General features: G+C 66.9%; 39 protein-coding genes (1 of these 39 running past the window's edge). 14 read left to right on the forward strand and 25 right to left on the reverse strand.

The window, feature by feature from the left end; translation table 11 throughout:
- Both ACE3T8_RS08380 and ACE3T8_RS08385 read left to right on the forward strand, forming a co-directional pair.
- Positions 1-841 carry the 3' portion of an ectonucleotide pyrophosphatase/phosphodiesterase gene (locus tag ACE3T8_RS08380; protein ID WP_374608396.1) on the forward strand. Its footprint begins 380 nt before the window's first position, so the window shows 841 of its 1221 coding nt (coding positions 381-1221); its start codon lies off the left edge, out of view; it ends in the stop codon at positions 839-841.
- Positions 838-1335 (forward strand): methylated-DNA--[protein]-cysteine S-methyltransferase, encoded by a 498-nt coding sequence (locus tag ACE3T8_RS08385; RefSeq protein WP_374608398.1) that lies wholly within the window; start codon positions 838-840, stop codon positions 1333-1335. Before ACE3T8_RS08380 ends, ACE3T8_RS08385 begins: the two co-directional genes overlap by 4 nt.
- Here ACE3T8_RS08385 and ACE3T8_RS08390 read toward each other — a convergent pair.
- Positions 1332-2573 carry a formimidoylglutamate deiminase gene (locus ACE3T8_RS08390; RefSeq protein ID WP_374608400.1) on the reverse strand — a complete coding sequence of 414 codons (1242 nt, stop codon included), beginning with the start codon at positions 2571-2573 and terminating at the stop codon, positions 1332-1334. The genes ACE3T8_RS08385 and ACE3T8_RS08390 overlap by 4 nt on opposite strands.
- A gap of 48 nt (positions 2574-2621) precedes the next feature.
- On the opposite strand from ACE3T8_RS08390, the gene ACE3T8_RS08395 reads away from it, so the two are divergent.
- Genes ACE3T8_RS08395 through ACE3T8_RS08405 form a run of 3 tightly spaced genes read left to right on the forward strand, consistent with a single transcriptional unit; the run spans position 2622 to position 5233 of the window.
- Positions 2622-2804 (forward strand): hypothetical protein, encoded by a 183-nt coding sequence (locus ACE3T8_RS08395; RefSeq protein WP_374608401.1) that lies wholly within the window; start codon positions 2622-2624, stop codon positions 2802-2804.
- A complete protein-coding gene (gene hutI, locus ACE3T8_RS08400; protein WP_374608480.1) occupies positions 2773-4014 on the forward strand; it encodes an imidazolonepropionase in 1242 nt (413 codons plus the stop codon). The genes ACE3T8_RS08395 and hutI overlap by 32 nt, the downstream gene beginning before the upstream one ends.
- A 16-nt stretch (positions 4015-4030) precedes the next feature.
- Positions 4031-5233 (forward strand): dipeptidase, encoded by a 1203-nt coding sequence (locus ACE3T8_RS08405; protein WP_374608403.1) that lies wholly within the window; start codon positions 4031-4033, stop codon positions 5231-5233.
- A 63-nt stretch (positions 5234-5296) separates the two neighbouring features.
- Here the strand turns inward: ACE3T8_RS08405 and ACE3T8_RS08410 are convergent, their stop codons facing one another.
- Together ACE3T8_RS08410 and ACE3T8_RS08415 are read right to left on the reverse strand one after the other, a co-directional pair.
- A complete protein-coding gene (locus ACE3T8_RS08410; RefSeq protein ID WP_374608405.1) occupies positions 5297-5542 on the reverse strand; it encodes a 30S ribosomal protein THX in 246 nt (81 codons plus the stop codon).
- A 202-nt stretch (positions 5543-5744) separates the two neighbouring features.
- Positions 5745-6158: a MerC domain-containing protein gene (locus ACE3T8_RS08415; RefSeq protein ID WP_374608406.1), complete on the reverse strand. Its 414-nt coding sequence runs from the start codon at positions 6156-6158 to the stop codon at positions 5745-5747.
- Between the two features lie 82 nt (positions 6159-6240).
- Between ACE3T8_RS08415 and ACE3T8_RS08420 the strand changes: the two genes are divergently transcribed.
- A complete protein-coding gene (locus ACE3T8_RS08420) occupies positions 6241-8451 on the forward strand; it encodes a TonB-dependent receptor (RefSeq protein ID WP_374608408.1) in 2211 nt (736 codons plus the stop codon).
- A 58-nt stretch (positions 8452-8509) separates the two neighbouring features.
- On the opposite strand, the gene ACE3T8_RS08425 is transcribed toward ACE3T8_RS08420, so the two are convergent.
- Positions 8510-8998: a transcriptional repressor gene (locus ACE3T8_RS08425; RefSeq protein WP_374608409.1), complete on the reverse strand. Its 489-nt coding sequence runs from the start codon at positions 8996-8998 to the stop codon at positions 8510-8512.
- Positions 8999-9013: 15 nt separating this feature from the next.
- On the reverse strand, positions 9014-10414 hold the full coding sequence (gene gltX / locus ACE3T8_RS08430; protein ID WP_374608411.1) for a glutamate--tRNA ligase: 1401 nt from the start codon (positions 10412-10414) through the stop codon (positions 9014-9016).
- A 152-nt stretch (positions 10415-10566) separates the two neighbouring features.
- On the opposite strand from gltX, the gene ACE3T8_RS08435 reads away from it, so the two are divergent.
- Positions 10567-11289, forward strand: a complete 723-nt coding sequence (locus ACE3T8_RS08435; RefSeq protein WP_374608413.1) for a UDP-2,3-diacylglucosamine diphosphatase — start codon at positions 10567-10569, stop codon at positions 11287-11289.
- An 87-nt stretch (positions 11290-11376) separates the two neighbouring features.
- Here ACE3T8_RS08435 and ACE3T8_RS08440 read toward each other — a convergent pair whose 3' ends face one another.
- The 5 genes from ACE3T8_RS08440 to folC form a co-directional block, all read right to left on the reverse strand.
- The gene (locus ACE3T8_RS08440; RefSeq protein ID WP_374608414.1) at positions 11377-11838 is read right to left on the reverse strand and encodes a COG3650 family protein; all 462 of its coding nucleotides are present in this window, start codon (positions 11836-11838) and stop codon (positions 11377-11379) included.
- 62 nt (positions 11839-11900) lie between these two features.
- Positions 11901-12704 carry a ferritin-like domain-containing protein gene (locus ACE3T8_RS08445; protein ID WP_374608416.1) on the reverse strand — a complete coding sequence of 268 codons (804 nt, stop codon included), beginning with the start codon at positions 12702-12704 and terminating at the stop codon, positions 11901-11903.
- Positions 12705-12833: 129 nt separating this feature from the next.
- Positions 12834-14303 (reverse strand): amidophosphoribosyltransferase, encoded by a 1470-nt coding sequence (purF, locus tag ACE3T8_RS08450; RefSeq protein WP_374608419.1) that lies wholly within the window; start codon positions 14301-14303, stop codon positions 12834-12836.
- A gap of 29 nt (positions 14304-14332) precedes the next feature.
- Complete coding sequence (locus ACE3T8_RS08455; RefSeq protein ID WP_374608420.1) at positions 14333-15325, reverse strand: SPOR domain-containing protein; 993 nt, start codon at positions 15323-15325, stop codon at positions 14333-14335.
- 113 nt (positions 15326-15438) lie between these two features.
- Positions 15439-16707 carry a bifunctional tetrahydrofolate synthase/dihydrofolate synthase gene (folC, locus tag ACE3T8_RS08460; protein ID WP_374608422.1) on the reverse strand — a complete coding sequence of 423 codons (1269 nt, stop codon included), beginning with the start codon at positions 16705-16707 and terminating at the stop codon, positions 15439-15441.
- A 43-nt stretch (positions 16708-16750) separates the two neighbouring features.
- Between folC and ACE3T8_RS08465 the strand changes: the two genes are divergently transcribed.
- Positions 16751-17608 (forward strand): aldo/keto reductase, encoded by an 858-nt coding sequence (locus ACE3T8_RS08465; protein ID WP_374608424.1) that lies wholly within the window; start codon positions 16751-16753, stop codon positions 17606-17608.
- 3 nt (positions 17609-17611) lie between these two features.
- Here the strand turns inward: ACE3T8_RS08465 and ACE3T8_RS08470 are convergent, their stop codons facing one another.
- Positions 17612-18262: a histidine phosphatase family protein gene (locus tag ACE3T8_RS08470; protein ID WP_374608426.1), complete on the reverse strand. Its 651-nt coding sequence runs from the start codon at positions 18260-18262 to the stop codon at positions 17612-17614.
- 107 nt (positions 18263-18369) lie between these two features.
- Between ACE3T8_RS08470 and ACE3T8_RS08475 the strand changes: the two genes are divergently transcribed.
- A complete protein-coding gene (locus ACE3T8_RS08475; RefSeq protein WP_374608428.1) occupies positions 18370-18762 on the forward strand; it encodes a DUF3224 domain-containing protein in 393 nt (130 codons plus the stop codon).
- A gap of 66 nt (positions 18763-18828) precedes the next feature.
- On the opposite strand, the gene ACE3T8_RS08480 is transcribed toward ACE3T8_RS08475, so the two are convergent.
- Both ACE3T8_RS08480 and ACE3T8_RS08485 read right to left on the reverse strand, forming a co-directional pair.
- The gene (locus ACE3T8_RS08480) at positions 18829-20997 is read right to left on the reverse strand and encodes a S46 family peptidase (RefSeq protein WP_374608430.1); all 2169 of its coding nucleotides are present in this window, start codon (positions 20995-20997) and stop codon (positions 18829-18831) included.
- A gap of 49 nt (positions 20998-21046) precedes the next feature.
- Positions 21047-23197 (reverse strand): S46 family peptidase, encoded by a 2151-nt coding sequence (locus tag ACE3T8_RS08485; protein WP_374608432.1) that lies wholly within the window; start codon positions 23195-23197, stop codon positions 21047-21049.
- A gap of 153 nt (positions 23198-23350) precedes the next feature.
- Between ACE3T8_RS08485 and tdh the strand changes: the two genes are divergently transcribed.
- The 3 genes from tdh to kbl are packed head-to-tail and all read left to right on the forward strand — an operon-like array spanning position 23351 to position 25869.
- Complete coding sequence (gene tdh, locus ACE3T8_RS08490; RefSeq protein WP_374608482.1) at positions 23351-24373, forward strand: L-threonine 3-dehydrogenase; 1023 nt, start codon at positions 23351-23353, stop codon at positions 24371-24373.
- Between the two features lie 10 nt (positions 24374-24383).
- The gene (locus tag ACE3T8_RS08495; protein WP_374608434.1) at positions 24384-24653 is read left to right on the forward strand and encodes a hypothetical protein; all 270 of its coding nucleotides are present in this window, start codon (positions 24384-24386) and stop codon (positions 24651-24653) included.
- 22 nt (positions 24654-24675) lie between these two features.
- Positions 24676-25869, forward strand: a complete 1194-nt coding sequence (kbl, locus tag ACE3T8_RS08500; RefSeq protein WP_374608436.1) for a glycine C-acetyltransferase — start codon at positions 24676-24678, stop codon at positions 25867-25869.
- A 3-nt stretch (positions 25870-25872) separates the two neighbouring features.
- Here the strand turns inward: kbl and ACE3T8_RS08505 are convergent, their stop codons facing one another.
- The 3 genes from ACE3T8_RS08505 to ACE3T8_RS08515 form a co-directional block, all read right to left on the reverse strand.
- Positions 25873-26616 carry a pseudouridine synthase gene (locus tag ACE3T8_RS08505; protein ID WP_374608438.1) on the reverse strand — a complete coding sequence of 248 codons (744 nt, stop codon included), beginning with the start codon at positions 26614-26616 and terminating at the stop codon, positions 25873-25875.
- A gap of 18 nt (positions 26617-26634) precedes the next feature.
- A complete protein-coding gene (locus ACE3T8_RS08510) occupies positions 26635-27144 on the reverse strand; it encodes a hypothetical protein (RefSeq protein ID WP_374608440.1) in 510 nt (169 codons plus the stop codon).
- 137 nt (positions 27145-27281) lie between these two features.
- Positions 27282-28364 carry an outer membrane beta-barrel protein gene (locus ACE3T8_RS08515; RefSeq protein WP_374608442.1) on the reverse strand — a complete coding sequence of 361 codons (1083 nt, stop codon included), beginning with the start codon at positions 28362-28364 and terminating at the stop codon, positions 27282-27284.
- Positions 28365-28719: 355 nt separating this feature from the next.
- On the opposite strand from ACE3T8_RS08515, the gene ACE3T8_RS08520 reads away from it, so the two are divergent.
- Both ACE3T8_RS08520 and ACE3T8_RS08525 read left to right on the forward strand, forming a co-directional pair.
- Positions 28720-30741 (forward strand): FAD-dependent oxidoreductase, encoded by a 2022-nt coding sequence (locus ACE3T8_RS08520; RefSeq protein WP_374608444.1) that lies wholly within the window; start codon positions 28720-28722, stop codon positions 30739-30741.
- A 280-nt stretch (positions 30742-31021) separates the two neighbouring features.
- Positions 31022-31483 (forward strand): cell wall hydrolase, encoded by a 462-nt coding sequence (locus ACE3T8_RS08525; RefSeq protein ID WP_374608446.1) that lies wholly within the window; start codon positions 31022-31024, stop codon positions 31481-31483.
- A gap of 87 nt (positions 31484-31570) precedes the next feature.
- Here ACE3T8_RS08525 and prpC read toward each other — a convergent pair whose 3' ends face one another.
- From prpC to ACE3T8_RS08570, 9 genes are all read right to left on the reverse strand, one after another.
- Complete coding sequence (gene prpC / locus ACE3T8_RS08530) at positions 31571-32725, reverse strand: 2-methylcitrate synthase (protein WP_374608448.1); 1155 nt, start codon at positions 32723-32725, stop codon at positions 31571-31573.
- Positions 32726-32740: 15 nt separating this feature from the next.
- The gene (gene prpB, locus ACE3T8_RS08535; RefSeq protein WP_374608450.1) at positions 32741-33619 is read right to left on the reverse strand and encodes a methylisocitrate lyase; all 879 of its coding nucleotides are present in this window, start codon (positions 33617-33619) and stop codon (positions 32741-32743) included.
- A 64-nt stretch (positions 33620-33683) separates the two neighbouring features.
- Positions 33684-34691: a cupin-like domain-containing protein gene (locus ACE3T8_RS08540; RefSeq protein ID WP_374608452.1), complete on the reverse strand. Its 1008-nt coding sequence runs from the start codon at positions 34689-34691 to the stop codon at positions 33684-33686.
- A 194-nt stretch (positions 34692-34885) separates the two neighbouring features.
- The gene (locus ACE3T8_RS08545) at positions 34886-35644 is read right to left on the reverse strand and encodes a hypothetical protein (RefSeq protein ID WP_374608454.1); all 759 of its coding nucleotides are present in this window, start codon (positions 35642-35644) and stop codon (positions 34886-34888) included.
- Entirely contained in the window at positions 35641-36417 is a 777-nt protein-coding gene (locus ACE3T8_RS08550) for a hypothetical protein (protein ID WP_374608456.1), read from the reverse strand. The genes ACE3T8_RS08545 and ACE3T8_RS08550 overlap by 4 nt, the downstream gene beginning before the upstream one ends.
- Positions 36414-37196: a hypothetical protein gene (locus ACE3T8_RS08555; protein ID WP_374608458.1), complete on the reverse strand. Its 783-nt coding sequence runs from the start codon at positions 37194-37196 to the stop codon at positions 36414-36416. Before ACE3T8_RS08555 ends, ACE3T8_RS08550 begins: the two co-directional genes overlap by 4 nt.
- A 108-nt stretch (positions 37197-37304) precedes the next feature.
- On the reverse strand, positions 37305-38519 hold the full coding sequence (locus tag ACE3T8_RS08560) for a vanadium-dependent haloperoxidase (RefSeq protein ID WP_374608460.1): 1215 nt from the start codon (positions 38517-38519) through the stop codon (positions 37305-37307).
- A 171-nt stretch (positions 38520-38690) separates the two neighbouring features.
- The gene (locus ACE3T8_RS08565) at positions 38691-39674 is read right to left on the reverse strand and encodes a malate dehydrogenase (RefSeq protein ID WP_374608462.1); all 984 of its coding nucleotides are present in this window, start codon (positions 39672-39674) and stop codon (positions 38691-38693) included.
- 60 nt (positions 39675-39734) lie between these two features.
- Positions 39735-40916: an aminotransferase class I/II-fold pyridoxal phosphate-dependent enzyme gene (locus ACE3T8_RS08570; protein WP_374608464.1), complete on the reverse strand. Its 1182-nt coding sequence runs from the start codon at positions 40914-40916 to the stop codon at positions 39735-39737.
- Positions 40917-41206: the final 290 nt, after the last annotated feature.

Genomic DNA, 41206 nt, shown 5'->3' on the forward strand with positions numbered 1-41206 from the left:
GCGCCAGGGCGGGATCGCGGCGACGATGTTCTGGCCGGGCTCGGAAGCCGAGATCGCCGGGCAGCGTCCGCGCTACTGGACGCCTTTTGACGGCAGCCTGCCGGTCGATGCACGCGTCGATCAATTGCTGGCCTGGCTGGACCTGCCGCCCGCGCAGCGCCCGCGCCTGCTCACCCTGTACATGGAGCAGTACGACGTGGCCTCGCACGCGTCGGGCATGCATTCGCTGCAGGCGGTGCAGGCGCTGGCCACGATCGATGCCGGCCTCGCGCGATTGCGCGACGGGTTGCACGCGCGCGGGCTGGACGACCGCGTGGACCTGATCGTGCTGTCCGACCACGGCATGGCCGATGTGCCCGCCGCGAACCTCGTCTTCCTCGACGACCTGCTGCCGGCGGATGCGATGCAGGTCGAATCCGTCGGGCAGATGGCGTGGCTGACCGCGAAACCGGGCCGCGAGGCGGAGGTCGAGCGTGCACTGGTGCGTCGCCACGATCATTTCGAATGCTGGCGCAAGGCCGATGCGCCGCCCGCCTGGCACTTCGGCCGCAACCCGCGCATCCCGCCGATCATCTGCCAGGCCGACGATGGCTGGCGCGTGTGGCTGCATCGCTATCCGGTCTCGACCGTGCTGAAGGGCGAGCACGGGTTCGCGCCGGAGGACGTGGGCATGCGCGCGGCGTTCACTGCGGTGGGGCCGTCCTTCCGCAACGGCGTGCGCCTGCCCGCGTTCGACAATGTCGATGTGTATGCGTTGCTGGCGCGCTTGTTGCGGATCACGCCTGCAGCGAACGATGGCGACATCGCGCCCCTGCTGCCCGCATTGAAGGACAGCCGATGATCCTGTGCCGGCGCATCGACAGCCCGGTCGGGCCACTGATGCTCGCGGCCGACGACAGCGGCCTCCGCCACATCGAATTCCGCGACAACCGCCATCCGGTCAATCGCGGCGACTGGCACGGCGGCGACAATCCGATCCTGCAGGCGACCGAGGCGCAACTCGCGGAGTATTTCTCCGGCACGCGGACCCGCTTCGACCTGCCGCTGGCACCCCGCGGCACCGAATTCCAGTTGCGCGTCTGGCAGGCCCTGGCGCCGATCCCGCATGGCAAGACCTCGACCTACGCCGAGCAGGCACGCACCATCGGCAGTCCCGATGCGGTGCGCGCGGTGGGTGCGGCGAATGGCCGCAACCCGCTGCCGATCGTGCTGCCCTGCCATCGCGTGATCGGTGCGGATGGCGCGCTGGTGGGCTTCGGCGGTGGTCTGCCGGTGAAGGAGTTCCTGCTGCGGCTGGAAGGTGCGTTGCCGGCGCAACAAGGCGGATTGTTTTAAGCGAGCAACACCTTCATCGCCTCGCGATAGCGCGCCGCGACCGCATCGCGATCGCGATGCCGACCGTCCTCGACCACGCGCGCGCCGGCGACCTCGACATCGCGCACCAGCGGGCGATTGCCGCTGAAGATCCAGCGGTCGATGACATCGCCTTCGGTCGCGCCGGCCAGGATCGCCGCGTCGGCATCCAGCACGATGACGTCGCTTTGATTGAAGCCGGTGCTGTCGGCAGCACTCGCGACTGCACCATTCAACAAGGTGCTGCCGACGCTGGGCACGCGCATGCTCGACGCGATGTTGCGACGCTGCGCGCGCAGGCGTTGCCCGTATTCCAGCCAGCGCAGTTCCTCGACCGGATCGACCGAGCTGTTCGAATCCGAACCCACGCCCCAGCGCCCGCCCGCATCCAGGTAATCCCGCAGCGGGAACAAGCCATCGCCCAGGTTGGCTTCGGTTGTCGTGCAGATCGCCACGGTCGCGCCGCTGCCCGCGATGTCCTGCACTTCGCCATCGTCCAGGTGGGTGGCGTGTACCAGCGTCCAGCGCGCGTCCACCGGCACGCTGTCCAGCAGCCATTCCACCGGTCGCGCACCGCGCAGCGCGATGCATTCCTCGACTTCGGGCAATTGCTCGGCGATGTGGATGTGGATCCGCGACGCCGCCGGCAGCGCGGTCAACACCTCGTGCATCGGGTCGGACGGCACCGCGCGCAGGCTGTGCAGCGCGCAGCCGATGCGCACCGTGTCGCCTTCGCTGATGCGCAACGTGTCGAGCAAGCGCAGGTAGGCGTCGACGGAATGGCCGAAGCGCTGCTGGCGCGCCGACAGCGGCCTGCCATCGAAGCCACCGGTCATGTACAGCACCGGCAACAGGGTGATGCGGATGCCGGCATCGCGCGCGGCGCGCAACAGCGCCTGCGACATCGCATCGGCCTGCGCATAGGGCGTGCCATCCGGCCCGTGGTGCAGGTAGTGGAATTCGCAGACCGTGGTGTAACCGGCTTCGAGCATCTCCACGTACAACTGCGAGGCGACGGCGCGCAGCAGGTCGGGATCGAAGCGCGCGGCCATCGCGTACATGGTTTCGCGCCAGGTCCAGAACGAATCCGCGGGATCGGTTTGGCGTTCGGCCAGGCCGGCCATCGCCCGCTGGAAGGCATGCGAATGCAGGTTGGCGATGCCGGGCAAGGCCCAGCCGCGCGCGCTGCGGGTGGCAATCGACGTGTTCGGCGTGTGCATCGGCGCATTGTCGCGCAAACCCGCCGCGGGCTGCGGTAGGCTTTGCGCATGGACGGCATGCTGGTGCTCGGAATGATGTTCGCGGCCATGGCCCTGGCCGTGCTGCTGATCCTGCACCTGCGCCGTCGCTACGGCTCCGGCAGCGATGGCATCGGTGGCGGTGGTGGAGACGGCGGCCATTCGCACCATGACGGTTGCGATGGCGGCGGCGACGGAGGCGGTGGTGACTGATCGCTGGGACGGCCTGCTGCTCGGCCCCACCTTGGCGACGCTCGACAGCGACACTGGTCATGGGTTGATCGAAGACGGCGCGCTGGGCTGGAAGGATGGCCTGCTCACCTACGTCGGCCCACGCAGTGGATTGCCCGGCGATGCTTCTTCGCTCGCCGATGAGGTGATCGAGGCCGAAGGCCTGGTCACGCCCGGCCTGGTCGATTGCCACACCCATCTCGTCTTCGCCGGCGATCGCGCCAGCGAGTTCGAACTGCGCCTGCAGGGCGCGAGCTACGAGGAGATCGCACGCAGCGGCGGCGGGATCCTCTCCAGCGTGCGCGCCGTGCGCGAGGCCAGCGAAGACGAACTCCTGGCCCAGTCGTTGCCGCGTGCACGCGCATTGATCGCCGATGGCGCGACCACGCTGGAGATCAAGTCGGGCTATGGCCTGGACCTGGCCAATGAACGCAAGATGCTGCGGGTTGCGCGGCGCATCGGCGAAACGCTCGGCATTGACGTGCGAACCACGTTCCTTGGCGCGCATGCGCTGCCCGCGGAATACCGCGACGATGCCGATGGCTACATCGATGCCGCCATCGGCTGGCTGCACGCCTTGCATGCCGAAGGCCTGGTCGATGCCGTGGATGCGTTCTGCGAGCGCATCGGCTTTACCTCCGCGCAGACGCGGCGCATGTTCGAGGCCGCGCGTGCGCTTGCATTGCCGGTGAAGTTGCATGCGGATCAATTGAGCGATAGTGGCGGCGCGGCACTCGCCGCGGAATTCGTTGGACTGTCCGCCGACCACATCGAACACACCGACGAGGCCGGCGTGCGCGCGATGGCCGCGGCCGGCACGGTCGCGGTGCTGCTGCCCGGGGCGTTCCACGTGTTGCGCGAAACGACACTTCCGCCGCTCGAACTATTGCGCGCGCATGGCGTGCCGATGGCGGTGGCGACCGACTGCAACCCCGGCACGTCGCCGCTGCTGTCGTTGCGGCAGGCGATGCAACTGGCTTGCACGCATTTCAAACTGACGCCGGAAGAAGCATTGCGCGGCACGACCATCAATGCCGCGCGCGCGCTTGGCCTGCAGGATCGCGGCGTGTTGCGCGTCGGCTTGCGCGCCGACATCGCCCACTGGCACGTGCGGCAACCGGCGGCGCTGTGCTATTGGCTTGGCGGGCAACTGCTGCACGCCTCCTATGCCGGCGGTCGCCGGCTCGCCTGAATCCCTGGAGACTTCAATGCGCCATGCCATGCTCGCCGCTTCGATCCTCGCCTCGCTGGCGCTTGCTGCTCCCATCGCGCAGGCACAGGACGCCGCGGCGAAACTGGCGCAGGACGCGATCATCGTCGACACCCACATCGACGCGCCCGGCATCCTGATGGACAAGTGGGCGGACCTCGGTGTCGAGGCGAAGGATCGCGAGTTCGATCATCCCAAGTCGCGCGCGGGCGGCCTCGACGTGGCCTTCATGTCGATCTACACCTCGCCCAAGCAGGACGCCGACGGCAGCGCCTGGCATGTGGCCAACCAGATGATCGACGGGGTCGAGGCGCTGGTGCAGCGGCATCCCGACAAGTTCGCGATCCTGGCCTCGCCGAAGGATGCCACGCGACTGATCGAAGGCGGGCGCGTACTGCTGCCAATGGGCATGGAGAACGGCGCGCCGCTCGGCGACCAACTCGCCAACGTGCAGTTCTTCTTCGATCGCGGCGTGCGCTACATCACCCTGGCGCACAGCGGCAACAACCGGCTCGCGGACTCTTCCTACGCACGTACGAAGCAATGGAACGGCCTCAGCCCGTTCGGCCGCGACGTGGTGCGCGAGATGAACCGGCTCGGCATGATCGTGGACGTGTCGCACCTCGGCGATGCCTCGGCGAAGGAGGCGATCGCGCTGAGCCGGGTGCCGGTGATCGCCAGCCATTCCGCGTTCCGCCACTTCACCCCGGATTTCGAGCGCAACATCAGCGACGACATCGCCAAGGCCGTCGCCGCGAAGGGCGGCGTGATCCAGATCCCGTTCGGCACCGCCTTCATCGACCCCGCCAGCGCCGCCGACACCCAGGCGCGATTCCGCGCCATCGACGAGTTCGACCGCAACAACGCCGCGCTCAAGGCGCAGGGCCAGCCGCCGAAGGACCGCGTCGCGTTCGACAAGGCCTGGGACGCCGCGCATCCGGTGCGCGCGAGCACCCTGGCGCAGGTGCTGGACCAGATCGACTACGGGGTGAAGCTGCTCGGCATCGATCACGTCGGCATCGGTTCCGACTTCGATGGCGTGGACGGCGAGCTGCCGGCCGAACTCAAGACCGTGACCGACTTCCCCCACCTGGTCGCCGGCCTGCAGGCGCGCGGCTACAACGACGCCGACATCCGCAAGATTCTTGGCGGCAACCTGTTGCGCGCCTGGGGGGCGATCGAGGACGGCGCGGCGAAGTAACGGCCAAAACGCAAGAACCCCGCCGGAGCGGGGTTCTTGTCGTGCATCGCGGGAAGCGGGCTGTCAGGCCTTCTTCGCCACGACCTTCTTGGCCGGCGCCTTGACCGCGGTCTTCGTCGCGGCCTTCTTCACCACGGAAGCAGCGGCGGTGCCGGCGGCCTTGGTGGTTGCGTGCGAGCGTGCATTGCCATAGCTGGCGTTGTAGCGCTTGCCCTTGGCGGTCTTGCGGTCGCCCTTGCCCATCGTGATGCTCCTGGATCGATTCGAGTGTGTGGTTCGCGCCGCGCGCGAGACCGGCGATTCTAGCACGCGCTTCCCGCTCCCCGTTCCTAACCCCCTTGGCAAGGGGGTGGGGCCGTAGGGGCCGGGGGGTGAGGATGGCCTGCCCGCGCGGCACTGCCGCGCAGGCCAACCGAACGCCCGGCGCGCTGCACCGCGGCGGACTGGAGGCACGTAGCGGGGGCCAGGGTTTGCAACCCCAACCTTGGCATTGGCCAAGGCGCAGCCTTGGTCAATGCCCGTGGGCGCAGCTGGCGTCGTGGACGTGGCCGTGGTTGAGCCGCAGGTTGGCCAGATGGGCCAGCCCGACCAGGGTGCCGCCAAACGTCATTGCCACCGCATGCGGCACGACGGAATGGTGCAGCGGGGGATACAGGATCCCGATCCAGAGCACCGCCAGCCCGGGGATCAGCAGCCACAGCGCGCGCATGGCGCGGTGCCGGCGGTAGCTCCAGACCAGCACCGCCAGCCCGAACAGGGTGGCGAACAGCACGAACCCGACCTCGAAGCTCGGTGCCAGCGCAGCGGACAGGCCCAGCGAGGGCAGCAGGGCAATCAGGATCGGCAGCAGGGCGCAGTGGATCGCGCACAGCAGTGCCCCGGTGGCACCGAGGCGGTCGAACAGGGCGTGCAGGCGGGGATTCATGCAGGGGTGACTTCAGGCACGGGTGGGGATCCGATTTTGATATGTTATAACATCTTTCATCGTCATCACAGTGTTTCCTTCCATGCCCCGGCACTCCCACGCATTCAAGCACGCCGTCCTGGCCAGCGCGCTCGCCCTGGCCCTGGCTCTCGTCGCACACGCCCAGGACGCGCAGCACGCCCAGCATGACCACGAGCCGAAAGACCTGGCTGCGGTCGAAGTCCGCGCCACCCCGTTGGCCGATACCGCCGAAACCCTGGCCACGCCGGTCGAGGTGCTGGCGGGCAGCAAGCTGGACGAGGCCAAGGCCGGCACCCTGGGCGAAACGGTGGCCAAGCTGCCGGGCGTGCAATCGTCGAACTTCGGCCCCGGCGTGGGCCGGCCGATCATCCGCGGACTGGACGGCGCGCGCGTGCAGGTGCTGAGCGACGGGTTGGGTTCGGGCGACGTGTCGACGGTCAGCGTGGACCACGCGGTCACCATCGAACCCTTCCTGGCCAACCAGATCGAGGTGCTGAAAGGCCCGGCCACCCTGCTCTACGGCAGCGGCGCGATCGGCGGCGCGGTCAACGTGGTCGATGGCCGCATCCCCGAATCGCTCCCCGACGCGCCGCTGGAAGGCCGCGCGGAACTGCGCGGCGGCAGCGTCAACGACGAACGCACCGGCATGTTCCGGCTGGACGGCTACGCCGGGCAGTTCGCGTTCCACTTCGATGCCCTGCATCGCGAGGCTGGCGACTATTCGATTCCCGGTTTCGCCGAAAGCGCCGCGCACCTGGCCGAGGAAGGCGAAACCCCCGATCCGGACGATGCCGGCACCCTGGGCAACAGCGCCGTGCGCACCGACAGCGCCGCACTGGGCGTGTCATGGATCGGCGCGCGCGGCTTCCTTGGTGCGTCGTACAGCCTCTACAACACCGCGTACGGCATTCCCGGCGGGGATGACCATGCCCACGAAGAGGACGACCACGACCATGGCCACGGGCACGGGCACGAGGAAGGCGAGCACGACGACGAAGCGGACGATCATGGCGAGGGCGATGTCCGCATCGTGATGGACCAGCGCCGCAGCGAATTGCGTGGCGGCATCGACGACCTGGGCCCGTTCGAATCGCTGCGGGTGAAATTCGCCAACACCGATTACACCCACACCGAATTCGAAGGCGCGGACATCGGCACCGTGTTCCACAACCGTGGTCGCGAGGCCCGCGCGGAACTGGTGCATGCGCCCGTTGCCGGCTGGAAGGGCGCGTTCGGCCTGCAGGCCAGCGATCGCGATTTCGTTGCGGTCGGCGCGGAGGCCTTCGTGCCCGGCTCGGTCTCCCGCGACACCGGCCTGTTCTGGATCGGCCAGCGTGCATTCGGCCCGCTGCAACTGGACCTGGGCCTGCGCCACGACCGCAACCGCGTAGACGTCGACCAGTCCGCCACCGCATCGCCCGATCGCGACTTCAAGACGACGAGCCTCTCCGCCGGGCTGGGCTGGAAGGTCAACGACGCGCTGCACTTCAACCTCGGGCTGGATCGCGCGCAACGTGCGCCGACCGCCGAGGAGCTTTACTCCTCCGGCCTGCACGTCGCCACCGGCGGCTTCGAGTTCGGCAATGCGGCACTGGGCGTGGAAACCGCCCAACGCATCGAGCTGGGCATGCACCTGCATCGCGGGCCGATCGAGGCGCAGCTGTCCGCATGGCATGCGCGTTACGACGACTTCGTCTACCTGGCCGATACCGACCTCGAGGTCGAGGGCTTTCCGGCGCGCGTGTGGCGCCAGGACAACGCGCGCTTCTCCGGCATCGAGGCGCGCGTGGACTGGCAGATCGCCGAGGGCGACAGCGGCCTGTGGACCATCGGCGCGTTCGCCGACACCGTGCGCGGCAAGCTCACGGATGCGCCGGGTTCCGCGCTGGTCGAAGTCGATGTCCCGCACGGCGATCACTATCACCACGAGGAAGCGCAAGTAGCGACCGGCGGCAACCTGCCCCGGATCGCGCCGTCACGCGTTGGTGGCGAACTGCGCTGGGAACGCGATGGTTGGCGCGCAAGCCTCGGCGCAGTGCGATATCTCGAACAGGACGACGTGGCGGCGTTCGAGGACGCGACCCCCGGCTACACCCTGGTCGACGCGCACGTGGCCTGGCATATCGACACCGCCAGCGGCCGCGAGTGGGAGGTCTTCGTGGATGGCAGCAACCTGAGCAACCGTGAAGCGCGCCCGCACACCTCGTTCCTCAAGGATGTGGTGCCGTTGCCGGGCCGCAACCTGGTGATGGGCGTACGCCTGTTCTTCTGATCGTCGCCTGACCCCCGCGATCGATCGGCGCCTGCCTCCCTCCGGGGGGCAGGCGGTTTTATTTGCGCGCGCACTCCGCGCAGAGCCCGTGCACTTCCAGAGTCTGCGTCTGCGGACTGAACCCCAGCGCGCGCGCTTGCGCATCGAGCGTGGCCACGACGTGTTCGTCCTCCAGCTCCACAGCCTTGTGGCAGGCATCGCAGATCAGGAACGGCGCAGAATGCTGCGCGGCATTCGGGTGGTGGCAGGCGACGAAGGCGTTGACCGACTCCAGCTTGTGGATGAAGCCATTGGCCAGCAGGAAATCCAGCGCGCGATACACCGTCGGTGGCGCTGCCGCGCCGGCACCCTCGCCTTCGCGCACCTTGTCGAGCAGGTCGTAGGCCTTGATCGGCTTGCCGGCATCGGCAACCAGCCCGAGCACGCGCGCGCGAATCTCGGTCAGCCGCAACCCGCGCTCGCTGCAGGCGCGCTCCACCGCCGCGACGAAGCCGGCGGCATCGTGCACGTGGTGGTCGGGACTGCTGCAGGCGTGCGACTTGGCCATGACCGTGATCTGGGTTCAGCCCGACAGCTTCGCAAGGGCCGCGTCGATCCGCGCCAGCGCTTCGTCGCGGCCGCACAGGTACACGGTCCAGCCGATGTCCGGGCTGACCTGGGTGCCCGTGATCGCCACGCGCAACGGCTGCGCGATCTTGCCCATGCCGATGCCAAGCGCCTCGGACACCGTCTTCACGACATCGTGGATCGGCTCCGGCGACCAGTCCGCCAGTTCGGCAAGCCGCGTGCGCATCTGCGCCAGCGGTTCACGCGCGGCGTCCTTGAGATGCTTGGCCACCGACGCGTCGTCGTAGACGGTCAACGGGCCGAACCAGACCGCGGATTTCTCCGCCATTTCCTTCAGCGTCTGCGCACGCTCCCGCAACGCGATGACGAGATCGGCCGGCTTCGGGCCCTTCGCCAGGTCGTAGCCCGCCTGTTGCAAATGCCATTCGAGATGCCTGGCCACGGACTCGGCATCGTCCGATTTCAGGTATTGCTGGTTGAGCCAGCCCAGCTTGGCCATGTCCAGCCGCGCCGCCTTCGCGTTGACATCGGCAAGGTCGAACAGCGACTGCATTTCAGCGATGGAGAACACTTCCTGGTCGCCATGCGACCAGCCCAGGCGCACCAGGTAATTCAGCAACGCATGCGGCAGGTAGCCCGCGTCGCGGTACTGCATGACATCGGCGGCGCCGGTGCGCTTGGACAGTTTGGCACCCTGCTCGTCCAGGATCATCGGCAGGTGGGCGAAATTCGGCACCGGCGCGCCGAGCGCTTCATAGATGTTGATCTGGCGCGGCGTGTTGTTGACGTGGTCGTCGCCACGCACCACGTCGGTGATGCGCATGTCGATGTCGTCCACCACCACCGCGAAGTTGTAGGTGGCGTAACCGTCGCTGCGGAAGATGACGAGGTCGTCGAGCTCGCTGTTGGCGATCTCGATGCGACCCTTGACCTTGTCGTCCCACGCGACCACGCCATCGATGGGATTGCGGAAGCGGATCACCCGGTTCGGATCGTCGCGCCAGCCGGCGTTCGCGTCGCGATACGCGCCGTTGTAGCGCGGCTTGTCGTTGGCTGCCATGGCGGCCTCGCGCATCGCCTCGAGCTCCTGCTTGGTCTCGTAGGCGTAGTACGCATGGCCCGAAGCCACCAGTTGCTCGGCGACCTCCTTGTAACGGTCGAGACGATGGGTCTGGTAGATCGGGCCTTCGTCGTAGTCCAGGCCCAGCCATTCCATCGCCTGCAGGATGGCGTCGATCGCCGCCTGCGTGCTGCGCTCGCGGTCGGTGTCCTCGATGCGCAGGATGAACTCGCCGCCCTTGTGGCGCGATTCCAGCCAGCAGTACAGCGCGGTGCGCGCGCCGCCGATGTGCAGGTAGCCGGTGGGACTGGGGGCGAAGCGGGTGCGGACGGTCATGGGATCGACAGGACATGCGGTGGTCGCGCATTTTAGCGTTTACGCCCTCCCCTGCCTGCGGGGGAGGGTTGGGGTGGGATTTAGTCTTGGCGAGGGCTAACCCCCTCCCAGCCTCCCCCTGCAGGCAGGGGGAGGAGTTTTACAATGCCCGCATGACCACGCTGTTCATCGCCGACCTCCACCTCGACCCGGAACGCCCGGCGATCACCGAGCTGTTCGGCCGCTTCATCGATGAGGAAGCGACAGGCGCGGACGCGCTGTACATCCTCGGCGACCTGTTCGAGGCCTGGGTCGGCGACGATGATCCGTCCGATGCAGGCGCGTTCGTCGCCGACAAATTGCGCGCACTGGCCGCGTCCGGCGTGCCGGTGCGTTTCATCCGCGGCAATCGCGATTTCCTGCTCGGCGCGGACTACGCGGCGCGCTGCGGCATGACATTGCTCGACGAACCGCGGGTCATCGACCTGTACGGCACGCCGACGGTCATCCTCCACGGCGACCTGCTCTGCACCGACGACCTCGCGTACCAGCAATTCCGCGCGCAGACCCGCGACCCGCGCTGGCAGATGCAGTTCCTCGCCCAACCTCTCGAGGCACGGCTCGCGTTCGCCGCACAGGCGCGCGCGGCCAGCAAGGCGCGTTATGGCGAGCTGGTCAGTGCCGGCACCGCCGAGGTCGTCGGCGACGTGGCGAAGGACGCGGTCGACGCGCTGTTCGCGACCTCCGGCGTGCGCCGGATGATCCACGGCCACACCCATCGCCCGGCGATCCACGATGAAGGCGAAGGGAATACCCGCGTCGTGCTGGGCGACTGGTACGAGCAGGGCTCGGTGCTGCGGGTCGGCGAGGACGGCGTCGAACTCGCTTCGTTGTAGTCCGACGACGAGGACACAGGGCATTCGCTGCGCGCCTCGAAATGCCGCTGTGCGAACGCCCCGCGCCCTCGTCGCCTCATCGCCTGGCTATTTCGCCGCTTCGCCACAACCCTTGTAGTCGATGTCGCCGTAACGGAACGTCGACACCATGCTGTAGGTGTTGTCCGACATACCGTCACTGCAGGTCCCGCTGCTGACCGCCAGCACGAAGGGCTTGCCATCGTGCTGGCCTGAAATCTCCACCCCATCGGCCAAGGTCTTGCGCGTGCCTTGCATCACTACGCCGGGCTGGTCTTCCGGCGTCGTGTACGTCAGTCGCGTGCCCTCGACGTTGACGCCCCAGAACGGCTCGGTGCCGAACGCGCGGAAGATCCGCAGCGGCTCGACGTTCTCCTCACCGGCAACCCGCTTGGCGGATGACGTTTCGACGGCGGGCGATGCAGGCACAGCCGGCGCGACCGCATCCGCCGGCGGCACGGGGTCAGCCGGCGGCTGCGACGGTTGGCAGGCGACCAGCAGCAACGAGAGCGACGCGATGGCGAATTTCAAGGCAATGCTCCAGGACGGACAGCGCGGAGTGTGCCGCATGCCATCTTCGGCCGCGATGAAACTCAGCCGGCTTCGGCCAGCAGGCTTTCCAGCTCTTCGAGATCGAAGCCGGCCTCCAGCCGCGCCTGGGTATTGAACGGCTTGTGCAGCACGCCGGTGGCGTATTCGCGCAGCAACTCTCGGAACCTGGCGCGTGGCTCGATGTCTTCGCGTTCGCAATGCCATCGATACCAGCGCGAACCCGAAGCGACGTGCGCCACTTCTTCGCGCAGGATGATGTCGAGGATGTCGGCGGTCACGTCATCGCCCAGCGAACGCAGCTTCACGATCATTCCCGGCGTGACATCCAGCCCGCGCGCTTCGAGGACGCGCGGCACCAGCGCCATCCGTGCCAAGCCGGAACCTGCCGTTTTTTCCGCCATTTCCCACAGGCCGTTGTGGGCATCGAAGTCTCCGTAGTCGTGGCCGAGTTCGTTCAGGCGCGCGCGCAGCATCGCGAAATGGCGGGCCTCGTCGTTCGCGACCGAGACCCAGTCGGCGTAGTACGCGGCCGGCATGCCGCGGAAGCGATACACCGCATCCCAGGCCAGGTCGATGGCGTTGAACTCGATGTGCGCGACCGCATGGATGAAGGCCGCACGACCTTCGACACTGCCGAAGCCGCGGCGCGGGAGATCGCGTGGATGCACGAGCAGCGGACGCTGCGGGCGGCCGGGCATGCGGATCGGCTCGGGTGGCGGCGCATCGGCATCGATCACGAGTTCGCCGCGGGCGAAGGCGTTCGCCATCGCCAACGTCAATGCAGGCTTTTCATCCGGCGTGTTGGCGTCGAGGCAGGCGCGGGCGGCAGCGAAGAGGTCGGTCATTCTTGCGCTTGGTGTTTCCTTCTCCCGCCGGGAGAAGGTGCCCCGCAGGGGCGGATGAGGGTTCGTTTCATTCGACTGAACGAGCCCGTCGCACCCTCACCCCAACCCCTCTCCCGAGGGGAGAGGGGCTCAGGACGCCCGGCGCGTCTTCTTCGCGTCATCCGAGCGCAACTGCTGCAGGCGCTCGAAATAACCGGTCTCGATCCCGGTCACGTATTCGCCACTGAAGCAGGAACTGTCGAAGCGGCGACCCGGGAATTTCGGCCCGGCTACCGCGGCTTCGAGGTCGGACAATTCCTGGTAGATCAGCCAATCGCAGCCCAGCAACTGCTCGATGTCCTTCTCGCTGCGACCGTGCGCCACCAGTTCCTCACTCGACGGCATGTCGATGCCGTAGATGTTCGGGTAACGCACCGGCGGCGCGGCGGACGCGAGATACACCTTCTTGGCGCCTGCATCGCGCGCCATCTGCACGATCTGCTTGCTGGTGGTGCCGCGCACGATGGAATCGTCGACCAGCAGCACCACGCGGTTGCGGAACTCCAGCGGGATCGGGTTGAGCTTGCGCTTCACCGACTTCGCCCGCTCGCCCTGCCCCGGCATGATGAACGTACGGCCGACATAACGGTTCTTGATGAAGCCTTCCCGATACTTCACGCCCAACACATTCGCGATTTCCAGCGCGGAATCGCGGCTGGTGTCGGGGATCGGGATCACCACGTCGATGTCGTGGTCGGGGCGCTCGCGCAGGATCTTCTCGCCCAGGGTCACGCCCATCCGCATGCGCGCCTTGTGCACCGAGATGTTCTCGATCATCGAGTCCGGTCGCGCGAAATACACGTACTCGAAGATGCAGGGCGCGTGGTCCTGCGGCTGCGCGCACTGCTGCGCGAACAGCTCGCCGCGCGCGGTGATCACGATGCCTTCGCCCGGTTCGACATCGCGGATGCGCTCGAAACCGAGGATGTCCAGCGCCACGGATTCCGAGGCCACGATGTATTCGTCGCCGCCCGCGCCCGCGCGCTTGCCCAGCACCAGCGGGCGGATCCCGTGCGGATCGCGGAACGCCACCAGGCCCAGGCCCAGCACCGCGCAGACCACCGCGTAGCCACCCCTGGCACGGCGGTTCACGCCTTCCAGCGCGCGGAACACCGCATCCGGCGTCAGTGCCTTCTGCAGGTCCAGTTCGTGCGCGAACACGTTGAGCAGCACTTCGGAATCGGATTCGGTGTTGACGTTGCGCCGATCCTGCTCGAACACCTCGCGACGCAGCGCGTCGGTATTGATCAGGTTGCCGTTGTGCGCCAGGGCAATGCCGAACGGCGAATTGACGTAGAACGGCTGCGCTTCGTCGCTGCCCTCGCTGCCCGCGGTCGGATAGCGGCAATGGGCGACGCCGACGCGGCCGGACAGCAGCGCCATCGCCGACTGGTCGAACACGTCGCGCACCAGCCCGTTGCCCTTGTGCACGCGCAACTTGCCGCCATCCGCGGTGGCGATGCCGGCCGCGTCCTGGCCACGGTGCTGCAGTACGGTGAGGCCGTCGTACAACTGGGCCGCGACTTCACTGTGGCCGACGATTCCGACGATGCCGCACATGGGGTTGTTTCCTGGTTCGAACGAGGGTGTTACGGATGCGGGCGGACGATGCCGTCGATGCCGGCCTTGGCCTTGACCTGCGCCTTGAGCGCGTCGGCTTCGGCACGGTTCATCGCCGGGCCGACACGCACGCGGGTGCGGGTGCCGCCTTCGGTGCTGACGCTGTCGGTGAACGCGTTGAAGCCGGCACTGCGCAGCTTGTCGCGCAAGGCAGTGGCTGCAGCGGCATCGGCGAACGCACCGACCTGCACCGCGAAACCGGTCTTGCTGGTGTCGGCGGGCTTGCTGGCCGGCGGCGGGGTGACCACAGCAGACTTGGGTACCGGTGGCGTCGGCTTCGCCTCGGCCACGACGGCAGGTTTCGCCGCAGGCGTGGTGACCGGCGCAGCCGGCTTGGTGGCGACGGGCGGCAGCGGTTCGGCCTTGACCGGCGCCGTCGGCGTGGCGGCCACCGCGGTCGAAGGTGCGGACACCGGTGCCGGTGGCGTCGCCGGATTCGCATCCAGCGCGATGACCTTGGCGCCGACGTTCGGATTCACCTGCGCGGCCCGCAGCCGCGCGGACTCGGCCACGGCCAGGTCGGCGAACGGACCGATGCGCACTCGCTCGGCCTGGCGCCCGTTGAGTGTCACCGTTTCGCGGTAGCCGGGCAGCTCGGCAGCCTTGAGCGCGGCAATCACCTTGTCGGCATCCGCCGCGGTGGCATAGCTGCCGAAGCTGACCGCATGGTCGCCGGCCGCAGTGGTCGGGAACGCACCCTGTTGCGTGCTGGGCGCTGCCGCATCCGGCATCGCCGAAGGCATCCCGGTCGCACCACCTTCCGGGGCGCCTGCCGGCGCGACCAGTGGCAGGTCGCGGGTGACCATGCCGTCCGCAGTCTCGGGTTCGGCGGGCACGTCCAGCGCCACATCGGACACGCCACTGTCGGGCGCGGGGCCCTTGACCAGCATCGGCAGGAAGATCACCGCCAGTGCGACCAGCACGACCGCGCCGACCAGGCGCTGCTTCAACGAGGGTTCCATCGGCATACCGGGGACCAGCGGCGGCGGGGGAGCCGGAATTATACCGCGCCGCGATTAACGTCCCCCTGCGAACCCATGCAACGCGTCGCCACGCGGGAGAGCAATCGCACGCGTCATCTATCGGCCCCGAATCGCCTCAGGGCGACTGCCGTGGTGTGGAAGGAGCCGAACACCAGCACGCGCCCATCGGGCGTGGCCGACTGCAGCGCGGCTTCGAGCGCGATGCCGGGATCTGCATGCGCATCCGCCGTGGCGGCTTCGGTACCGGCCAGGCGTTGTCGCAACGCGCTGGCTTGCTGCCCACGCGAACCCGCATCGACCAATCCCGCCAGGTGCCAGCCATCGACCTGCCCGGCCAAGGCCGTGACCACCCCCGCGGCATCCTTGTCGGCCAGCGCCGCATACACCGCAAGCGTGCGACGTCGCGGCTGCGCGCGCAGCCATGCCGCCAACGCACGCGCTGCCTGCGGGTTGTGGCCCACGTCCACCACGATTTCGACGCCATCGCGGCGGAACCGCTGCAGGCGACCGACCACTTGCGCGTTGGCGATGCCCTCCGCGTACGCCTGCCGCTCGATGCGACCCGGCAGCGCGCGCAGTGCCGCCACCGCGCAGGCCGCATTGCGCAATTGCACCGGTGCATCCAGCGCCGGTCGCGGCAGGGTCATCGCATGCCCGACTTCGCGCCAGCGCCATGTCGCGGCATCGACGGGTTCCGCGAAGAAATCGTTGGCGATCCGCCATGACTGCGCGCCGATCGCGTACGCATGCCGCAACACGCTGGCCGGCGGGTCGTCGTCGCCCAGGATCAGCGGCTTGAACGGGCGGGCGATGCCGGCCTTTTCGAAACCGATGGATTCGACGTCATCGCCCAGCCAATCCTGGTGGTCGAGGTCGACGGTGGTGATCACCGCGACGTCGGCATCGACCAGGTTCACCGCATCCAGGCGACCACCCAGGCCGACTTCCAGCACGACCAGGTCCAGCCTCGCCCGGGCGAACAGCCACAATGCGCACAGCGTGCCGTATTCGAAGTACGTCAGCGGGGTGTCGCCGCGCGCGGCCTCGACCGCCTCGAAGCCTTCCACCAGCGCGTCGTCCTCGACATCCGCGCCCTCGATGCGCACGCGCTCGTTGTAGCGGAACAGGTGCGGCGAGGTGTAGGCGCCAGTTTTCCAGCCATGCGCGCGGGCGATGGCCTCGATGAAGGCGACGGTCGAGCCCTTGCCATTGGTGCCGCCGACGGTGATCACGCGCTTCGCCGGCTTGCCCAAGCCCATCCGCATGGCCACTTCGCGCACGCGCTGCAGGCCCATCGCGATGGACTTGGGATGCTGTTGCTCGATGTAAGCGAGCCAGTCGCTCAAGGGACGCGTGGGCATGCCGCTATTATCCGGCCTCGTCCCCGCCGAGCGACACCCCGACATGAGCCAGCCCGCGCCGATCCTCGGTTCCATGCGTTTCGGCAGCTGGGGCGCGAAGCTGTCGCCCACCGCGGTCGCATCCTTGCTGGAGGGCGCGCTCGATGCCGGCATCGACACCCTCGACCTGGCCGACATCTACGGCGACCACGCCACCAATCCACTGGTGGGCGAGGCGCTGGCATCGCGGCCCGGATTGCGGCAGCGGCTGAAACTGCTGGCCAAGGTCGGCATCGTCCGCACCAGCAGCCCCGGCAACCCGCGTGGCGTGCAGCACTACGACCTGTCGGTGCGCCACCTGCGCGCGGCGCTCGACACCAGCCTGCGCGACCTGCGGACCGACCATGTCGACGTGCTGATGCTGCATCGCTTCGATCCGCTGCTGGAGCCGGCAGTGATCGCCGATTGGGTGCGCGAGGAACAGGCGACGGGACGCGTGGGCGCCTTCGGCGTGTCGAACTTCGGCGCGCACGCACTGGCGCTGTTCGACGGCACGCTCGGCATCGTCGGCAACCAGGTCGAACTGTCGCTGGCCAACAGCACGGTCATCGAAGACGGCACGCTCGACGCCACCCGCGCGCGCGGCGCCGAGGTACAGGCATGGTCGCCGCTGGGCGGAGGTGGATTGCTGCAATCTTCCGGGCCATTGCACGAGGCGCTGCAGTCGTTGGGCAATGAATTCGGGCTGGATGCCGCTTCGCTGCTGTTGCGCTGGGTCGCCAGCGTGCCGGATACGCGCGTGGTCATCGGCAGTACCGATCCGGCGCGCATCCGCGCTGCTGCCGATGCCTGCGCAACACCGCTGCCGAAGGATGCGTGGTACGCGCTGTGGGAAGCGGCGCGCGGGTATCCGGTGCCCTGAGCGTTACAGCGCGCGGTGCTTGGCCTCGCCGAACAGCGCGGTGTGGTGGCTGCAATCGTTGAGACGCACGACTTCGAGCGCATCGACCGAGGCGCCTTCCAGCAGGTTGATCGTGGTCGGTGCCTGGCGGAAACCCCACAGCTTCGACAGCGGGATGCCCAGGATCCGGCACAGCAGCACGCGATTGACGGCGTCATGAGCCACGACCAGCAAAGTGTCGTCCGCGCCCAGGCCGGCGCAGGCACGCGCGAATGCAGGCCAGGCACGGTCCAGCACCTGCTGCAGCGATTCGCCACCCTCGCCCGGCATCTGCACGGTCTCGGGCGCGTCGCGCCACGCGCGCAGGCGCTCGCCGTCGCGTGCGTCGATCTCGCTGGCCAGCAGGCCTTCCCACTCGCCGTGGGCGATTTCCTTCAGGCCTCCGTCGAACATCAGCTGCCCCGCGCGCTCGGTGCCCAAGGCCAGTTCCGCGGTGCGTCGCGCACGCGACAGCGGCGAGGCAACGGCGCGGTGGATCGGCAGGTCGCGCAGGCGTTCACCGAGTGCAGAGGCCTGGCCGATGCCGACCTCCGACAGGGGAATGTCTTCCTGCCCCTGGTAGCGGCCTTCGGCGTTCCACGGCGTCTCGCCATGACGTGCAAGCAGGATCTTCATGGCAGCGGCCCCTGTTCATCTATGTTGCGTCGCAACAGCGTAGCAGGTTGCACGCGACTTTACGGCGCAGGCGTTAGGCTCTCCAGCCGCTTACCAGGATCCCCCGCATGCAAGCCAAGGGCGAGTTCGAGGTCAAACGCATCCCGCAGGACGAGCTGGACATCGGCCAGGGCGCCACGGTCGGCCATTCGCGCTTCGACAAGCGCTTCCACGGCGCGCTAGATGCCACCAGCGTGGTCCACATGCTGGCAGTGATGTCGCCGGTGCAGGGCTCCGGCGCCTACGTGGCGATGGAGCGCATCGTGGGCAGGCTGGACGGTCGCAGCGGCAGCTTCTTCGCCCAGCACAACGGCATCATGGATCGCGGCAAGCCCTCGCTGGAGCTGACCGTGGTCCCTGACACCGGCACCGACGAGTTGACCGGCCTGCACGGGCGGATCGCTATCGACATCGTCGACGGGAAGCATTTCTACACTTTCGATTACGACTTCCGCGACTGACCCCGCGCGCAAATGGAAACGCCGGCACGAGGCCGGCGTTTCCGTTTCACGCATCGTGCGCTTGCATCACTTCTTCGGCGCGACGCCCATCTCGCTCAACAGCCGCGGCGCCGGCATCACTTCCTGCATGATCCAGCGCATGTAACGCTGGTCGACGGAAATCATCCGCGACATCGACGGGTCGAACACCCAGTTCGAGGCCACCGACTCCCAGTTGCCGTCGAACGCCAGGCCCACCAGCTTGCCGTGCGCATCCAGCACCGGCGAACCGGAATTGCCGCCGGTGATGTCGAGGTCGGACAGGAAATTGACCGGCACGGTCTTCAACTTCGCATCGGTCATGCCCGAATACCGCTTGGCCTTGATCGCATCCAGCTGCGCCTGCGGCGCATCGAACGGATCCTTGCCGGTCGCCTTGTCCGCCACCTGCTCCAGCGTGGTGAACGACGCTTCGGGCGTGTGGCTGCCGGGCTTGGTATAGCCCATCACGTTGCCGAAGGTGATCCGCAGCGAGGAGTTCGCGTCCGGATACACCGCCTTGCCCTGCGCCTTGTTGTAGTCGGCGACGGCCTGCAGGTAGGTGGCGCGCGGGGCGATGGTTTCGCCGGCGCGCAGCTTGCGGTCTTCTTCCAGCTTCAGCGAGGTCGGCAACATCGCCACCGCGTACTGGATCGCCGGGTCGGTGCTGGACTCGAACGCCTTGTGATCGGCGTTGAACCACTTCATGCGCTCTTCCAGGCTGCCGAGCTTGCTGCCATTGAGGCGATCCAGCGCGGCATCCACCGCCTTGGCATCGTTGCCGCCGATCCATGCGTCGATCGCGGCGATGCGCTGGTCGGCCGGCAAGGCGATGTAATGCATCAGCCAGTAGCGCTGGATCTGCCGATCCATCTCCGCCACGTAGCGGCGCTCCATCTGCTTGATGCCGCCCTCGATGCCGGGCAGGTCGCGCTGCTGGAAGCCGGACTCGCGCTGCGCATCGGGCTTCTCGCGCTCCACCGCGAGGCGGTACAGGGTCAGCGCACTGCCACCCAGCGCACCGCCGACGTTGCCGATCACCGAATCGCGCTCGCGCGTGGTGCGGCCCTGCTCGCTCAGCGCCGTCAGCGTGGCATGCGCGGCCAGCGCCTGCGCACCATCGGCACCGCGCGACTTCAGCCAGTCGAGCACCGCCTGTTCGCGCTCGCGCTTGATGCCGGCGGCGCCCATGCGGGTGAAACCTTCCATCTGCCCGTCGTAATTCTTCAGCGTATTTTCCCAGCCCTGCATCGCGGCGGCGTACTTGACCGCGATGTCCGGGTTCTTCTCGCCGGCGGCATTCACCATCGCCACCAGCTCCTTGAAGCGCTTGGTGACGGTGGGATAGGTCCAGGTGCTGGTGGCGTCGAAGTCGGCGGCCAGCGCGTAGCGCGCGGTGCTGCCCGGATAGCCGGCCACCATCACGAAGTCGCCTTCGCGCAGCGGCTGGTCGGCGATCTTCAGCCAGTGCTTCGGCTTGAACGGCACGTTGTCCTTGCTGTACGCGGCCGGCTTGCCGTCCTTGCCGACGTAGGCCCGGTAGAAGCTGAAGTCGCCGGTGTGGCGCGGCCACATCCAGTTGTCGATCTCGCCGCCGTAGTTGCCCACGCTGCCCGGCGGCGCGTAGGCCAGGCGCACGTCCTTGATCTCGATGTTCTTGAATAGGCGATAGGTGTTGCCGCCCATGAAGCTGTAGAGGCGGCAGCGATGGCCGGCGTCGGCCTCGCACTCGGCGACCAGCTGCTTGTCCAGGTCTTCCACCGCCTTCGTGCGCTCCAGCGGCCCGGGCGCGGCCGCGATCGCCGCCTTGACCCGGTCGGTCACGTCGGTGATGTCGGCCAGCACGAAGATGCGCGCATTCGGACCGGCGGACACCTCATCGGCCATGCTGGCGGGATTGAAGCCCTTCTCGAGCAGGTTGTTCTCCGCCGTGGAGTTGAGCTGGATCGCGCCTGCCGCGCAGTGGTGGTTGGTCACCACCAGGCCCTGCGGGGACACGAAGCTCGCGGTGCAACCGCCCAGCGAGACCACCGCGCCCATCGGGTCGCCGGTGAGGTCAGCCAGTTGCTTCGGATCCAGCTTCAGGCCCGCCTTCTTCAGCGGGCCGGCGATCTCCGGCAACTGCTGCGGTACCCACATGCCTTCGCCGGCGGACACCGTGAACGCCGTTCCCATCGTCAGTGCCGCGATCGCCGCGGCAAGCATCGTCTTCTGCATCGTCCTGTCCTGTGGTTCGTGTGCGTGGTTCGTCATTCGCCGTGGAACATCATTCCGCCGGCAGGTTCATTTCGCTGAGCAGGTGCGGCGCCGGATACACCTTGGCCAGCAACCAGCGCAGGTAGCGCATGTCCACGTGGATGGCCCGCTTGTAGCGGGGATCGAACATCCAGCTGGCGCTGACCGCTTCCCAGTTGCTGTCGAAGTTCAGGCCGATCAGCTTGCCGTTGGCGTCCAGCACCGGCGAGCCGGAATTGCCGCCGGTGGTGTCGAGGTTGGTCATGAAGTCGACCGTCTGCGTCTTCAGCGTCGGGTCGATGGTGGTGCCGAAATCGCCCGCGGCAATCGCATCCAGCAGCGGCTTGGGGGCATCGAACGGTTCCACGCCGGTGTTCTTCTCGACGATGCCGGCGACCGTGGTCAGCGGCCGGTAGTCCATGCCGTCGCGCGGGCTGAGCGGGCTGACCTTGCCGTAGCTCACGCGCAGGGTGGAATTGGCGTCCGGATACACCGCCCTGCCCTGCGATTCGCGATAGCCGATCAGCGCCTGCATGTACGCCGGGCGCAGGCGCATCAGCTCGCCGCTGCGCTGCTTGCCTTCTTCCTCCAGCCGCAGCAGCGCCGGCTGCAACGTGGCCGCGAGCTGCATCAGCGGATCGGCCGATGCGAGCACGGCGTCGGGCGATGCCTTGATCAGCGCCAGGCGATCCGCTTCGACACCGAGCTTGGTCTGCGCGTAGAGGCTGTCGAGCCTGGCGCTTGCCATCGACTCGTTCGCACCGAACGCGGCATCGAACTCGACGATGCGCTGCGACGCCGGCAGCGCGTAGTAGCGCTTCAGCGCGTAACGCAACGTGGCCTTCTCCACCTCGGGATCGTAGCGGCGCTGCAACTGCTTCAGCCCGCCTTCGATCAGCACCTCGTCGCGTTGCTGGAATCCCGATTCGCGCTGCGCATCCGGCTTGCCGCGCTCCATCGCCAGCCGGCGCAGCGTGATCGCGGAACCCAGCAGGCCCGGGCGCAGGAACGGCAGCAGGAAGTCGCGTTCGCGGGTGGCCTGCCCCGCATCCAGCTGCGCCTGCATCGCGCGGATATCGGCCTGCCGTGCGGCGGCATCGGGCTGCTTCGCCAGCCAGGCCAGCATCGCCGCTTCATCGGCGGCACGCACGCGCACCGCATCGCTGCGGCGCAGGCCGTCGAGTTCGCCCTGCGCACGCTTCAGGGTGTTCTTGTTGCCGGCCACGGTGGAGGCGTACAGCACCTCCTTGGCCTTGTCGCCCACAGTCGCGGCTTCGATGGTCTTGATCATGCCGCCGACCACATCGATGCGCGCGGGCAGCAGCCAATCGATCTGGTTGGCGAATTCCGATGCGGTGCGGTGGCGGAAGGTAGTGCCCGGATACCCCGCGACCATCGCGAAGTCGCCGGCCTTCACCGGCGCGGTGGACACGGTGAGGTGCGCAGGCGGCGCATACGGCACGTTGTCCTTGCTGTAAGCCGCCGGCTTGCCGTCCTTGCCCACGTAGGCGCGATAAAAGGTGAAGTCGCCGGTGTGGCGCGGCCACATGAAGTTGTCGATGTCATCGCCGTAGTTGCCGATCGAGCGCGGCGGCGCATACACCAGGCGCACGTCCTTCAGTTCGAGCTGCTTGATCAGGTAGTACTCGCGGCCGTAGTACATGCTGGCCACGCTGCAGCGATGGCCGGCGTCCTGCTCGCAGGTGGCGACCGCCGCCTTCTGCGCGGTTTCCACCGCCTCGTAGTACGCACGCCCGGTCTTGCCGGTCGCATCGGCCAGGATGCGATCGGTGATCGGGTCGAAGCCGACCGTCACCCAGATCCGCGCCGCCGGACCGGCCGACGGTTCATCGGCCATGCTCGCGGCAATGAAACCGTCCTGGATCAGGTTGCGTTCCGCGGTGGAATTCAGCTGGATCGCGCCGAGTGCGCAATGGTGGTTGGTGACCGCCAACCCCTGCGGCGACACGAAGCTCGCAGTGCAGCCGCCGATGGAGACCACAGCGCTCATCGGATGCCTGATCAGGTCGGCCAGGTCCGCGGGGTTGCCCTTGAACCCCGCCGCCTTCAGCTGCTTCGCCAGTTGCGGCAGTTGCGACGGCATCCACATGCCTTCGTCGGCATGGGCTGCACCACCGGTAAGGACGAGGGCAACGACGACGGACAACGTGCGGTGGCGCATGGAAACTCCTGCAGATCGGTCAAACGCGGATTACACCACTCGAGGCATGGTGCTGGCGTGTGCCTGCGGTCATGACCTGGCGCACAGGCCAGCGGCGGTAGAATGCGCGCCTCGATCCCGCAAGGCGAACCCGCCATGTCGCAGACGCAAACGATGAAGGCGCTGGTCAAGCGCGAAGCCGGCAAGGGCATCTGGATGGAACAGGTGCCGGTACCGACGCCCGGCCCCAACGAAGTGCTGATCAAGCTGGAGAAGACCGCGATCTGCGGCACCGACCTGCACATCTACCTGTGGGACGAATGGAGCCAGCGCACGATCAAGCCAGGCCTGGTGATCGGCCACGAGTTCGTGGGCCGCATCGTCGACCTCGGCCCGGGCGTCACCGGCTACCAGTTGGGGCAGCGCGTCAGCGCCGAAGGCCATATCGTCTGCGGCCACTGCCGCAACTGCCGCGCCGGCAAGCAGCACCTGTGCCCGAACACGGTCGGCATCGGCGTGAACCGCCATGGCGCGTTCGCCGAATACATCGTGATGCCGGCATCGAACCTGTGGCCGATCCCGGACCAGATCCCGAGCGAGCTCGCCGCGTTCTTCGACCCCTACGGCAATGCCGCGCACTGCGCGCTGGAATTCGACGTGGTCGGCGAAGACGTGCTGATCACCGGCGCCGGTCCGATCGGGGTGATCGCCGCGGGCATCTGCAAGCACATCGGCGCGCGCAACGTGGTGGTCACCGACGTCAACGACTTCCGCCTGAAACTCGCCGCCGACATGGGTGCGACGCGCGTGGTCAACGTCGCCAACACCTCGCTCAAGGACGTGATGGCCGACCTGCACATGGAGGGCTTCGACGTGGGCCTGGAGATGAGCGGCAACCCGCGCGCCTTCAACGACATGCTCGACTGCATGTACCACGGCGGCAAGATCGCCATGCTCGGGATCATGCCAAACGGCGCCGGCGCCGACTGGGACAAGATCATCTTCAAGGGCCTGACCATCCACGGCATGTACGGCCGCAAGATGTACGAGACCTGGTACAAGATGACGCAGTTGGTGTTGAGCGGCTTCCCGCTCGGCAAGGTGCTGACCCACCAGTTGCCGATCGACGACTTCCAGAAGGGCTTCGACCTGATGGAAGGCGGCAAGTCGGGCAAGGTCGTGCTGAGCTGGAACTGAGGCCGCGCCGATGTGGTTCGTGCTGGTCATCGCCATCGTCGTGATCGCCGGCTGGATCTTGCTCGCCAACAGCGACAAGGTCACGCGTACCGGCGATTCGGCTTCCGGATGGAACGAGTCTGCGCCGGCGAATGCGTACGACAACCCGTGCGACACCAACGAAAACAACGATCGCCCGTTCGAGCCCGATGCCTGCGGCGATGCGTCGGATGATGCATCGTCCGACGACGCGGGCAGCAGCGACAGCGACAGCGGCAGCGGCAGCGGCAGCAGCGATTGAAACGACCTCGACAGGAACAGACATGTCCTTGACCCAGCGTTACGCTGACACCCTCGACGAGATCCGCGCCGCCGGCCTGTTCAAGTCCGAGCGCATCATCACCAGCCCGCAGTCGGCGGAGATCCAGCTCGCCGATGGCCGCACGGTGCTGAATTTCTGCGCCAACAATTACCTGGGCCTGGCCGACCATCCGGACATCATCGCGGCCGCGAAGGACGCGCTGGACACCCACGGCTTCGGCATGGCCAGCGTGCGCTTCATCTGCGGCACCCAGGACCTGCACAAGCAACTCGAACAGACCATCGCCGACTTCTTCGGCACCGAGGACACCATCCTCTACGCCGCCTGCTTCGATGCAAACGGCGGATTGTTCGAGCCGCTGCTGGACGAGCACGACGCGATCATCAGCGACGCGCTCAACCACGCCTCGATCATCGATGGCGTGCGCCTGTGCAAGGCCAAGCGCTACCGCTACGCCAACTGCGACATGGCCGACCTGGAAACGCAGTTGCAGCAGGCCAAGGCGGACGGCGCGCGCACCATCATGATCACCACCGACGGCGTGTTCTCGATGGACGGCTTCATCGCGCCGCTGGACGAGATCACCGCGCTCGCGGCGAAACACGGCGCGCTTGTGCACATCGACGAATGCCATGCCACCGGCTTCCTTGGCGCCAGCGGCCGCGGCTCCGCCGAGGTCAAGGGCGTCATGGAGAAGATCGACATCTTCACCGGCACCCTGGGCAAGGCGATGGGTGGCGCACTCGGCGGCTTCACCACCGCGAAGAAGGAAGTGATCGAACTGCTGCGCCAGCGTTCGCGCCCGTACCTGTTCTCGAACTCGTTGCCGCCGCACGTGGTCGCGGCCGGCATCAAGGCCTTCGAGATGTTGTCATCGGCAGGCGAGTTGCGCGAACGACTGCGCGAGAACACCGCCCATTTCCGTACCCGCATGGTCGATGCCGGGTTCGACATCCGCCACGGCGTGCATCCGATCAGTCCCGTGATGCTCTACGACGCACCGCTGGCCCAGCGCTTCGCCGAGCGCCTGCTGGAGGAAGGCATCTATGCGATCGGCTTCTTCTTCCCGGTCGTCGCGAAGGGACAGGCGCGCATCCGCACCCAGATCAGCGCCGCGCACACGCGCGAGCAGTTGGATCGCGCGATCGATGCGTTCGTCCGCATCGGCCACGAACTCGGCGTGCTGAAAGCCTGAGGCTCAGTCGCCGCCGAGCGCGGCGACTTCTTCGGCGGTGAGTGCGCGCCACTGCCCCTTCGCCAACTCGCCGAGGTGCAGTGGCCCGATGGCAACGCGGACCAGGCGCAGCACGCCGATGTCGAACGCATCCAGCAACCGACGGATCTGCCGGTTGCGACCTTCATCGAGCACGATTTCGAGCCAGGCATTCTTTGCGCCCGTGCGCAGCAGGGACGCCGACTTCGCCCGCAACCACTCGCTTTCGAAGGCGATGCCTGCCTGGATCTTCGCCAGCATCGCTGCGTCCGGGATGCAGTCCACCTGCACGTGGTAGGTCTTGTCCGGCCCGCTTTCCGGTGAGGTGATTCGACTCGCCCACTCGGGATCGTTGGTGAACAGCAACAGCCCTTCGCTGGCCTTGTCGAGGCGGCCCACCGGCGCGATGAAGCCGAGGTCCGCAGCGTCGAAGCAGCGATAGACGGTATCGCGCCCGTGTTCGTCTCGCAGGGTCGTCACCAGCCCACGGGGTTTGTTGAGCACGAGATGGAGGCGCTCGCGCGGCGCGTCATCCAGGCCATGACCATCCACGGCGATCCGATGCCGGCCGGCGATGGTGGGGAATTCGGGATCGCGCACCACGCGTCCATCCACCTGGACCCGACCGGCGCGAATCCACTCACTCGCTTGCGTGCGCGAGCACAGGCCGCGCTTGGACAACACGCGTGCCAGTCCGATCCGGCGCGGGGCATCGACCACGATTGCCAAGCCCCGGCAGCAGTGCGATTACTTCTTCGGCTTTTCCGCGGGTGCGGGGGCAGAGGCCGGTGCCGCTTCGGCCGCAGGCGCATCCTTGCGGCCGACCACGCGCACGCCCTTCGCCTTCATCCACGCATCGAATTCATCGGCGGTCATGCGCTTGCCGTTCTGGGTCATGTCGAACCGCCAGGGCGCGTTGTCGAATTCGGTGCGCGGCTTGTAGGCCGCCGGGTCGCCCGGCTTGGCCACGCTTGCCGGGATGCTCGCTTTCGCCATCGCCCGGCAACCGTCCAGGCGGATCCGCAACAGCACGTTGTCCACCGACAACGCTTCGTCGAAGGATTGCGACAACACGCCGGTCGCGCCACCGAGTTGGGTGGTGGCGGGCGGCAGCTCGATGGCCACCGGTGCGATCAGGGTGGGTCGCACCGGTGTCGCGGAGAGCGCATCGCCATGGCAGGCATCGCCCGCCGCATGCGCCAGGCCAGGAATGGCCAGGCACAACATGAGAGACAACGCGCTGCGGATCGACACCATGGACACAATTCCCCGTTGAGACCTGCAGTGTAGGTGCTGGTGCGCGAATGCCGCAATCACGCGATTGATCGCGCACTGCAAACGACGAAGCCCGGCACAAGGCCGGGCTTCGCATCTTGCATTGCTGGCGACCAGGATTACTGGGCGTTCAGCTCGGTACGGCGGTTGGTCTCGCTCTTGCAACCCGGCAGCGTCTGCGCGGTCTGCTCCAGCGGACGGCTCTCGCCGTAGCCGACCGGACCCGCCAGGCGGCCACCGTCGACACCGTTGCCGGTCAGGTAGTCGTACACGGCCTTGGCGCGACGCTCCGACAGCGACTGGTTGTACGCATCGGTGCCGCACAGGTCGGTGTGACCGGCGACTTCAACGCGCAGCTCCGGGTAGCGCTTCAGGATTTCGACGGCCTCATTGAGGATCGCGACGGCATCCGGACGCAGGGTCGACTTGTCGAAGTCGAAGTTGACGCCCTTCAGGTCGATCGAGACCGGCACCGGGCAGCCGTCCGGACCGATCGTCTGGCCAGCCTGCGAACCCGGGCACTTGTCGTTGCAGTTGTTGACGCCGTCGCCGTCGTCATCCAGATCCGCGCAGCTGGTTTCCGCGACCGGGGCCGGGGCAACCGGGGCAACCGGCTCCGGGCCGAGCGCCACGGTCAGGCCGACCGAAGCGAGCAGGTCGGTGAACATGTCTTCCTGGTTACCGATACGGGCTTGCTGATCGTCGAAATCGACGCGGGTGCCAACTTCGGTACGGAGATCGACGCGGCCGAAGTCGAACTGCAGGCCGGCGCCCAGGTTCAGGGCGAGGTTGGAGTCTTCATGCTGGCCCGGGGAATTCGGGTTCGGGAACGCGTTGTACTCTTCTTCATGGCGCTGATAGCCGACGCCACCGCGCACGTACGGCCACCACTTCGAATCCGCATTGCGGAAGTGATAACGCGCATCGAGGGAGACGCCGTACTGGCTCCACCAGAGATTCGGATTGATGGTCTTGTCCGGATTCTGGTAGTTCAGTTCCGCTTCGAGCGACAGGTTCGGGTTGAGGAACTTGCCGAAACCCATGGTCACGAACAGCGAGTCTTCGGTACCACGATCGTTGTCCTGGAAGTTCACACCGGTCGAGCCGGAGACATACCAGCGATCATCAAACTCCTGGGCGGACGCAGCCTGCGCCATACCCAGACTACCCAGAAGGGCAGCGCAGAGGAGTTTCTTATTCATGTTCAGCTCCTTGATCAGTAATAGAAACTAGTGACGCCAAATTATGTGCTTCAGACGGCTGAGTCCGCACGCCATCCCGCGTACACAGTAATGGCGGCCACGTGAAAGCCGTGTTAACACTAGCATAACAGTTGTCACGATGCAAAACGGAGGCCGGTTGAAGGGCACTTGATGCCTGCCTGCAGGCACTGCCGGCATCCCCTCCCGACTGGCGCGGCCGACATGCAAATCTAGCACGTCGGATCGTGACGTATGGCGCGGTTGCAGCCTGTAGGTGGCAGTCTCCCCATACTGACCGATGCAGTAACCCGATTGATGCCATGCACATGACCGTACGCATGGGTATGCTTGCGCGATGACCAGTCCTCCCTACCCGCACCTGTTCCAGCCCCTCGACTTGGGCTTTACCCGCCTGCGCAACCGGGTGCTGATGGGATCCATGCACACCGGCCTTGAAGACCGCGCGGCGGATTTCCCGAAATTGGCCGCGTATTTCGCCGAACGTGCGGCCGGCGGAACCGGGCTGATCGTGACGGGTGGGTTCGCGCCCAACCTGGTCGGCTGGCTGAAGCCGTTCGCGAGCCGGATGTCGATGCCCTGGCATGTCGCAAGGCACAGGCAGGTCACCTCGGCGGTGCATGCCCACGACGGCAAGATCTGCATGCAGTTGCTGCATGCCGGGCGTTACGCCTACCACCCGCTGTCGGTGGCGCCGTCGAAGCTGAAGGCACCGATCAACCCCTTCACCCCACGGGCGCTCTCGGTGCGCGGGATCGAGCGTCATATCCGCGATTTCGCCACCGCCGCCAGCCTGGCCCGCGAGGCCGGCTACGACGGTGTCGAGGTCATGGGCTCGGAGGGCTACCTGCTCAACGAGTTCACTACGGCGCGCACCAACCGGCGCAATGACGCCTGGGGCGGCGACGCGACCAAGCGGATGCGGTTCGCGGTGGAGATCGTGCGCCGCGTGCGCGAGGCCTGCGGCCCGGATTTCATCGTCGTCTACCGGCTGTCGATGCTCGACCTGGTCGAGGGCGGCAACGGTTGGGACGACATCGTCGCCCAGGCGCAGGCCGTGGAGGCCGCCGGCGCGACCATCATCAATACCGGCATCGGCTGGCATGAAGCGCGGGTGCCGACCATCGCGACCTCGGTGCCGCGTGCCGCGTTCGCTGGCGTCACGGCGAAGCTGAAGCCCCATGTGCGCCTGCCGCTGGTCGCGACCAACCGGATCAACATGCCCGAGGTCGCCGAGGCGGTCCTGGCATCCGGTGCCGCCGACATGGTGTCGATGGCGCGGCCGTTGCTGGCCGACCCGCAATGGGTGGAAAAGGCGCGCAGCGGTCGCAGCAACGCCATCAACACCTGCATCGCCTGCAACCAGGCCTGCCTGGACCATGTCTTCGAACAGAAGAAGGCAAGTTGCCTGGTCAACCCGCGCGCCTGCGCGGAAACCGAACTGAACTACCCGAAGGCCGCGTCGCCGAAGTCCATCGCGGTGGTCGGTGCGGGTCCCGCCGGCCTCGCGTGCGCCACCGTCGCAGCCGAGCGTGGGCATCGCGTCACCCTGTTCGATGCCGCGGACCGCATCGGCGGCCAGTTCAACCTGGCCAATACGATCCCGGGCAAGGAAGAATTCCACGAGACCCTGCGCTACTTCGGCCAGCGCATCGACGACACCGGCGTCGCCCTGAAACTGTCCACCCGGGTCGATGCGGATGGCCTCTCCGGTTTCGACGAGGTGGTGGTCGCCACCGGCGTCACCCCGCGCGCGGTGGACATCGAAGGCCATGACCATCCAAAGGTCGTCAGCTACCTCGACGTGCTGGAACGCCGGGTCACGCCCGGCGCCAAGGTCGCGATCATCGGCGCGGGCGGCATTGGCTTCGACGTTGCGGAATTCCTGGTCGAAACCGGCCCGTCGGCCACGACCGACCCCGCCCGCTGGATGGCCGAATGGGGCGTGGACGCCAATTTCGAAACACCCGGCGGCCTGGTGCCGGCGCATCCTGAACCGCCGGCGCGCAAGGTCTGGCTGCTGCAACGCACGGCAGGCAAGCCCGGTGCGCGGCTGGGCAAGACCACCGGCTGGATCCATCGCGCCACGCTGAAGGCGAAGGGCGTGAAGATGCTGGGTGGCGTCGAATACCTCGGGGTGGACGATGCCGGCTTGCACGTGCGCGTCGATGGCAGCGAACAAACGCTTCCGGTCGATCACGTGGTCATCTGCGCTGGCCAGGAATCGCGGCGCGGGCTGTTCGATGCGTTGCAGACAAAGGGCCAACGCAGCCACCTGATCGGCGGTGCGAATGTCGCGGCTGAGCTGGATGCGAAGCGTGCGATCGCCGAGGGAAGCAAGCTCGCAGCTGGCTTGTAGGCCACCTACTCCGAATAAAAACTCCAATCGAATCAGTGGCTTCCAAAATCACTGTTCAGCTTGCGTTGGGGAAAGTGCCCCTAAGGTGCGCCCACTTTCCGCCCTGCCCGGACGCGACCCTTCGCGCATAGGCAGGTCACCCGCCCCCCGCACTGAAGCGGCGGGCCCGGGCAAAGGCCGCCACAGAGCTGCCGCCCTCCCCAGTACGCCATGACGCCCGTGTTGCCATCGGTTCGTGCCGATGCCAACGCCTGCGCCGCAACGGAGCAAGGAGTTCGACATGAAACTGGCCTGGATCCTCTGGCTGTCCAGCAACGTGCTGCCGCAGCCGGCCGCCGACTCGCTGTGTTTGTCCACCACCGTCTACCTGGAAGCCCGCGACCAGTCGGTCCGCGGCCAACGCGCCGTCGCCGAGGTCGCCCTGCGTCGCCGCGACAGCGGCCTGTGGGGGCACAACGTCTGCGAGGTGGTGACGGCACGCAAGCAGTTCGCACCCACGATCGTGTCCCCGCAGACCCGGCTGTCGAACGGTGAAGCCTGGGCCGAAGCGGTCACCATTGCGCTGGAATCCGAGCACAACTGGTCGCTGCCGAAGGGCCAGCGTCGCGAGATCGTGCCCGGCGCCAGCCACTTCATGGCGCATGCGATCGCCAGCCCGAGTTGGCGCAATGCGTACCAGGTGGCCACCATCGGCGACCACACCTTCCTGCAGGTGCAGAAACTCAAGTCGCGTCGCGGCTGACCGGACCGCGCCAGCACCAGCGACCGGCAATCTCGTCCAATGAAAAAGCCGCGCACTGCGCGGCTTCTTCATTGGACGTCGCCCCCTTCAACGCTTGTCGAGCGGCACGTATTCGCGGTCTTCCGGCCCGGTGTAGTTGGCGCTGGGGCGGATGATCTTGCCGTCGATGCGCTGTTCGATCACGTGCGCGCTCCAGCCGCTGGTACGGGCAATCACGAACAGCGGGGTGAACATCGCGGTGGGCACGCCCATCATGTGGTAGCTGACCGCGCTGAACCAGTCGAGGTTCGGGAACATCTTCTTGATGTCCCACATCACCGATTCCAGGCGCTCGGCGATGTCGTACATCTTCATGTCACCCTGCTCCGCCGAGAGTTCGCGCGCGACGTCCTTGATCACCTGGTTGCGCGGATCGGACACCGTGTACACCGGATGGCCGAAACCGATCACCACTTCCTTGCGCTCGACGCGCGCCTTGATGTCCGCCTCGGCCTCATCGGGCGAGTCGTAACGCTTCTGCACTTCGAATGCGACTTCGTTCGCGCCGCCATGCTTCGGGCCGCGCAGTGCGCCGATGCCGCCGGTGATGCAGGAATGCATGTCGCTGCCGGTGCCTGCGATGACGCGGCAGGTGAAGGTGGACGCATTGAACTCGTGCTCGGCATACAGGATCAGCGAGGTGTGCATCGCCCGCACCCACGACTCGCGCGGCGGTTCGCCGTGCAGCAGGTGCAGGAAGTGGCCGCCGATGCTGTCGTCGTCGGTTTCGACGTCGATGGCGCGGCCGTTGTGGCTCCAGTGGTACCAGTACAGCAGCATCGAGCCGAGCGACGCCATCAGCTTGTCGGCGATGTCGCGCGCGCCGGGATGGTTGTGGTCGTCCTTCTCGGGCGACACGCAGCCCAGCACCGACACGCCGGTGCGCATCACGTCCATCGGATGCGCCGACGGCGGCAGCTCTTCCAGCGCGGACTTCACCGCGGCCGGGATGCCGCGCAACGACTTCAGCTTGGCCTTGTAGCCGGCCAGCTCGTCCTTGTTCGGCAGCTTGCCGTGCACCAGCAGGTAGGCGATTTCCTCGAACTCGCTGGTGTTGGCGAAGTCGAGGATGTCGTAGCCGCGGTAATGCAAGTCGTTGCCGCTGCGGCCGACGGTGCAGAGCGCGGTGTTGCCGGCGGCGGTACCGCTCAGGGCGACGGATTTCTTCGGCTTGAACGTGGGGGCCGGTGCTTGTTCGCTCATGGTGGTTTCCTTCGCTTACTTGTTCTGCGCAAACAGCGAGTCGAGCTTGTCTTCGTAGGCGTGGTAGCCCAGGAAGTCGTACAGCTCGGCGCGGGTCTGCAGGGTGTCGACGATGTGCTTCTGGGTGCCGTCGCGGCGCACGGTTTCGTAGAAGTTGAGTGCCGCCTTGTTCATTGCGCGATACGCGCCGCAGCAGTACAGGGCGATGTCGACGCCGGCATCGCGCAACTCGGCGGTGGTATAGAACGGCGTGCTGCCGAACTCGGTGAGGTTGGCCAGCACCGGCACCTTCACCGCGGCCTTGACCTTGCGGTAGTCGTCGAGCGAGGTCATCGCCTCAGGGAACACCATGTCGGCACCCGCTTCGACGTAGGCCACGGCGCGCTCGATCGCGCTGTCGAGACCTTCGACTGCGGCGGCGTCGGTGCGTGCCATGATCACGAACGATGCGTCGGTGCGCGCATCGACCGCGGACTTCACCCGATCGACCATCTCCTGCGTACTCACCACTTCCTTGCCCGGGCGATGGCCGCAACGCTTCTGGCCGACCTGGTCTTCCATGTGCACCGCGGCCACGCCGATGCGCTCGAAATTGCGGATGGTGCGGCCGATGTTGAATGCGCCACCCCAGCCGGTATCGATGTCGACCAGCAGCGGCATGCCGGTGGCATCCACGATCCGGCGCGCGTCGGTGAGCACGTCTTCCATCGTGGAGATGCCGAGGTCGGGCACGCCCAGCGAGTTGGCGGCGACACCGCCGCCGGACAGGTACAGCGCCTTGTAGCCGGTGCGTTTGGCCATCAGGCCGGCATAGGCAGTAATCGCGCCCATCACCTGCAGCGGGGATTCGGCGGTGAGGGCGGCACGGAAGCGTGCGCCTGCGGTCTCGGACATGGCGTCATGTTCCTTGGGCGGAGTCCGCCATTTTAGCGCGTCGGCCGGAGCGGCCGGCACCCGACTAAAGTCCCGAACGGATCCGTTCGCGCAGCGCCGCCAGTGCTTCCGGATCCAGTTCTCCGAGCACGCCGCGCTTCGACTCGGGGATGTGCGCGGCAGGATCGGCGTCGCCGAACACGTAATGATCGAACAGCGTGCGCCAGGCCTGCCGCTCCTTCGCCGGCAATGCCGCGAACGCCAGCCGTGCATGCAACAGCGCCCCGAGCGCAGGCGCGGTCGCACGGCCCTCGAGCTGGGCCGGCATCCACCAGTAGTTCACCAGCGCATTGAGCGGCTCCAGCGACTCGACCTGGTGCCACCACAGCGGCGGCATGTACAGGGCATCGCCAGGTTCGAGTTCCGCGACCAACGCATTCGCCAGCGCTTCGCGCAAGCGTGGATGGCGCTCGAAATCCGGCTGGTCCGGGCGCGCCAAGGTGAGCGCCGCCCCGGTCGGGGCGAAATCCAGCGGTCCGATGTAGAGATTGGCCACCTGGTCGGTCGGAAAAAGAGTGAAGCGCCGACGTCCGCATGCGACCACCGCCAGATTGTGCGACGCGTCGAAATGCGCGGGGGTGACGACCCGGTTGCCTGCCCACAATCGCGGCTGCGCCGACATCGGCAGGCAGGGCATCGGATGCGTGGCGAGGAAGCCCGGCAAGCATTCGGACACAAGCGCGCTCTGCAAGGCGAGTCCCGGGACCGCGCCGTTCGTGCGGCTGTAGGCGGCCAGCCGCTGCAGGGCCTCGGTCACGCCGACCCTGAAGTGCTGGTAGTTGAAGCCGTCCAGCGCCGCGTTGTAGCCGACCACGCCTTCGGCTTCCGGCGGCATCCGCAATACGTCCACCGGCGCGCCATTGTCGAGCGCGGCGACCGCCTGCGCGAACTCGCCGAACGACCGTTTCGCCGCTTGCACCAGCGGCCAGTCGCGGCACAGCCCGCGGATGAGCAGCGGCTCGCCCGCCGCGACCGCATCGGCCAGGGCGAAATCGCGTGCGTCATTGGCGAATTCGGCGATGGGCGCGCTCATGCGATGGCAGACGTCGTGGCGTGGTCGTTCGCAGTGTGCGCGAGGCGCGGTGGAAACGAAAACCCCGGCGAGCCCGCGCAGGATCCGTCACGGTAATCGCCGGGATCGGCGCTTGGCATCAGCGATCTTTCGATCCGGGCATGAACCTCAAACGTTGCGGCGCTTGAGTTCGGCGAGGAACGTCACTGCAAGGGCTACGATGTTTCGCGCGCCAGCATGTCCCTCAGGATGGGTTTGTAGTTCCCGATTGCGGCCACGGCGACACCCTGGTTTGCCACCCAGAACCGAAGTTCTTTCAAGAGTCCGGGTTCTTTCATGTAACCCGCGAGCACCGCTTGCGCCTCCACTTCGGAGATCGGCGCGTCGCAGTCGAGCAGGTACTGTTCGGCCGGCCTCGGCTGTTGCCAGCACTTCGCCCAGATATGGTCGGCGACCACCGAAGGCGTCAGCCCGCGCACGATCCTGCGATATTCCGGTTGCATCATGAACAGGTAGGCGGTGCCGGAGCCGTTCTCGAGGTAATTTTGGGACAGCGCGTCTCGCAAGCGCTGGTCCCGGATCAGCCCGAGTTCGCCGCCGCTGCGCATCTCCTGATAGGTCGAATCCGAAGTCACCCATTGCCAGAGTTGGCTGGCCTGGTAGAACGCCAACACGGTTTTCCAGGCGGAGCCCTCCACCAGTTCGCCGGTTTCGGCATAGCGAATGGCACCCTTGCCGTAGGCGATGACCTGGCGCCACAAAATTTCGCGGCGCTCGATCGATAGCAGGTCAGCCTCCAGGTTGACGCGGATGCGGGCCAGGTAGGCCTGCGCCTTGGCGTCTTCTGCGCGTTGCTCGTTCCAGTTGGCGGCCTGGATACCCAGGAACACGCCGCCGACCAGCAGGACGAACTCGATCAGGATCGTGGTCCAGTTCTGTTGCTTCAGCGCAGTGGTGAACCGGCGCAGGATCATGGCTGCCCGGCCCCTGCGCGCTCGGCGCCAGGTTCGAGGAGGGCGATGACGGCCTTGGCTTTTCCCTGCTGCAGGCGGACGTTGAGAACATGGGCGTGCGAGGCGCTGGCGAACGTGTTCAAGGCCGTCTCCACACCGGGATCGGCGCCGAGTTGCGCGAGGTCCACATCGGCCCAGGGCTCGCCGCCGTGGCGCAAGATCTCCTCCGGATCCATCCGCGCCGCATCAGCGCCACGGTCGTAACGCATGTGCCTCACCAGTGCGGGCCGCTGGGGGTCGACGCGCTGCACCAGCACGTCGTAGGCCTTCATGGTGAAGCCTGCCTGGGTGTCGTAGTCCGCAAGCGCCTCGCGCAATCGGCTGTCGCGCAAAAGTCCCAACCGTCCGGCGGAGAGCAACTCGACATAGCTGGCTGCGCGCGGGGCGGGGATCCGGCTGCCCATCGTGGCGTCCAGGTCGCGCAGCAGCTCGGCCTTGGGGCGCAGCCACGTGCCGCGCTGGCGGAATGCGTCAAGATCCTTGATCAACCGGACCGGCGCGGCCGCGGTGTCCTCCCACCGCGTCAGGTTGATTGTCAGGCGCGCATCGATGGCGCCGAAATCGCGCTGCAGCCGCGCGATGTACTCGGCTTCCAGCGTGTGTTCCCGCCGGGTCTCGTTCCAGTTGGCGACTTGGATGCCCAAGAACACGCCCACCACCAGCAAGACGAACTCGACGGCGATCGCGGTCCAGTTCTGCTGCTTCAGTTGCTCGGCGAGGCGGCGCAGGATCATGGTGTCTCAGCCCTCAGCGCGCGGAACGTCTTGCGCGCCTCGCCATTTCCAGACAGCAAGTCGATCAGCGCGGTCTGGTTGTCGGCGAAGCACAGGCGCAGCGCCGGAGCGAATCTTGCCGAGCCCTTCAGGACCTGCACTGCGGCGTGGACCTGCTCTGCCGGCAGGCCGAGCGTGCACGGATAGTCGATCGAGTGCGTGATCGTCGCGTAATCGAGAGGCGTGCCGAACCGGTCGCCGCAGCGCGCCAGCAAGGCTTCCTGGACGCGGGCAGAGACGGCTTCCCGGAACAATCTTCGATACTCGGAGTCCTTGGTCTGCTGGGCGATTTGGTCCAACCATGGCGCGGTGAAGACATTGCCGGCGGCATCGCGCAATGCGGGGTCTGCGATCAGGCCCATGGTGCCGGTAAACACCAGTTCATCGTAGGTGGCGCGGTAGCGGCCGTTCTCCTTGTACTGCGTCGCCCGATACGCACTGATCAGGAACTGCTCATCCGACATCACGACGCTTCCGTCAAGCGCATCCAGCACACGCCGCTGGTTCGCATTGGTTTCGCGGTTGTACTCGATGATCCATTCGTAGCCCCACGCTTCCTTGCGCAGGTCCTGGATCAGGCGCTCCGTGAAGACCGCAGCTTTCTGCCGCATCTCCCGCTCGGCGTTCCAGTTGGAGACCTGGATGCCGAGGAACACGCCGAGTACCAACAGCACGAACTCGATGGCGATCGCCGTCCAGTTCTGCTGATTCAGATTCTCGACGAGGCGGCGGAGGATCATGACGATGGCCCCGTGGATGGCGGTGGGGCCTTGCTAGCCAGGCTGCCGTGCCTGCGTTTGGCGGCCCGTCCCCGGATCGGCACGATGCGATCCACGGCGGGCACGGCGTCAGCGCCCTGCCACGACCGGCTTGAAGTAGCGCTCCACCGCCAGCTTGCCGATGGCGATGCCGGCATCGCGGCCTGCATCCACCGAGAAGCGGTAGTGCACGCCTCCAAGCAGGCGCGATTCGCTGACCTCGTCGATGTACTCGCGGGGCGTGTCGTAGCGCCGCAGCAGCGTGTCTTCCTCGGCCAGCACGATCGAGGGTGCCTGGGCACCGAATTCGGCGGCGATCACCGCACCGACGGCACCGGCCGACAGGCAATGGCCGCAGGGATACTCGGGATGCGGCGGGGTGTTGCCCAGCAGCGGCTCCCACTTGCCATCGGGGTCGGTGGCGGGGTTGCCGTCAGCTGCCGCGTTGCGGATGGCGGTGATCGGACGCCACAGGTTGTAGGCGTACTTGCCGTCCATCATCGACACATAGGAATCCGCCCAGGCCATGTCGGCCAGCGCCAGGAAGCGCGCGTCATCGACCAGCGAGCGGCCCGGGCGGCCGACCAGTTGCGGCAGCACGATACGCACGCTGCGACCACCCCAGAACTTGCCGATGTCAGCCTGGTCGGCCGTGCGCTCCTCGGATTTCTTGCCGCCCAGGCGCTTGATCTCGTTGAAGTCGCGCGCCCAGATGTCGCTGTCCAATGCGGGTGGAGGCGCCGCGCGGACCTCGTCGGCGCGGGTCATCACCCATGGCCGGATGCGCGCGATGTTCACGCCGACGCGTTCGATGGTAGGGACATAGACGCCGACCACCGGTGCATCGAACAAGGGATCCGGCACGTTCGCGCCCGAATCGGCGCGGGCGGCAAGCAACGCCGCCGCGGCGGCCTTCCCGACCTTCGCGCCGGCATCGCGGGCCTTGGCGTCCTTGACCTCCGCCAACGAGGATTTCAGGGCGCCGGCAAAGCCCTCGGCCTGGTCGGGGCACAATGCCACCAGCAGGTCATGCGCCGCGCTGGCGGCAGCCGCCTCCATCGAGCCGGTGCCGCGCACGGCCGGACCCGGGAGATACGGGGTGTACTTGCCGGCGATGCGATTGACCGCTTCGAACATGCCGACATTGACCATCGCGCCCAGGTCGATCTGGCCGTCCTTGCATTCCTTGGCCTGCAGGTTCCATTGCGAGAGCACGCCGTTGACCACGCCTGCCGAGGCGGGAGGCGATGCCAGCAATGCCAGCAACACGCACGGACCAAAGCCGACGGCGTTCTTCCCCGACATGACAGTTCCCCTGCTACACCCGTGGATTGGTGCGCCCGGCGCGACGTCCCCTCGCGCTGTCGCAGCATAGGCACGGCCTTGGGCGCTCCCCGCCATCACCTGCCTTGTCCTGCAAACGCAAGAAGGGCCGGCACGAGGCCAGCCCTTCCCGTTGACGACAGTCGCGTTGGCTTACAGCAGGTGCGCCACGCCGGCGCGCTCTTCTTCCAGTTCGGCCAGGGTCTTGTCCATGGCGGCGCGGCTGAAATCGTCGACCGGCAGGCCTTCGATGCGGGTGTACTCGCCATTGGCGCAGGTCACCGGCACGCCGTACATCACGCCTTCCGGGATGCCGTAGCTGCCGTCGGACGGCACGCCCATGGTCACCCACTTGCCGTCGGTGCCGAGCGCCCAGTCGCGGATGTGGTCGATCGCCGCATTCGCGGCCGATGCGGCGGACGACAGCCCGCGCGCTTCGATGATCGCGGCACCACGCTTGCCGACCTGCGGGATGAAGGTATTGGCGTTCCAGTCGGCGTCGCCGATCTTGTCCGCGAGCGACGCACCACCGACGGTGGCGAAACGATAGTCCGGGTACATGGTCGGCGAGTGGTTGCCCCACACTACCAGCTTCTCGATGTCGGCCACGGCCACGCCCGCCTTGTTGGCCAGCTGCGACAGCGCGCGGTTGTGGTCCAGGCGCAGCATCGCGGTGAAGTTCTTCGCCGGCAGGTCGGGCGCGGACTTCATCGCGATGTAGGCATTGGTGTTGGCCGGGTTGCCGACCACCAGCACCTTCACGTTGCGCGAGGCGACCTTGTTCAGCGCCGCACCCTGCGCGGTGAAGATCTTGGCGTTCTCCAGCAGCAGGTCCTTGCGCTCCATGCCCGGGCCGCGCGGGCGGGCGCCGACCAGCAGGGCGTAGTCGGCGTCCTTGAACGCGACTTCGGCGTCATCGGTGCCGACCATGCCGGCCAGCAGCGGGAACGCGCAGTCCTCCAGCTCCATCATCACGCCCTTCAGCGCGGCCTGGGCCTTCTCCATCGGCAGTTCCAGCATCTGCAGGATCACCGGCTGGTCCTTGCCCAGCATTTCGCCGGAGGCGATGCGGAACAGCAGGGCGTAACCGATCTGGCCGGCGGCGCCGGTGACTGCAACACGGACGGGGGACTTCATGGGGACTCCTCGAAAAATGACGATGCGGCATCGGGGCCGCATCGATTGAACGGAAAAGAATCAGGCCAGTTCGGCGAAGAATTCCTGGATGCGCGCCAGGCCCGGCGCAAGCTGCGGCGTCGGGCAGGTGTAGCTGATGCGCAGCGCGCGCGGCTCGCCGAACGCAGAACCCGGCACGCAGGCCACGCCCTTGGCTTCCAGCAGCACGTTGCAGAAATCCACGTCGTCCGCGATCTTCGCGCCGTTGTGCGACTTTCCGAAAGCGCAGCTGATGTCCGGGAACACGTAGAACGCCCCCTGCGGACGCGGGCAGACCACGCCCGGGATCGCATCCATCACCGCCATGACCTGGTCGCGCTTGGCCTGGAACTCCGCGTTCTTCTGCGTCGGCACGTCCTGCGGGCCACTCAGCGCGGCGATCGCGGCGGCGATCGTCACCTCGGGGATATTGGTGATGTGGTTGGAGTTGAGCGTGGTGACCGCCTTGGCGACCGATTCCGGCCCGGCCATGAAGCCCACGCGCCAGCCCGGCATGCCGTAGGTCTTGGACAGCGAGTCGATGAAGATCACCCGGTCGCGCAGTTCCGGGCGGACCTGCACGAAGTTCACGTACTCCAGCCCGTCGAACAGCATCCGGTTGTAGATGTCGTCGGCGATGATCCACGTGTCGGGATACTTCACCAGCACGTCGGCCAGCGCGACGATCTCGTCCCGGCTGTAGACCATGCCGGTGGGATTGGACGGGTTGTTGAACAGGAACACCTTCGGCTGGTGCGTGGCCAGGGCCTCGTCCAGCTGCGCCGGGGTGAGCTTGTAGTCCTGCGATGCAGGGCACGGCAGGGTGACCGCCTTGGCGTTCACGATGTCGGCGATGTCGAGGTAGGTGGTCCAGTACGGTGCCGGGAAGGCAATCACGTCGCCTTCGTCCAGCAGGGCCTCGGCCAGGTTGTAGATCACGTGCTTGGCGCCGATGCCGGTGGAGCAATTCGCGCGGCCGTAACCGGTCAGGCCGATCGCCTCCATGTGCGCGATGAAGGCATCGAGCAGCGCATCGGGACCGCGATTGCTGCCGTACTGGCCGCTGTCCTTGGCTAGCGCTTCGCGCGCGGCGGCATACACGTGGTCGCCGGGCAGGAAGTTGGGGACGCCGATTGAGAAGCTGATGATGTCGCGGCCTTCCGACTTCAGGCGCTTGGCCTTCTCGGCGACGGCCATGATGGCGCTGGGCTTGGCGCGACTCATGCGCCGGGCGAGTTGAGGCATCGTGGGGGGGACCTCGAAAGGGCCGCGTGGCGCGGCATGGCATGGACAAGCGGCGTGGATAAAGCAGCGGGATTTTAACACAGGGGTCGATCCGGACCGGCCCTGCCCGGCAACAAAAAAGGTTCATCACGGAAGTCCGGGAAGCGCCCACAAAAAAAGGAACGGCGGATTCGGGTGAAGATGTTTGTGCGACCAAACGTCTAAACCGAAGCCACCGTTCCCATGTCAGATAGTAAAGCTTGCCTACCGTTCTGGGAGGGCTTTCATGT

The organism is Thermomonas sp., assembly GCF_041919455.1.
In the GTDB taxonomy this organism is placed as follows: Bacteria; Pseudomonadota; Gammaproteobacteria; order Xanthomonadales; family Xanthomonadaceae; genus Thermomonas.

Excerpts from the sequence above, each read along its gene's own strand:
- ACE3T8_RS08550 (WP_374608456.1), bottom strand. The coding sequence starts at position 36,417 with ATGATCCTGCGCCGCCTCGCCGAGCAACTGAAGCAGCAGAACTGGACC.
- ACE3T8_RS08515 (WP_374608442.1), bottom strand. The coding sequence starts at position 28,364 with ATGAATAAGAAACTCCTCTGCGCTGCCCTTCTGGGTAGTCTGGGTATG.
- ACE3T8_RS08470 (WP_374608426.1), bottom strand. The coding sequence starts at position 18,262 with ATGAAGATCCTGCTTGCACGTCATGGCGAGACGCCGTGGAACGCCGAA.
- ACE3T8_RS08405 (WP_374608403.1), top strand. The coding sequence starts at position 4,031 with ATGCGCCATGCCATGCTCGCCGCTTCGATCCTCGCCTCGCTGGCGCTT.
- ACE3T8_RS08480 (WP_374608430.1), bottom strand. The coding sequence starts at position 20,997 with ATGCAGAAGACGATGCTTGCCGCGGCGATCGCGGCACTGACGATGGGA.
- ACE3T8_RS08465 (WP_374608424.1), top strand. The coding sequence starts at position 16,751 with ATGAGCCAGCCCGCGCCGATCCTCGGTTCCATGCGTTTCGGCAGCTGG.
- ACE3T8_RS08415 (WP_374608406.1), bottom strand. The coding sequence starts at position 6,158 with ATGAATCCCCGCCTGCACGCCCTGTTCGACCGCCTCGGTGCCACCGGG.
- ACE3T8_RS08545 (WP_374608454.1), bottom strand. The coding sequence starts at position 35,644 with ATGATCCTGCGCCGGTTCACCACTGCGCTGAAGCAACAGAACTGGACC.
- ACE3T8_RS08395 (WP_374608401.1), top strand. The coding sequence starts at position 2,622 with ATGGACGGCATGCTGGTGCTCGGAATGATGTTCGCGGCCATGGCCCTG.
- ACE3T8_RS08445 (WP_374608416.1), bottom strand. The coding sequence starts at position 12,704 with ATGACCGACCTCTTCGCTGCCGCCCGCGCCTGCCTCGACGCCAACACG.
- tdh (WP_374608482.1), top strand. The coding sequence starts at position 23,351 with ATGAAGGCGCTGGTCAAGCGCGAAGCCGGCAAGGGCATCTGGATGGAA.
- ACE3T8_RS08570 (WP_374608464.1), bottom strand. The coding sequence starts at position 40,916 with ATGAGTCGCGCCAAGCCCAGCGCCATCATGGCCGTCGCCGAGAAGGCC.
- ACE3T8_RS08385 (WP_374608398.1), top strand. The coding sequence starts at position 838 with ATGATCCTGTGCCGGCGCATCGACAGCCCGGTCGGGCCACTGATGCTC.
- ACE3T8_RS08485 (WP_374608432.1), bottom strand. The coding sequence starts at position 23,197 with ATGCGCCACCGCACGTTGTCCGTCGTCGTTGCCCTCGTCCTTACCGGT.
- gltX (WP_374608411.1), bottom strand. The coding sequence starts at position 10,414 with ATGACCGTCCGCACCCGCTTCGCCCCCAGTCCCACCGGCTACCTGCAC.
- ACE3T8_RS08420 (WP_374608408.1), top strand. The coding sequence starts at position 6,241 with ATGCCCCGGCACTCCCACGCATTCAAGCACGCCGTCCTGGCCAGCGCG.
- ACE3T8_RS08520 (WP_374608444.1), top strand. The coding sequence starts at position 28,720 with ATGACCAGTCCTCCCTACCCGCACCTGTTCCAGCCCCTCGACTTGGGC.
- ACE3T8_RS08540 (WP_374608452.1), bottom strand. The coding sequence starts at position 34,691 with ATGAGCGCGCCCATCGCCGAATTCGCCAATGACGCACGCGATTTCGCC.
- purF (WP_374608419.1), bottom strand. The coding sequence starts at position 14,303 with ATGTGCGGCATCGTCGGAATCGTCGGCCACAGTGAAGTCGCGGCCCAG.
- ACE3T8_RS08495 (WP_374608434.1), top strand. The coding sequence starts at position 24,384 with ATGTGGTTCGTGCTGGTCATCGCCATCGTCGTGATCGCCGGCTGGATC.
- ACE3T8_RS08435 (WP_374608413.1), top strand. The coding sequence starts at position 10,567 with ATGACCACGCTGTTCATCGCCGACCTCCACCTCGACCCGGAACGCCCG.
- ACE3T8_RS08455 (WP_374608420.1), bottom strand. The coding sequence starts at position 15,325 with ATGGAACCCTCGTTGAAGCAGCGCCTGGTCGGCGCGGTCGTGCTGGTC.
- kbl (WP_374608436.1), top strand. The coding sequence starts at position 24,676 with ATGTCCTTGACCCAGCGTTACGCTGACACCCTCGACGAGATCCGCGCC.
- ACE3T8_RS08425 (WP_374608409.1), bottom strand. The coding sequence starts at position 8,998 with ATGGCCAAGTCGCACGCCTGCAGCAGTCCCGACCACCACGTGCACGAT.
- ACE3T8_RS08565 (WP_374608462.1), bottom strand. The coding sequence starts at position 39,674 with ATGAAGTCCCCCGTCCGTGTTGCAGTCACCGGCGCCGCCGGCCAGATC.
- ACE3T8_RS08390 (WP_374608400.1), bottom strand. The coding sequence starts at position 2,573 with ATGCACACGCCGAACACGTCGATTGCCACCCGCAGCGCGCGCGGCTGG.
- ACE3T8_RS08560 (WP_374608460.1), bottom strand. The coding sequence starts at position 38,519 with ATGTCGGGGAAGAACGCCGTCGGCTTTGGTCCGTGCGTGTTGCTGGCA.
- prpC (WP_374608448.1), bottom strand. The coding sequence starts at position 32,725 with ATGAGCGAACAAGCACCGGCCCCCACGTTCAAGCCGAAGAAATCCGTC.
- ACE3T8_RS08510 (WP_374608440.1), bottom strand. The coding sequence starts at position 27,144 with ATGGTGTCGATCCGCAGCGCGTTGTCTCTCATGTTGTGCCTGGCCATT.
- ACE3T8_RS08555 (WP_374608458.1), bottom strand. The coding sequence starts at position 37,196 with ATGATCCTCCGCCGCCTCGTCGAGAATCTGAATCAGCAGAACTGGACG.
- ACE3T8_RS08525 (WP_374608446.1), top strand. The coding sequence starts at position 31,022 with ATGAAACTGGCCTGGATCCTCTGGCTGTCCAGCAACGTGCTGCCGCAG.
- ACE3T8_RS08475 (WP_374608428.1), top strand. The coding sequence starts at position 18,370 with ATGCAAGCCAAGGGCGAGTTCGAGGTCAAACGCATCCCGCAGGACGAG.
- folC (WP_374608422.1), bottom strand. The coding sequence starts at position 16,707 with ATGCCCACGCGTCCCTTGAGCGACTGGCTCGCTTACATCGAGCAACAG.
- hutI (WP_374608480.1), top strand. The coding sequence starts at position 2,773 with ATGGCGGCGGCGACGGAGGCGGTGGTGACTGATCGCTGGGACGGCCTG.
- prpB (WP_374608450.1), bottom strand. The coding sequence starts at position 33,619 with ATGTCCGAGACCGCAGGCGCACGCTTCCGTGCCGCCCTCACCGCCGAA.